General features: G+C 66.9%; 59 protein-coding genes (2 of these 59 cut by a window edge). 46 read left to right on the top strand and 13 right to left on the bottom strand.

The window, feature by feature from the left end; translation table 11 throughout:
- The 5 genes in view from KBW95_RS09250 to terL are tightly spaced (at most 24 nt apart) and all read left to right on the top strand, a layout consistent with a single transcriptional unit that may run on beyond the window.
- Window positions 1-84: the end of a hypothetical protein gene (locus KBW95_RS09250; RefSeq protein WP_211528070.1), read on the top strand. Its footprint begins 129 nt before the window's first position; the window shows 84 of its 213 coding nt (coding positions 130-213); its start codon lies beyond the left edge, outside the window; it ends in the stop codon at window positions 82-84.
- Window positions 84-239: a hypothetical protein gene (locus KBW95_RS09245; protein ID WP_211528069.1), complete on the top strand. Its 156-nt coding sequence runs from the start codon at window positions 84-86 to the stop codon at window positions 237-239. The genes KBW95_RS09250 and KBW95_RS09245 overlap by 1 nt, the downstream gene beginning before the upstream one ends.
- Window positions 236-433 carry a hypothetical protein gene (locus KBW95_RS09240; RefSeq protein ID WP_211528068.1) on the top strand — a complete coding sequence of 66 codons (198 nt, stop codon included), beginning with the start codon at window positions 236-238 and terminating at the stop codon, window positions 431-433. The genes KBW95_RS09245 and KBW95_RS09240 overlap by 4 nt, the downstream gene beginning before the upstream one ends.
- Before the next feature lie 24 nt (window positions 434-457).
- The gene (locus KBW95_RS09235) at window positions 458-979 is read left to right on the top strand and encodes a terminase (protein ID WP_211528067.1); all 522 of its coding nucleotides are present in this window, start codon (window positions 458-460) and stop codon (window positions 977-979) included.
- Complete coding sequence (gene terL, locus KBW95_RS09230; protein ID WP_211528066.1) at window positions 960-2,420, top strand: phage terminase large subunit; 1,461 nt, start codon at window positions 960-962, stop codon at window positions 2,418-2,420. Before KBW95_RS09235 ends, terL begins: the two co-directional genes overlap by 20 nt.
- A gap of 392 nt (window positions 2,421-2,812) precedes the next feature.
- Here the strand turns inward: terL and KBW95_RS09225 are convergent, their stop codons facing one another.
- A complete protein-coding gene (locus KBW95_RS09225) occupies window positions 2,813-3,049 on the bottom strand; it encodes a hypothetical protein (protein WP_211528065.1) in 237 nt (78 codons plus the stop codon).
- Between the two features lie 141 nt (window positions 3,050-3,190).
- Here KBW95_RS09225 and KBW95_RS09220 point away from each other — a divergent pair, with 141 nt between their 5' ends.
- The 21 genes from KBW95_RS09220 (at window position 3,191) to KBW95_RS09120 (ending at window position 21,466) form a co-directional block, all read left to right on the top strand.
- A complete protein-coding gene (locus tag KBW95_RS09220) occupies window positions 3,191-5,275 on the top strand; it encodes a portal protein (RefSeq protein WP_211528064.1) in 2,085 nt (694 codons plus the stop codon).
- A complete protein-coding gene (locus KBW95_RS09215) occupies window positions 5,272-5,700 on the top strand; it encodes a hypothetical protein (protein ID WP_211528063.1) in 429 nt (142 codons plus the stop codon). Before KBW95_RS09220 ends, KBW95_RS09215 begins: the two co-directional genes overlap by 4 nt.
- Before the next feature lie 152 nt (window positions 5,701-5,852).
- Window positions 5,853-6,782 carry a hypothetical protein gene (locus KBW95_RS09210; protein ID WP_211528062.1) on the top strand — a complete coding sequence of 310 codons (930 nt, stop codon included), beginning with the start codon at window positions 5,853-5,855 and terminating at the stop codon, window positions 6,780-6,782.
- A gap of 157 nt (window positions 6,783-6,939) precedes the next feature.
- Entirely contained in the window at window positions 6,940-8,208 is a 1,269-nt protein-coding gene (locus tag KBW95_RS09205) for a P22 phage major capsid protein family protein (protein ID WP_211528061.1), read from the top strand.
- Between the two features lie 77 nt (window positions 8,209-8,285).
- Window positions 8,286-8,582: a hypothetical protein gene (locus KBW95_RS09200; RefSeq protein ID WP_211528060.1), complete on the top strand. Its 297-nt coding sequence runs from the start codon at window positions 8,286-8,288 to the stop codon at window positions 8,580-8,582.
- Window positions 8,582-8,983: a hypothetical protein gene (locus tag KBW95_RS09195; protein ID WP_211528059.1), complete on the top strand. Its 402-nt coding sequence runs from the start codon at window positions 8,582-8,584 to the stop codon at window positions 8,981-8,983. The genes KBW95_RS09200 and KBW95_RS09195 overlap by 1 nt, the downstream gene beginning before the upstream one ends.
- Before the next feature lie 9 nt (window positions 8,984-8,992).
- The gene (locus tag KBW95_RS09190; RefSeq protein ID WP_211528058.1) at window positions 8,993-10,156 is read left to right on the top strand and encodes a hypothetical protein; all 1,164 of its coding nucleotides are present in this window, start codon (window positions 8,993-8,995) and stop codon (window positions 10,154-10,156) included.
- A gap of 19 nt (window positions 10,157-10,175) precedes the next feature.
- Window positions 10,176-10,502 (top strand): hypothetical protein, encoded by a 327-nt coding sequence (locus tag KBW95_RS09185; RefSeq protein ID WP_211528057.1) that lies wholly within the window; start codon window positions 10,176-10,178, stop codon window positions 10,500-10,502.
- 4 nt (window positions 10,503-10,506) lie between these two features.
- Complete coding sequence (locus KBW95_RS09180; protein WP_211528056.1) at window positions 10,507-10,917, top strand: packaged DNA stabilization gp4 family protein; 411 nt, start codon at window positions 10,507-10,509, stop codon at window positions 10,915-10,917.
- Between the two features lie 17 nt (window positions 10,918-10,934).
- Window positions 10,935-11,237: a hypothetical protein gene (locus tag KBW95_RS09175; RefSeq protein WP_211528055.1), complete on the top strand. Its 303-nt coding sequence runs from the start codon at window positions 10,935-10,937 to the stop codon at window positions 11,235-11,237.
- 3 nt (window positions 11,238-11,240) lie between these two features.
- A complete protein-coding gene (locus KBW95_RS09170) occupies window positions 11,241-12,644 on the top strand; it encodes a packaged DNA stabilization protein (RefSeq protein ID WP_211528054.1) in 1,404 nt (467 codons plus the stop codon).
- On the top strand, window positions 12,637-13,143 hold the full coding sequence (locus KBW95_RS09165; RefSeq protein WP_211528053.1) for a hypothetical protein: 507 nt from the start codon (window positions 12,637-12,639) through the stop codon (window positions 13,141-13,143). The genes KBW95_RS09170 and KBW95_RS09165 overlap by 8 nt, the downstream gene beginning before the upstream one ends.
- An 11-nt stretch (window positions 13,144-13,154) precedes the next feature.
- Window positions 13,155-13,475 (top strand): hypothetical protein, encoded by a 321-nt coding sequence (locus tag KBW95_RS09160; protein WP_211528052.1) that lies wholly within the window; start codon window positions 13,155-13,157, stop codon window positions 13,473-13,475.
- A 126-nt stretch (window positions 13,476-13,601) separates the two neighbouring features.
- Entirely contained in the window at window positions 13,602-14,057 is a 456-nt protein-coding gene (locus KBW95_RS09155; RefSeq protein ID WP_211528051.1) for a hypothetical protein, read from the top strand.
- Window positions 14,045-14,677 carry a hypothetical protein gene (locus KBW95_RS09150; RefSeq protein ID WP_211528050.1) on the top strand — a complete coding sequence of 211 codons (633 nt, stop codon included), beginning with the start codon at window positions 14,045-14,047 and terminating at the stop codon, window positions 14,675-14,677. The genes KBW95_RS09155 and KBW95_RS09150 overlap by 13 nt, the downstream gene beginning before the upstream one ends.
- Window positions 14,677-15,975, top strand: coding sequence for a hypothetical protein (locus tag KBW95_RS09145; RefSeq protein WP_211528049.1), 1,299 nt, complete (start codon window positions 14,677-14,679; stop codon window positions 15,973-15,975). Before KBW95_RS09150 ends, KBW95_RS09145 begins: the two co-directional genes overlap by 1 nt.
- The gene (locus tag KBW95_RS09140; RefSeq protein ID WP_211528048.1) at window positions 15,975-17,951 is read left to right on the top strand and encodes a hypothetical protein; all 1,977 of its coding nucleotides are present in this window, start codon (window positions 15,975-15,977) and stop codon (window positions 17,949-17,951) included. The genes KBW95_RS09145 and KBW95_RS09140 overlap by 1 nt, the downstream gene beginning before the upstream one ends.
- 11 nt (window positions 17,952-17,962) lie before the next feature.
- On the top strand, window positions 17,963-20,071 hold the full coding sequence (locus KBW95_RS09135; RefSeq protein ID WP_211528047.1) for an SGNH/GDSL hydrolase family protein: 2,109 nt from the start codon (window positions 17,963-17,965) through the stop codon (window positions 20,069-20,071).
- A gap of 33 nt (window positions 20,072-20,104) precedes the next feature.
- A complete protein-coding gene (locus KBW95_RS09130; protein WP_211528046.1) occupies window positions 20,105-20,488 on the top strand; it encodes a hypothetical protein in 384 nt (127 codons plus the stop codon).
- 1 nt (window position 20,489) lies between these two features.
- Complete coding sequence (locus KBW95_RS09125; protein ID WP_211528045.1) at window positions 20,490-20,966, top strand: glycoside hydrolase family 104 protein; 477 nt, start codon at window positions 20,490-20,492, stop codon at window positions 20,964-20,966.
- Window positions 20,963-21,466 (top strand): DUF2514 family protein, encoded by a 504-nt coding sequence (locus tag KBW95_RS09120; RefSeq protein WP_211528044.1) that lies wholly within the window; start codon window positions 20,963-20,965, stop codon window positions 21,464-21,466. Before KBW95_RS09125 ends, KBW95_RS09120 begins: the two co-directional genes overlap by 4 nt.
- Window positions 21,467-21,504: 38 nt before the next feature.
- Here the strand turns inward: KBW95_RS09120 and KBW95_RS09115 are convergent, their stop codons facing one another.
- Window positions 21,505-21,714, bottom strand: coding sequence for a hypothetical protein (locus KBW95_RS09115; protein WP_211528043.1), 210 nt, complete (start codon window positions 21,712-21,714; stop codon window positions 21,505-21,507).
- 43 nt (window positions 21,715-21,757) lie between these two features.
- Window positions 21,758-22,117, bottom strand: a complete 360-nt coding sequence (locus KBW95_RS09110) for a hypothetical protein (RefSeq protein WP_211528042.1) — start codon at window positions 22,115-22,117, stop codon at window positions 21,758-21,760.
- A gap of 274 nt (window positions 22,118-22,391) precedes the next feature.
- On the opposite strand from KBW95_RS09110, the gene KBW95_RS09105 reads away from it, so the two are divergent.
- On the top strand, window positions 22,392-23,006 hold the full coding sequence (locus KBW95_RS09105) for a YXWGXW repeat-containing protein (protein WP_211524046.1): 615 nt from the start codon (window positions 22,392-22,394) through the stop codon (window positions 23,004-23,006).
- 70 nt (window positions 23,007-23,076) lie between these two features.
- Here KBW95_RS09105 and KBW95_RS09100 read toward each other — a convergent pair whose 3' ends face one another.
- On the bottom strand, window positions 23,077-25,002 hold the full coding sequence (locus KBW95_RS09100; protein ID WP_211524045.1) for a S9 family peptidase: 1,926 nt from the start codon (window positions 25,000-25,002) through the stop codon (window positions 23,077-23,079).
- A gap of 103 nt (window positions 25,003-25,105) precedes the next feature.
- Between KBW95_RS09100 and KBW95_RS09095 the strand changes: the two genes are divergently transcribed.
- The 4 genes from KBW95_RS09095 to KBW95_RS09080 are packed head-to-tail and all read left to right on the top strand — an operon-like array spanning window position 25,106 to window position 28,560.
- Window positions 25,106-25,771: a ribonuclease HI family protein gene (locus KBW95_RS09095; RefSeq protein ID WP_211524044.1), complete on the top strand. Its 666-nt coding sequence runs from the start codon at window positions 25,106-25,108 to the stop codon at window positions 25,769-25,771.
- Entirely contained in the window at window positions 25,768-26,433 is a 666-nt protein-coding gene (locus KBW95_RS09090; protein WP_211524043.1) for an HD domain-containing protein, read from the top strand. Before KBW95_RS09095 ends, KBW95_RS09090 begins: the two co-directional genes overlap by 4 nt.
- 52 nt (window positions 26,434-26,485) lie before the next feature.
- Complete coding sequence (locus KBW95_RS09085) at window positions 26,486-27,718, top strand: MFS transporter (protein WP_211524042.1); 1,233 nt, start codon at window positions 26,486-26,488, stop codon at window positions 27,716-27,718.
- The gene (locus KBW95_RS09080) at window positions 27,718-28,560 is read left to right on the top strand and encodes an EamA family transporter (protein WP_211524041.1); all 843 of its coding nucleotides are present in this window, start codon (window positions 27,718-27,720) and stop codon (window positions 28,558-28,560) included. The genes KBW95_RS09085 and KBW95_RS09080 overlap by 1 nt, the downstream gene beginning before the upstream one ends.
- Window positions 28,561-28,564: 4 nt before the next feature.
- On the opposite strand, the gene KBW95_RS09075 is transcribed toward KBW95_RS09080, so the two are convergent.
- On the bottom strand, window positions 28,565-30,739 hold the full coding sequence (locus KBW95_RS09075) for a TonB-dependent siderophore receptor (RefSeq protein WP_211528041.1): 2,175 nt from the start codon (window positions 30,737-30,739) through the stop codon (window positions 28,565-28,567).
- Window positions 30,740-31,078: 339 nt separating this feature from the next.
- On the opposite strand from KBW95_RS09075, the gene asd reads away from it, so the two are divergent.
- A complete protein-coding gene (gene asd, locus KBW95_RS09070) occupies window positions 31,079-31,897 on the top strand; it encodes an archaetidylserine decarboxylase (protein WP_211524039.1) in 819 nt (272 codons plus the stop codon).
- A gap of 4 nt (window positions 31,898-31,901) precedes the next feature.
- Here asd and KBW95_RS09065 read toward each other — a convergent pair whose 3' ends face one another.
- Window positions 31,902-32,843, bottom strand: a complete 942-nt coding sequence (locus KBW95_RS09065) for a LysR family transcriptional regulator (protein ID WP_211524038.1) — start codon at window positions 32,841-32,843, stop codon at window positions 31,902-31,904.
- Window positions 32,844-32,955: 112 nt separating this feature from the next.
- Here KBW95_RS09065 and KBW95_RS09060 point away from each other — a divergent pair, with 112 nt between their 5' ends.
- From KBW95_RS09060 to KBW95_RS09045, 4 genes are all read left to right on the top strand, one after another.
- Entirely contained in the window at window positions 32,956-33,552 is a 597-nt protein-coding gene (locus KBW95_RS09060; RefSeq protein WP_211524037.1) for an FMN-dependent NADH-azoreductase, read from the top strand.
- Between the two features lie 59 nt (window positions 33,553-33,611).
- Entirely contained in the window at window positions 33,612-34,493 is an 882-nt protein-coding gene (locus KBW95_RS09055; protein ID WP_211524036.1) for a pirin family protein, read from the top strand.
- A gap of 108 nt (window positions 34,494-34,601) precedes the next feature.
- Window positions 34,602-35,072, top strand: coding sequence for a hypothetical protein (locus tag KBW95_RS09050; protein ID WP_211524035.1), 471 nt, complete (start codon window positions 34,602-34,604; stop codon window positions 35,070-35,072).
- Between the two features lie 6 nt (window positions 35,073-35,078).
- Window positions 35,079-35,366 carry a hypothetical protein gene (locus KBW95_RS09045; RefSeq protein WP_211524034.1) on the top strand — a complete coding sequence of 96 codons (288 nt, stop codon included), beginning with the start codon at window positions 35,079-35,081 and terminating at the stop codon, window positions 35,364-35,366.
- 3 nt (window positions 35,367-35,369) lie between these two features.
- On the opposite strand, the gene KBW95_RS09040 is transcribed toward KBW95_RS09045, so the two are convergent.
- Window positions 35,370-36,506, bottom strand: coding sequence for an acyltransferase (locus KBW95_RS09040; RefSeq protein WP_211524033.1), 1,137 nt, complete (start codon window positions 36,504-36,506; stop codon window positions 35,370-35,372).
- A gap of 120 nt (window positions 36,507-36,626) precedes the next feature.
- Here KBW95_RS09040 and KBW95_RS09035 point away from each other — a divergent pair, with 120 nt between their 5' ends.
- From KBW95_RS09035 to KBW95_RS09025, 3 genes are all read left to right on the top strand, one after another.
- Window positions 36,627-37,592 carry a succinylglutamate desuccinylase/aspartoacylase family protein gene (locus KBW95_RS09035; RefSeq protein ID WP_211524032.1) on the top strand — a complete coding sequence of 322 codons (966 nt, stop codon included), beginning with the start codon at window positions 36,627-36,629 and terminating at the stop codon, window positions 37,590-37,592.
- A 129-nt stretch (window positions 37,593-37,721) separates the two neighbouring features.
- Complete coding sequence (locus KBW95_RS09030) at window positions 37,722-38,018, top strand: helix-turn-helix transcriptional regulator (protein WP_211524031.1); 297 nt, start codon at window positions 37,722-37,724, stop codon at window positions 38,016-38,018.
- A gap of 9 nt (window positions 38,019-38,027) precedes the next feature.
- Window positions 38,028-39,080 (top strand): alkene reductase, encoded by a 1,053-nt coding sequence (locus tag KBW95_RS09025; RefSeq protein WP_211524030.1) that lies wholly within the window; start codon window positions 38,028-38,030, stop codon window positions 39,078-39,080.
- A 64-nt stretch (window positions 39,081-39,144) separates the two neighbouring features.
- Here KBW95_RS09025 and KBW95_RS09020 read toward each other — a convergent pair whose 3' ends face one another.
- Window positions 39,145-40,110, bottom strand: a complete 966-nt coding sequence (locus tag KBW95_RS09020; RefSeq protein ID WP_211528040.1) for a hypothetical protein — start codon at window positions 40,108-40,110, stop codon at window positions 39,145-39,147.
- 221 nt (window positions 40,111-40,331) lie between these two features.
- Here KBW95_RS09020 and pepN point away from each other — a divergent pair, with 221 nt between their 5' ends.
- From pepN to KBW95_RS08995, 5 genes are all read left to right on the top strand, one after another.
- Window positions 40,332-42,989, top strand: a complete 2,658-nt coding sequence (gene pepN / locus KBW95_RS09015) for an aminopeptidase N (protein WP_373888778.1) — start codon at window positions 40,332-40,334, stop codon at window positions 42,987-42,989.
- Between the two features lie 6 nt (window positions 42,990-42,995).
- Complete coding sequence (locus KBW95_RS09010; protein WP_211524028.1) at window positions 42,996-43,727, top strand: hypothetical protein; 732 nt, start codon at window positions 42,996-42,998, stop codon at window positions 43,725-43,727.
- 102 nt (window positions 43,728-43,829) lie between these two features.
- Window positions 43,830-44,684: an endonuclease/exonuclease/phosphatase family protein gene (locus KBW95_RS09005; RefSeq protein ID WP_211528039.1), complete on the top strand. Its 855-nt coding sequence runs from the start codon at window positions 43,830-43,832 to the stop codon at window positions 44,682-44,684.
- A 96-nt stretch (window positions 44,685-44,780) separates the two neighbouring features.
- Window positions 44,781-45,224: a thioesterase family protein gene (locus tag KBW95_RS09000; protein WP_211524026.1), complete on the top strand. Its 444-nt coding sequence runs from the start codon at window positions 44,781-44,783 to the stop codon at window positions 45,222-45,224.
- Window positions 45,225-45,434: 210 nt separating this feature from the next.
- Window positions 45,435-46,574: a right-handed parallel beta-helix repeat-containing protein gene (locus KBW95_RS08995; RefSeq protein ID WP_229429642.1), complete on the top strand. Its 1,140-nt coding sequence runs from the start codon at window positions 45,435-45,437 to the stop codon at window positions 46,572-46,574.
- Window positions 46,575-46,708: 134 nt separating this feature from the next.
- On the opposite strand, the gene arsC is transcribed toward KBW95_RS08995, so the two are convergent.
- Window positions 46,709-47,056 carry an arsenate reductase (glutaredoxin) gene (arsC, locus tag KBW95_RS08990; RefSeq protein WP_211528037.1) on the bottom strand — a complete coding sequence of 116 codons (348 nt, stop codon included), beginning with the start codon at window positions 47,054-47,056 and terminating at the stop codon, window positions 46,709-46,711.
- A gap of 182 nt (window positions 47,057-47,238) precedes the next feature.
- Here arsC and KBW95_RS08985 point away from each other — a divergent pair, with 182 nt between their 5' ends.
- Window positions 47,239-47,871, top strand: coding sequence for a 1-acyl-sn-glycerol-3-phosphate acyltransferase (locus KBW95_RS08985; RefSeq protein WP_211524023.1), 633 nt, complete (start codon window positions 47,239-47,241; stop codon window positions 47,869-47,871).
- 91 nt (window positions 47,872-47,962) lie between these two features.
- Here KBW95_RS08985 and KBW95_RS08980 read toward each other — a convergent pair whose 3' ends face one another.
- The 4 genes from KBW95_RS08980 to KBW95_RS08970 all read right to left on the bottom strand — a co-directional run bounded on the left by KBW95_RS08980 (window position 47,963) and on the right by KBW95_RS08970 (window position 53,152).
- Window positions 47,963-49,759, bottom strand: coding sequence for a DUF1302 domain-containing protein (locus KBW95_RS08980; RefSeq protein ID WP_211528036.1), 1,797 nt, complete (start codon window positions 49,757-49,759; stop codon window positions 47,963-47,965).
- 72 nt (window positions 49,760-49,831) lie between these two features.
- Complete coding sequence (locus KBW95_RS24725; RefSeq protein WP_267875455.1) at window positions 49,832-49,963, bottom strand: hypothetical protein; 132 nt, start codon at window positions 49,961-49,963, stop codon at window positions 49,832-49,834.
- 38 nt (window positions 49,964-50,001) lie between these two features.
- Window positions 50,002-51,633 (bottom strand): SulP family inorganic anion transporter, encoded by a 1,632-nt coding sequence (locus KBW95_RS08975; RefSeq protein ID WP_211528035.1) that lies wholly within the window; start codon window positions 51,631-51,633, stop codon window positions 50,002-50,004.
- Window positions 51,634-51,685: 52 nt separating this feature from the next.
- Window positions 51,686-53,152: a diguanylate cyclase gene (locus tag KBW95_RS08970; protein WP_211528034.1), complete on the bottom strand. Its 1,467-nt coding sequence runs from the start codon at window positions 53,150-53,152 to the stop codon at window positions 51,686-51,688.
- A gap of 165 nt (window positions 53,153-53,317) precedes the next feature.
- Here KBW95_RS08970 and KBW95_RS08965 point away from each other — a divergent pair, with 165 nt between their 5' ends.
- Window positions 53,318-54,209, top strand: the 5' portion of a protein-coding gene (locus KBW95_RS08965) for an SDR family oxidoreductase (RefSeq protein ID WP_211524019.1). 74 nt of this gene lie beyond the right edge of the window; the window shows 892 of its 966 coding nt (coding positions 1-892); the start codon lies at window positions 53,318-53,320; its stop codon lies off the right edge, out of view.

Here is a 54,209-nt window from a genome sequence, read left to right as displayed (position 1 = left end):
ATCGACGTTCAGGCGCGCGTGATCGAGGACGTGCACGCCCTACCGGCCCCGCAGCTGGTCCGCGAGCCCCAAGAGGCAACGTAATGGGTTCGACGATCTGCTTTGCCGCCGTCTTCCTCGCCCTGGAGTTGTTCCGCCGTGCGGGCCAGCGCTGGAAGCTCACCAACGGGCGCGCCGCCGCGCTGGGATGGTTGGTCGGCATGATCCTGCTGGCCCTGACCCTGGAGACCCCACCATGACCGACGACGCCAAGGAGCGCCGCGCCCTCGCTACCTGCTGGGGCATCTTCGACATCGACGGGAACTGGCGCCCGAATCCGCACCTGCAGATGAGCGTAGAGGAACAGCGGCGCCAGAACATCGAGGCCGGGTTCATGACGCCCGAGGGGAAGCGGATACCGCTACCGCAGAATCTTGACTGGTGGCAAAATTAGGCATCGACGTAAGAGAGAATCCACATGCCGCGTAAGACCAAATCGGACACGCCGCCGAAGCCGCGCGGCCGCCCCAGCACATACACCCAGGAGATCGCCGACGAGATCTGCGAGCGCCTCGCGAAGGGCGAGCCTCTGGCCGAGATTTGCCGATTCGACAATATGCCTGCCGTGAGGACCGTGAGCGACTGGAAGGCCAGCAACGCCGCCTTTTCCGCCGACTTCGCGCGCGCACGCGAAGAAGGCTACGACCAGATCGCCGCCGACTGCCTGAAGATCGCCGACGAGACGAGCAACGACACCGTCTACGGGGAGAACGGCGAACGCCCGAACACCGAGTGGATCAGCCGGTCCAAGCTGCGCATCGAGACGCGCCTGAAGCTGCTGGCCAAGTGGGACCCGAAGCGCTACGGCGAGAAGCTGGCGATTGGCGGCGCCGCCGACCTGCCACCGGTAGACACGAAGGCCACGCTCGACGTCGCCGGCCTGCCCACCGAAGTGCTCGCGCAGATCATGAAAGCCAAGGATGCAACTGAGCGAAGCTGACCTGCTGGCCGTCGAGCGCGAGCTCTGCCGCCGCTCCCTCGCCGAGTTCGCCAAGCGCGCCTGGCACGTGCTGGAGCCGGCCGCCGAGCTGAAATGGGGCTGGGCCCTGGATGCGATCTGCCAGCACCTGGAGGCCGTGACGAACGGCGAGATCACGCGCCTGCTCATGAACGTGCCGCCGGGCTCGATGAAGTCGCTGCTAACCGGCGTGATCTGGCCAGCCTGGGAGTGGGGACCGCGCGGCATGCCCGAGATGCGCTTCGTCGGTACCGCGCACGAGGAGACGCTCGCGATCCGCGACAACCGGAAGTGCCGCGACCTGATCAAGTCCGAGTGGTTCCAGAAGCTCTGGCCGCTCGAGCTCGCGCGCGACCTCGACGGCAAGAAGGAATTCGGCAACGTGCACAAGGGATTCCGCCAGGCCCGGGCCTTCACGTCCATGACGGGCGTGCGCGGCGACCGCGTGATCCTCGACGACCCGATCAGCGCGGACAATGCGAACTCGGCCGCCAAGCTGGAAGAGGCGCGCCTGGCCTTCACCGAGACCCTGCCGACGCGCGTGAACTCGGAGAGGTCCGCCATCGTGGTGGTCATGCAGCGCCTGAACGAGAAGGACGTCTCGGGCGTGATCATGGACATGGGCCTGCCCTACGTCCACCTGTGTATCCCCATGCGGTTCGAGCCGGCGCGCCGGTGCACGACCTCGATCGGCTGGTCCGACCCGCGCCAGGTCGAGGGCGAGCTGATGTTCCCCGAACGATTCGGCGAAGGCCAGGTTTCCGAGCTGGAGAAGACCCTGGGCTCCTACGGCGCGGCCGGCCAGCTGCAGCAGCGCCCGGCGCCGCGCGGCGGCGGCATTATCAAGGAGGCATGGTTCCGCTACTACACCGCCCTGCCCCGCCTGGAGTTCCGCACCATCCACGCCGACACCGCCCAGAAGACCGGCGAGGAGAACGACTACTCCGTATTCCAGTGCTGGGGTCGCTCGGTCACCGGCGAGGCCGTGCTGGTCGACCAGCTGCGCGGCAAGTGGGAGGCACCTGAGCTTGTAGTTCAGGCCCGGGCCTTCTGGCACAAGCACAAGGCCGCCGAGGGCGCGCCGTTGCGCTCCATGATGGTCGAGGACAAGGTGTCCGGCACCGGCTTGATTCAGACGCTGCGCCGCGAAGGCATTCCCATCGTCCCGGTCCAGCGCAGCAAGGACAAGCTCTCCCGCGGCTACGACGCGGCGCCGTTCATCGAGAGCGGAAACGTGCTGCTGCCGCAGGACGCGCCCTGGCTGTCCGACCTGCTGGCCGAGGCCTCGACCTTTCCCGGCGGCGCGCATGACGACCAGCTGGACCCGATGTTCGACGCGATCCAGAACGTCCAGGCCGCGCCTGCGCCGAAACCGCAGGCGGCCGCGCCCATTCCGATGGCGTCACCATTCCGTCGAAAGTAAGAGCGCTTCGGCGTTTCTCAAAGTACTTTAAAAGTGCTGCTTTTTGTCAGACGAATCAAGTACTTGAATAAGCCACACCGGCACGCATGACACTGCTTTGCGTTCCCGCCCGTTTTCAGCGAATAATATGGCTCACCAGAACGAAAAAAAGGCCGGGTTGCCGCCCGGCCTCTGGTGCACATCCCTGTGTATTTTTTGCAAAGGAACCTGTATGCAGTTCAACTACAAGCACATCAGCTTCAGTCTCCACCCGATGGTGGCAATCCTGATCATGAGCCCGGCGCTGCCCTGGTTCTGATCTCCTAGCAAAGTCCGCCGCGCTGGTGCTCGAACACCGGTACGGCGGCAGTTGCAAGGGTAGAGTGTTTCCCCTCGATCGTCAAATGGCCCGCTTATTTCGATTCCGACACCCGGCGCTCATCAATAACGCGTTTTGCCATCATGATGTCGCTGTATGCGCCGTTCATGAAGACTTCCATCGGAGAGACGACGTTGAAATTATTGAGAATCGCCTCCGTATTCAAGCCGCGAAATCGTCCGTCGCTCAGCTGGCGATCAAGTTCCCCGTTTCTTTTAACTTCGGCCGCGAGCGCAACGGCCGCTGCAAACATCAGATCTTCGTGGTTCATATGTTGCTCCTCATGTATTTTTGGAAATAGTAGCCTACCGTAAACTCTTCCGTTCATGGGCAAGGTGCTTCACAATCTATTTCCCCTCCTCAAATCATAGTTGTAGACTATCGGAAATTTCTTTTCCGAAAGGCCGCATCTATGAGCCGCCCGACCAGCGAGCAGCGCCTCGCCAACAAGCACGCGTTCTTCCGTAGCGATTTCGACAAGATTCAGGCCGCCGTGCGTGACGTGCGCATCCAGTGCCTGAGCGACCGCCGCTTCTATTCCATCCCCGGCGCGCAGTGGGAAGGCCCCGTCGGCGAGCAATTCGAGAACAAGCCGCGCTTCGAGTTCAACAAGACCCACCTCGCCGTGCTCCGCGTGGTCAACGAGTACCGCAACAACCGGATCACGGTGGACTTCGTGCCGAAGGACGGCAGCCAGGCCGACGAGCTGGCCGACACCTGCGACGGCCTGTTCCGCGCCGACGAGCAGGACAGCGGCGCCCAGGAGGCCTACGACAACTGCTTCGAGGAAGGCACCTCCGGCGGCATGGGCGCCATCCGCCTGCGCGCCAGGTACGAGAACGAGGACGACGACGAGGACGACCGCCAGCGCATCGCCATCGAGCCGATCTACGAGGCCGACACCTGCGTGTTCTTCAGCCTGGACGGCAAGCGGTACGACAAGGCCGACGCCAAGCGCTGCTACGTGCTGTCGTCCATGGCCCCGACCGAGTACGAAGAGGAATGGGACGACGACCTGGCCAGTTGGCCCAAGGACATCAGCCACGCCGAGTTCGACTGGAACACGCCGGATGTGGTCTGGATTGCCGAAGTCTACGAGATCGAGGAGAAGACCGAGCTCGTGCACTTCTTCCGTGGAATCGCCCTCGGCGACGACGAAGCCAACGAACTGGAGCTGACGGCCGCCGAGCTGGACCAGCCGGGCAAACTGGAGGAGCTGACCGCGACCGGCTTCAAGAAGGTGCGCGAGAAGCGCCGCACCGTGAAGCGTGTCCACAAGTACATCATGAACGGCGCCCGGATCCTGTCCGACGAGGGCTACATCGCCGGCACGTGCATTCCGGTCATCCCCTACTACGGCAAGCGCTGGTACGTCGACGGCATCGAGCGCTGCCAGGGCCACGTGCGCCTGGCGCGCGACGCCCAGGTCCTGGACAACATGATCAAGTCCTGGCTGGCCGAGATGGCGAGCCGCTTCGACATCGAGAAGCCCATCTTCACCCCCGAGCAGATCGCCGGGCATGCGCAGATGTGGGCCGACGACGCGGTCAAGAAGTATCCCTTCCTTCTCGTGAACCCGATCCTCGATGCGGCCGGCCAGCAGGTTGTGTCTGGCCCGGTTGCCTACACCAAGGCGCCCAACATGCCGCCGGCGATGGCCGCGCTCGCGCAGCTGGCCGGCCAGGCGCTGGAGGATATGCTGGGCAACCAGCAGGCGGGCGAACAGCTGCAGCCGAACCAGTCGGGCAAGGCCGTCGAGCTCATCCAGCAGCGCCTCGACATGCAGGTTTTCATCTACATCGACAACTTCAAGAAGACGGTCAAGCGCATGGGAGAGGTCTGGCAGTCGATGGCGAAGGATCTGCTCGTCGAGCCTGGCCGCCGCATGAAGACCGTGGATAACGCCGACCAGACCGGCACCGTGGAGCTGCAGAAGCCGATGGTGGACGCCGACAGCGGCGAGGCCTACTTGGCGAACGACCTGAGCCGCGCCAAGTTCGACGTGGTGCCGGACGTGGGGCCGAGCTCGAGCAGCCGCCGCGCCGCGACCGTGCGAGCGCTCACCGGCATGCTGGGTATGACCGCCGACCCTGAGACGCAGACCGTCCTGACCTCGATGGTCATGATGAACATGGAAGGCGAAGGCATGAACGACGTGCGCGCCTTCTACCGAAACAAGCTGGTGCGCATGGGCGTGATCGAGCCGACCGAGGAGGAAAAGAAGCAGCTCGCCGCCGAGGCGCAGAACCAGAAGCCGGACCCGAACGCCGAATACCTGGCGGCAGCGGCCGCCAAGGCCAAGGCTGACGAGGCGCTGGCAGTGGCGCGCGTGGGCGAGACGCACGCCAAGACCGTGGCGACGCTGGTCAAGGTTCAGGGCGAGGTGCAGGCGGGCGCGATCGCGCTGGCCGACGCGCTGACGCCGGGGCCGATTCAGGAGGCGCCCGCGAAGCCCGCGACACCCACCGAGTTCACTCAGCCGGGAGGTGACCTGTGACCGTCATCGCATGGGATGGCCGCACCCTGGCGGCCGACAAGCGCGGCACAGTCGCGGGCATGGCTTACCCGGTCACGAAGTTGCACCGCGTTCGGGATGGCTTGGTCGCCTTTTCGGGCGGTGGCGCGCATGCGGCCGAGCTTCTGCACTGGTTCAACGGTGAGCGTGATCCAGCGTCTTATCCCCGCCGTGGTGACGACGACGGGGCCGGCACGCTCTATATCGACCTCGACAGACGCATCTTCATGTACGCGGCTGCCAGCCCCTTCCCTGAGCTGATCGAGGCGCCCTTCTTCGCCCGCGGTGCCGGTCGGGACTATGCGATGGCCGCGATGCATCTTGGGTGCGATGCTCGCCGCGCGGTGGAGGTTGCGTGCGCATTCGACATCGGCTGCGGTAACGGAATCGACGTCATGGAACTCTAGTCAGCAAGAATTACTGCTTGCTGCGCGCAACACAGCAATAAATCCTGTTAATCGTTGTTGCCGCAAGAATAGTTTCCGTCTATCATTTTGCTCATCGGCATCCACCGGGCCTATCGGTGAGCAAATGGGGAAACCGAATGTACAAAAGCTGGATGTGGAAACAACGCTCGTACCGCGAGCAGTTCCAGGGCGACGAGAGCAACGCGGGTGCCGGTGGCGCCGCTGCGGATCCCGGCGCTCAGGCCGAGGCCGAGCAGCAGCACCCCGAGGGCGAGACGCCCGACGGTGAACAGCAGCCGGCCGCAGCCGCCCAGGAAGCCGAAGACGAAGAAGTCGTGATCACCATCGGCGACGAGATGCCGCCGGCGGCGAACGACGACGAGGTCGACGGCAAACCCGCGCCGCAGTGGGTCAAGGACCTGCGTAAGCAGGCCCGCGACTTGGCGCGCGAGAACCGTGAGCTGAAACAGGCCCACCAGGCCGCCCAACAGCAGGCCGCCCCGGCCGTTCCAGCAGTTGGCGAGAAGCCAACCCTGGAAAGCTGCGACTTCGACGGCGAAGTCTACGCCGAGAAGCTGCTGGCCTGGAACGATGCGCGGCGCAAGGCAGACGAGGCCACCGCCGCCGCGCGCGCCGAGCAGGAAGCTGCACAGGCAGCCTGGGACCAGAAGCTGACCGCCTACAAGGCGGCCGGCGCCGCGCTCCGGGTGTCCGACTTCGCCGATGCGGAAGCGGCGGCACAGGAAGTCTTCAACCCTACCCAGCTCGGCATCATCGTGAACGGTGCCGACAACGCTGCGCACCTGGTCTACGCGCTGGGCAAGAACCCGGCGAAGGCCAAGGAGCTCGCCGCCATCAAGGACCCGGTGAAGTACGCCTTCGCCGTCGCCAAACTGGAGACACAATTGAAGGTCACCCCTCGCAAGGTTCCGCCGGCGCCCGAGCGCAAGGTCACCGGCACGGCAGCCGGCGCAACCAGCGTCGACAACACCCTGGAGCGCCTGGAAGCCGAGGCAGACCGCACCGGCGACCGCTCCAAGGTGATCGCCTACAAGCGGCAACAGCGCAAGGCCGCGGCGTAAGCCGTCGTGAGGTGTCCACGTCAGCGACACCACCAAGGATTCGCCCACCCAAGGGCAGCGTAGTACCGCAGTGAGTGGCCCCCGTCCGGCCGGAAACGGATGAGTGAAGCAGCAAGCGGCAACGCCGCAATTCCTCAATCATTTCATGGAGCTACTCATGCCGAGCTTTAGCAAAGAAGAAAAGGTCGCGTTTGACCTCGCCCTGGAAGGCTTCCAGGACGCGGGTGTGATCTCGAAGCTGTTCAAGAAGCAAACCTTCGACGGTACCGAGGCCGAGCGCACCGGTAACGTGTTCTGGCGCCCGATGCCCTACGTCGCACAGTCGTTCGACGGCATCGACCAGTCGGCCAACTTCAACCGCAACTACGTCCAGCTGTCCGTGCCGGCCACCCTCGGCTACAGCAAGTCGGTCCCGCTGACCATGTCGGCAACCGAGCTGCGCGACGCACTGCAAGAGCAGCGCCTGGGCAAGGCCGCGATGCAGCGCCTGGCATCCGACGTGAACGTCTCGTGCTCGAACCTAGCCGCACTGACCGGAACCGTGGTCATCAAGCGCAGTGCCGCTGCCTCCGGCTACGATGACGTCGCCGCGATCGACGACGCGTTCAACCGCCTGGGCGTGCAAATGGACGGCCGCAAGCTGTGCTTGCCGAGCAACCACTACAACGGCATGGCATCGAACCTGGCTGGCCGCCAGACCCTGACCGACAAAGCGCTGACTGCCTATGAGCGCGCAGCCGTCGGGACCATCGCCAACTTCGACACCTTCAAGCTGGACTACGGCTACCGCCTGACCGCTGCCGCTGGCACCACCGTGACCGTCAATGGCGCCAACCAGTACTACACCCCGAAGGCGACCAGCACCGCTGGTACCGGCGAGACCTCGAACGTCGACAACCGTTACCAGAACCTGACCATCGGCGTGACCTCGGGCACGGTGAAGGTGGGCGACTGCTTCACCATCGCGGGCGTCAACGAGGTGCATCACATCACCAAGGCCGACACCGGCTCGCTGAAGACCTTCCGCATCACCGGCATCGTGTCGGGTGGCGGTGGCGCGGGCGTCGTCCAGATCAGCCCGCCGATCATCTCGGCCGGTGGCGGCACCGACGCCGAGAAGCAGTACCAGAACGTGACCGCTGCTCCGGCCAACGGCGCCGCCATCACCTTCCTGAACACTGCGGCATCGGTCGTCGCTCCGTTCTGGCAGGACGAAGCCTTCGAGATCATCCCGGGCAAGTACCAGCCGAAGGAAGAATCGGGCCTGTCGATCATGTCGGCCACCACCGACAACGGCCTGACGGTCACCATGGCGCGCCAGGGCTCGATCGGCGACCTGTCCTGCAAGTACCGCTGGGACGTGTTCTACGGCCTGGTGAACCTGCAGCCGCAGATGTCGGGCATCGAGCTGTTCGGCCAGCCGTAATCCAGGTGTCTCCTCTGTCCCGTTAAACCGGGCTTCATGGCCCGCCGCGTGCGGGCCATTTTTCTAGGACATGAATCATGGGAATTCGAAGCACTATCCGGGCGATGTTCCCCGGCCAGCAGGCGCAGCCCGTAGCTGCGGCCCCGGTCGAGGTGGCGCCGGACCAGCGCGGCGCGCCGGGCACCCGCGTGTACCACGAATACTTCCTGGTCGACGAGGCCAACGGGGACGGCAAGTGGCCGTGGAAGGCGCGCGTGTACGCCGCCAACGGCGCCCCGAACGAACAAACTGGCCTGGCCGACACCCAGGAGCTGGCGCGCAATGCGGCGCTGGCCTGGTGCGCCAAGACCAAAGCCATCCTGCGAGGTGAATAATGGCGCTCGGACTGAATACCACCCTGCGCAACTCGCGCCTCGGCACCATCAAGACCGACATCGACAAGGGCGGCGCGGCGGGCCTCCTGCGCGTATATGACGGCGCGCGCCCGGCGACCGGCGGCGCAGCTACCACGCTGCTGGCGGAACTGACCTTCTCCTACCCGTGCGCGCCCGCGCCTTCCGGCGGCCAGCTGACCTTCAGCGCGGTCACGGCGGACGCTTCTGCCAACGCCACCGGTACTGCGACCTGGGGCCGCATCGTCGACTCCACCGGCGCATTCGTGGCCGACTGCAGCGTCGGAACCTCGGGTGCCGACTACATCCTGAACACGGCTAGCATCACGGCCGGCGTGCAGGTGTCGTGCAGCTCGGGCGTTCTCACCGAAGGCAACTCGTAACACGCGGCTATGACCTCCCCCTTAGACACTGGACTTGTCTTCAAACTGGTCGCCTCCGGTGGAGTCGTAGACCAGGTCAGCGGCTACCCAATGACCGGGCGGGGGTCGGCCCAGGCCATCAATCAAGTCAACGGTGAGTCTGTCTATGACTGCAGGGGCATCAATACTGGCGCGTTCATCAATGTCGGCGGCGGTGTCGGAAGTCTGGTCAGTGACCAGACTGTGGTTTTCGACATGGTGCTGGCCGGCGCGCATGCTGGCACCATCCCTGCGATTGGCGGCCTGTGGCGCTCGACCACGCAGAACGACGGGATGCTGGTGGTTGACCGCACTGGCGCTGATACGGTCCAGGTAACGTTCCGCATCGGCGGCGCAACATCCACAAAAGTCTTCACAATTGGCGCATCAACCCTGTATGGGCAGCGCATCATCCTGGCAGCATCCATTTCGCGCGGCACGACCGGCCGAAGTGTGTTTCTTCGAATAGCGGCTGCAGGGACCTTGCTGCAAAATCAGGAACAGGCATACTCGGCCAGTGGTAGCGCAGATGTCACGCCCAGCGGAAATGAATACATTTCGATTGGTTCTGAGCCTGTAGAGAACCCAAGCCGCAACCCGAACTACTACTCATACGCTCAATACCACTTTAGCCGCGTCTTAAGCCCGGATGAGGTTGTTACTCTGTCGAATCCCGCATCTGGCGGTGCTGGCGACATTTCTGGTGCTTTCGCTTCGACGCTGGCCGGGACAACAATAGCGGCCGCCGGCCAGGTGATCGCGGCGGGCGCGCTCAGTTCTACGCTCGACGGCGCCACGCTGGCCGCCGCCGGTACCGCGGGCAACCAGCCATCCGGCTCGCTGGCCTCAACCTTGACGGGCGTCACGATGAGCGCGAGCGGAGCTGCTACGAACGCCGGCGCGCTGGCGTCCACCCTGAATGGCGCGTCCATGACAGCGAGCGGCACGGTTACCAACCGCGGCGCCCTTGCCTCCTCTCTCGATGGCGCAAGCCTAGCCGCGAGCGGCGGGGTGGCCACGAACGCCACCGGCACCATGAGCTCAACCTTGGCCGGCGCCGCGCTGGCAGCTGGCGGTTATGTCGGCATCCCCCCTGAAGGCCCCGACTTCTTCATCCGACTGCCGAAGAACCCACGGCATTCGCTTCGACACTGAATTTTCAACGGAGGAATACATGCAAAGCCAAACTATGCTCTACGTCGCCCCGGGCCCGCACGAGATTCACGGCGGCCGCTTCGACTACATCATCGTGAACGACGATGAGATCGAGCAGCACCTTGCCGACGGCTGGCACCTGACCACGACCGAGGCAAAGGCTGCGCACGACGAAGAGCAGGCGCGCGCGGCTGCAGCGGCTGCCGGTGACGGCCCGAGCGACGGCGCCCCGGCAACCCGCGCTGAGCTGGAAGCCAAGGCTACGGAGCTGGGCATCGAGTTCTCGCCGAACATCGGCGACAAGAAGCTGGGCGAGCGCATCGCCGCCGCGCTGGCCAAAGGCTGATTCCATGTGGACGAAAAAGCAGCTGATCGAGGCTGCCTTCGAAGAGCTGGCCCTCGCCGGTTTCGTGTTCGACCTGGACGCGGACCAACTCGAGGCTGCACTGCGCAAGCTCGACACGATGATGGCCACTTGGAGCGGCGTCGGGATCTCGATCGGCTACCTGCTGCCGGCCAGCCCGGAGCTGTCAAACATCGACGACGATGCAGGCATTCCCGATACAGCCGTCGAGCCGGTCTACATGAACCTGGCCGTGAAGCTGGCGGCCGGGCGCGGCAAGACGCTGACGACCGAGACCCGCACCGCGGCGCAGCGCGGCTACAACATGCTGCTGGGCGCCGCCGTCGCGCCGACCTCCGGCCAGGCTTCCGGACTTCCCATCAACGGCGCCGGGAACAAGCCCTGGCGCACCTACTGACCACCACGAGGACCACCATGACGATCAAAGCACCAGTTCAGCCGGGCTACGGCACCGGCCAGACCCTGGCCCCGGCTGCCGGGGCGGCTACGGCCAACCTTACCGCCGGCAGCAAACAGCTGATCCTGACCAACCTCGGCGCCAACCCGGCCTACGTGCGCGTGGCCGCGGCGGACTCGATCTCGGCCGCCACCGTCGCCGACTATCCAATCCCGGCCGGCGCCCAGGTGGTCATCAGCAAGGCCGACCAGGACAACCGGCTGTCGCACATTTCGCCGCTCGGGACCACACTGCACGTGATGAACGGGGAAGGCTTCTAAGCGATGCAGATCCCGATCCTGAATGGGGTGCGCACCGACGAACGGCCCGACTTCCGAACGTCGTATCCGCGCAACATGATGCCCGTGCCGAAGCAGCAAGGCATCAGCGCTGGATACCTGCGGCCTGCCGAAGGTATCGTCCTGCACGGCACCGGGCCCGGTGCCAGCCGCGGGGGGATCAACTGGAACGGCGCCTGCTATCGGGTGATGGGCAACAATCTGGTGCGCGTCGACGCCTCGGGTTCTGTAACGGTGCTGGGCGCGATCGGCGGGACTGGGCCCGCCACTCTGACCTATTCCTTCGACCGTCTGGCCATCGCCGCCGGCGGCAAGCTCTACTACTGGAACGAGAGCGCGCTGCAGCTGGTCGAGGATCCAGACCTCGGCGCCGTTCGCACGGTCCTCTGGGTCGATGGCTACTTCATGACCACCGACGGCTCGTCCATCGTGGTCACCGATCTGGCCGATCCGGCATCCGTCAATCCGCTGCGGTACGGCAGCAGTGAGGCCGATCCGGACCCGATCAAGGCCCTGTTCAAAGCGCGCGCCGGCGAGGTCCACGCGGTGAACCGCTATACGATCGAGGTCTTCAACAACGTAGGGGGAACGCTTTTCCCGTTCGCGCGCTATGAAGGCGCACAGATCAACCGTGGCGCGCTGGGCACGCACTGCGCGGCCATGTACCTGGATCGCATAGCGTTCCTGGGCGGCGGGCGCGGCGAGCCTCCGGCAATCTGGCTCGGCGCGAACGGTGGCACTGAGAAGCTGTCCACCGGCGAGATCGACGCGCGCCTGCTTGGCTACAGCGAGGATCAGTTGGCCGGCTCGGTTATGGAGGTGCGCACGTCGCAGAATCACCAGCTGCTCTACCTGCACCTTCCGGATTGCACTATCGTCTACGACGGCGCTGCGTCTGCTGCTATGCAGGAGCCTGTCTGGTTCACTGTCGACTCTGGCCTTTCGGCGCCGACGCAGTACCGCGCACGAGACTTCGTGTGGTGCTACGACCGATGGCTGTGCGGTGATCCTACCGGGCCGATGCTGGGCGCTCTGGACGACAAGGTCTCGACGCACTACGACCAGGTGATCGGCTGGGAATTCGGCACGAGCATCATCTACAACGAGGGCCGCGGCGCGATCTTCCACGAGTTGGAGCTAGTGGCGTTGCCTGGCCGTGTGCCGCTGGGCGCCGATCCAGTCATCTGGACTTCATATTCCGTCGACGGGGAAACCTGGAGCCAGGAGCGCAGCTGTCGTGCCGGACGCCAGGGCGAGCGAACGAAGCGCCTGGTTTGGCTCGGCCAGGGCAGCATGCGCAACTGGCGGATTCAGCGTTTTCGCGGGACCAGTGACGCCCATCTGGCCGTCGCGCGCCTTGAGGCCAAAGTGGAGGGCCTGAATGTCTAGCCTCATGCTGAACCGCGACATCCTGGCGCGCCTGCTCCAGGGGAACCAGGTAGCCATCCGCGCATTCGAGCAGGTTTTCTCGGACGTGGGCAGTTTCCCCTCGACCATCGAGGAAGCCAATGCGCTCGCCGGGCAGGCCCTGGGCGTGGCGCAGGCCGCGATGGAATCGCTTGCCGTCCTGGCCGAAGCACTGTCGCAGCTTGAGGGTGCGCCCTCACCTGTACCGCAGGCGGAGCAGGACGACACGGCACCAATCGCTCACTTGGGCACGATGAGCAGCCAGAACGCCGAGCAGGTCGAGATCACCGGCGGCGCGCTTGACGGCGTGACGATCGGACAGACCACGCGCGCAAGTGGCGCTTTCACGACGTTCGGTTGCAACAGCAAGGCGCCGCAGGCATCAGCCGCACTGGGGGGCGCTGCAACCGACCTGGCAACCGTCATCACCCTCACCAACAACATCCGGGCCGCGCTCATCGCCAACGGCATCGGATCGTAGAAAGGATCACCATGACCACCACCGTTTCCGTCCTGCTCGAGGCGACCTTCGCCACGGCCGCCGGCGTCTCCTACACCTCCGACCAGTGCGTCTCCGCGCTGGACAAGGTCACGTGCACGAATGAATCCGCCGGGACCGCAACCGCCACGGTCCAACTGCTCTCGCCGGACGGCGCTCTGACCCAGTCCTTCGCCAAGGCGATCCCCGCCGGCGGCTCCTGGCCTTTCCCGGATGTCGTCGGCCAGGTCCTCGCGAGCGGGGGCAAAGTGAAGGTGCTTTGCCCTACTGCCAACGCGATCAAGGCCCGGATCAGTGGTCGTAAGTTCACGTGACGATAGGAAATCTCTATCCTGATTGCAATTTCCCATAGGAACTATCTATAATCCCAGCAGTGCCGGAATTTAGGCATAGCTGAGATCAGGCGCCCAGCGGCCATGAACCCCCGACAGGGAGAAATCATGCTGCTGGCCGCCGACAGTCCTCACGACCTGACCACTCAGGCGAATCTTCCCACCCGCGAACAGATCGAGCGCCTGGAAGCCCAGATGCGCATGATGGAGCAGTTGCCCATCGAGCCTGTGCACCACTTCGCCGACGGACTTTACGCGCGCGAAATCACGATCTTGGCCGGCACCATCCTGACCGGGAAAGTTCACAGCACCGAACACCTGAACATCGTCTCGAAGGGCCGAATCGCGGTCTGGACCGAGGATGGCATGAAGATCGTCGCGGCGCCATGCACGCTCGTCTCTCGGCCAGGCACGAAGCGCGTGGGCTTTGCCTTGGAAGACACGGTGTGGACCACGATCCACGCCAATCCGCAAAACCTCACGGATCTGGGCGCGCTCGAGCTTGCCCTCATCGAAAACACCCTACTCACCCACACCACGGAGAATGCCCCATGTCTTGGGTAGCCGCAGCCGTCGTCGGCGGAACCGTCGCGGGCGGCTACATGTCGTCCAAAGCGCAATCGAAAGCTGCCGGGCAGGCAGCGGACGCACAAGAGCGCACTAGTGAACTCGGCATTGAGGAGCAGCGCCGCCAGTTCGATCAAATCCAGAAGCTCCTGTCGCCGTTCGTCAACGCCGGCGCCGGCGCTCTCGGCGCCCAACAAAATCTCCTTGGCCTCAACGGCGCCGGAGCCCAGCAAACGGCAGTAGATGCCGTTGAGATGTCGCCTCAGTTCTCCGCTCTCGCGAAGCAAGGCGAAGAGGCGATCCTTGCCAACGCCTCGGCCACCGGAGGGCTGCGAGGCGGGAACGCACTCGGGGCGCTCGCACAGTTTCGTCCGCAACTGCTCGCCCAGCTGATCGACCAGCAATATTCCCGGCTCGGCGGCTTGGCACAGATGGGCCAGGCTTCGGCGGCCGGCGTGGGGAGCGCGGGCATGCAGACCGGGAACAACGTGGCACAGCTGCTCGGCCAGCAAGGTGCCGCGCAGGCTGGCGCCGCGCTGGCCGCCGGCAACGCGAAGAGCCAGCTGATTAGCAGCGGTTTCAACGCATTGGGCGCCCTCGTGGGGAGCAAGTTCTGATGGACCCGATCAACTACACCAGCTCATTCGCCAACCTCCCACCGCCAGGTTCCGCCTTTCTTCAAGGCGTCCAAGGCGGCGCCGCGGTGTCTGCACTCCAACAGAAGCGCGCGCAAGAGCAAGCTTCGCTCGCACAAAAGCAGCAGATGCAAGCTGACCTCGCCACGCTCAGCAAAAATCCGACGGCAGAAGCCATCGGAGCGCTGATGGTCAAGTATCCCAGCCTGAGCGAAGAATTGAAACGTGGCGCCGACGTGCTCGCGCCGGCCCAGCAGCAGGCGCAGCTAGATCACGGAACGCAGGTCTATGCAGCCGTGCTGAACAACCAGCCCGAACTTGCGCAGCGGCTGCTTACCGACCGCGCGACTGCGCTACGCAACTCCGGCAACGAGCGTGAGGCCAGCGCCGCTGAGGCGTTCGCCACCATGATCAAAGATCACCCGGATCTGGCGAAAACGACCATGGGCGTTCGCCTAGCTGCCGCGATGGGCCCGGACAAGTTCACCGAGGCATTCAAGGGCATCGGCGCCGAACAGCGCGCGGGTGAGCTGCAGGGCGACCTGGTCCGCAAGGGAAAAGCCGAGGCCGACGCTGCAGGGTCGGACGCCGAGACCAGGGCAATCACAGCGAAGTATGCAGATTCGCAGGCGCTGGCCGACCTGGAAAAGAAGCGCTGGGACGTCCGTAAGATCGTCGCCGACATCGATTTCCAGAGGGAATCCAACCGCATCGCAGCAATGAACGCCGCGGCGAATCGCGAAAGCAATGCTCTGAAAAAGCAGGAGCTGCAGCTGAAGGTCGAGGAGGCGCGCACCGCCCGCGACGACAAGATCCGAGAAAAGGTCACAAAGGCCGAGTCAGCGGCCTCCTCGATCGACAACATGATCAACACCGTCGACCGCCTGTTGAAGAACCCGGCGCTTAATGACGTGGTTGGCTCGATCGAAGGCCGCCTGCCTGCGGTGCTGAGCGATGAGGGCGCCGACGCGATCGCGCTGGCGGACCAGCTCGGGTCGCAGGCATTTCTCTCGCAGGTTCCAACCATCCAGGGTATGGGCGCGCTGTCGAATGCCGAGGGCGAGAAGCTGCAGGCGGCCCTGCAGAACTTCAGCCGCAAGCAGTCGGAGAGCCAGTTCCGCGCCAATCTCAAGGAAGTTCAGCGCCTGGTGCTGAAAAGCCGCAAGAACATCGAGACGCGCTATGGCGTGCCGCTCGGCGCCCCCGACACCCCGGCCGCGCCGCAGTCGTCTACACCTGGCGTGCCGGAAGGCTGGACCGTCACCGTCAAGGGGAACTGATGCCGACCTTCGAATTTACGGCCCCAGACGGCCGCACGTTCACGGTGGACGGCCCGCCGGGCTCTACCAAGGAACAGGCCTTCCAAGTGCTGCAGTCTCGCCTGCAGGATGTGCCCACGCAGCCGACCGCCGCGGACATTCCTGTTGGTGAGGAGGAGCGAGCATATGGCGCGCAGCAGGCCGCCCCGGCGCCGGCCCCGGCGCCCCAGACCCTAGGCGACAAGATCATCGGCGCAGGCGAGACCGCGCTCACGCTCGCTACCGGCGCGACCGGCGGTGCCGTCGGCATGCTCGGCGGGACCGTGAAGGGTTTGGCCGGCGCGGTCATGGACGGCACCTTCGGCACCCCGGAAGGCGTGCGCCAGGTGGAGCGCGCCGCCGGCGAAGGTGCTGCCGCCCTCACCTACCAGCCGCGCACCGCTGCCGGCCAGGAGCAGGCCGCCGCCGTGGGCGAGCTGGCCGCTGCCGCTGTACCCGCGACGGGCCTCACCGCCGAGCTACAGGCCGCCGGCCGAGCTGCAGGTGCTGCAGGTTCCGCTGCGCGCGACGTGGCTGCGCCGGCCGCCCAGGTGGGGCTGGAGCGCATCCGTGCCGCGGCGCCGGCCATCGCCGAGCGCGTGCAGCGCACCCTGAGCCGCACGCCGGATACTCCGACGCCCGGCACTCGGGCCAGCGGCGGCTCGGCCGGTACCGACATGGCGACCCAGCGCCGCCAAGTAGCGGATCAGGTGGGCGTGAAGCTCACCAGTGGACAGGCCACCCGCGACCAGCAGCAACTACGCTTCGAGCAGGAGACCGCAAAAGGTGAACACGGCGCGCCGCTGCGCGACCGCTACTCCGCACAGAACGAGCAGATCGGCAAGCACTTCGACCACCTGGTGGACATGACCGGCGCCGAGGCCGCCGACATGATCGGCACCGGCCGCACGGTCGACCAGGCCCTGCGCGCGAAGATGGCACGTGACAAAGCGGAAGTCCGCGTTGCGTACAAGCGCGCCGAGACCGCCGGCGAGATGGAAGACCCGGTGCAGCTCGACGCCCTGGTCGCGCACCTAAACGAGTCTGCGCCCGACGCAGCAACCGCACCACTGCTGACCACGGCCCGCGGCCGCGCGTTGCAGCTCGGGATCGCTGCGGAAGGCCCGGACGGCAAACTGGTGCCGACGGCAACCACGCTCAAGAACGCCGAGCGGTACCGCCAGGCGATCGGCCGCGCTACCGACTTGGAAGCGACGAACATCCGCCAGGCCACCATCATCAAGGGCGCGATCGACGCGGCCACCGACGGCCTCGGCGGCGGCCTGTATCGCGCAGCGCGCCGCACGCGCGAGAACTTCGCCAAGCAGTACGAGGACCGCGCCGTCGTGGCATCGCTGCTGAACAACAAGCGCGGAATGGCGGACCGCAAGGTTGCCCTCGAAGATGTCTTCGAACACGTCGTGCTGAAGGGTGACCGCGAGGACGTGGGCCACGTGCGCCGCGTGCTCCAGACGGGCGGCGACGAGGGCAAGCAGGCGTGGCGCGAGCTCCAGGGTGCGACCATGACCTGGCTCAAGAACGAAGCCTTCGGCAACACGGCGACCGACCAGCGCGGCAACGTGATCCTGTCGGTGCCGAAACTGGACCGCGCGCTCAAGCGTCTAGAAGAAGGCGGAAAGCTCGAGTTCATGTTCGGTAAGCAGGGTGCACAGCACCTGCGAGACCTGAACGACCTGGCTAAGGTCGTCTACACTGCGCCGCCCGGCGCCGTGAACACGTCGAACACCGCGAGCGTGCTACTGGCCGCATTGAGCGAAGCCGGCGCGACCGGCGCCATTACCGGCTTGCCCGTTCCCGTCCTGTCGGGGCTGCGCGTGCTGGCCAAGCAGGTCAAGAACCGCCAGCTCCAAAAGCGAATCGAGCAAGCGCTCCAGTCCCGCCCCACTCCATCCACCCCGCAACCGGTTGCGCGCCCGCACGGCGCCACCCTGCACTGATCGAGGCCCGCATGCTTCCTGTCGAATCCCCCTTCAAGACCTATACCGGCCTGGACGGCAAGCCGCTCGACAACGGTTACGTCTACTTCGGCGAACCAGGCCAGGACCCGATTGCGCATCCGGTAACCGTGTACTGGGACCCAGACGGCACGCTGCCGGCTGCCCAGCCGCTGCGCACCGTCAATGGCTACATCGTCAACGCTGGAACGCCCGCAAATGTCTTCTCGGCCGGGACCTATTCACAGCTGGTCAAGGACTCCAAGGGGCGCCAGGTCTTCTATTCCGCAACCTCCGACGACTTCAGTTTCGCCCCCGCCTTCACCGCTTTCATGAACGAGGTCGCCGGCCCGGAAGGCGCCGCGTCAATCGGCCGTGGAAGCGGAACCGTGGAATCGGCGCTGGACAGCCTGGAAGACGCTGTCGCCTTGGTTCCGTCCAAATTGCCATCCGACCGTCTGGCTCGTCCGGCATTCATCGAGCAGCACATCAGCGGATTTTTCGGGCGCGGGATGCTGACGGCTGAATCCCTCAACATTACGACCGAGCAGGGACTATCCGGTGCGTTTGCGACGGGGGCCGACACGCTCGCCGTGACCGACGCTGCAAACTTTTTGGTAGGTGGCTGCGTGACCGTTAAGCACGATAACGGCCTCTACAGTACCTATTTCGTTGATTCGAAATCCGGGAATAATATCGGGATCCGCCCTGCGCTACGCAACGACTGCCTGACGGCCAGCGCACGCATCGAGCGCACTTGGTACAACCGCGCGCACCCGGGGAAGTTCTACATCCGCAGCCTGGCCCAGCGCATCGCGCGCGGTACCGAGCTGGAGGCGGCCATGCCGAATGGCGGGCGCGTGCTCTATACCAACCTCTCGAGCAATCCGAACTCGTTCGAGGACACGCTGACGCCCATCGGCGGTGCGGCCGTGTACTACTACGATGCTGACAACCTCGGCGAGACCGGGAACACGAGTACGCCAGTGCGTTTCACGTTTGGGCGCTCGGCCTATGTAGAAAACATCCTCGCGAACACCGCTGGCATCGAAACGCCGTACTTCGACGTAAACGGCGTGGCCAGTGCCATCGCCAAGGTGGCGTTCTCGGCCAAGTCAAACACGATCTTCTCGATCCAGGTATTCGACGAGGCCGACATCGAGCGCGGCAAGCTGATCATCCAGCCGAACGACGGGGTGCTGCAGATCTACACCCTCCCGGTCAACCTGCGCGGCGCAAACCGGATCAAGGTTCGGGTGGCGGCTGAGTACTATTCGGCGCCTGGCGGCTATTTCACCCTCGCCCAGATCGATGTCTTCGAGGCCCCGGCCCTGGCGTCGAAGATAATTTCGAACCCCACTGCCAAGATCGTCTGCCTGGGTGATTCGTGGGTGCAGGGTGATCTCGCCAGTACGCCGCAACGCGAGCCCCTGACGACCCAGCTTGCCCTGGAGCTTCCCTACGCCACGATCATCAACGCCGGCGTGGGCGGGAACAAGATCTGGCAAGAGCTGGAGCGCTTCGACGCCGACGTAGCCGCACACAAGCCGGATTACGTCGTCATCAACACCGGCACCAACGAGTGCTACAGCCCCTCGTCGGGCGTGTTCTATCCGAACGCGGTCACGGAATTCCTGCAGTATTACAACCGTTTGCTCAACAAGATCGCAGAGATCGGCGCCCGTCCCATCATCATCGGGGTCCCGGCGCTCGCGCAGTATGACGAGGAAGTCCCCGGATTCGCGCAATGGCTGTTGAACGATCGTGCGCGGACGTATGCGCGTTACGTCTTCGAATGGCAGTCGGCGAAGCCCTATGTGTCCTCCGGCAGCGGCGCCAGCGGCAGCTGGACAAAGTTCGCGGACGGCACGCTGATCGCTCGGCACACCATCTCCATCACCACCTCGGCAGCAAACACCCTGGCTTCCGCAAGCTGGACCTTCCCAGTCCCGTTCGTCGCAGCGCCGCACGTGGTCGCATCCCCGGCGAACTACAACAGCAACCAGGTGCTCTCGGCCGGCGTCGACCTGCCGACCACAACCAATGTCGGGGTGCGCGGCGTCTCCAGCGTTGCCGCGGCGACTTTCAACGTCAACTGCACGGCCACTGGCCGCTGGCGGTAACTCCAACCGTTTCAATTTATGAAAGCCCATAACATGAGCGAACCAATTTCCGGCGCGGCCGCCGGTGCAGCAGGCTGGAAGATCATCGGCGGTCTGGCCGGTATGGGCGCAATCGGCGCCGGGCTGGCCGCGTTCGTCGTCATGAGCATGACGCGGCCCAAGGACGAGAACGAATGGCGCGTGGCCCTTGCGTGCACGCTCGTCGGCTCGATCGGCGGCGGCGCCGCACTGGTTCGCTACCTGGGCATTCAGGAATGGGCGCACGACCCTATCGGCATGGTGGGCATGCTCGCCCTGGTTTTCTCCTGCGGCCTGCCAGCCTGGGGGCTGGTGCGGGCCTTCTTCAAGTACATGGAGAAGCGCAAGGATGCCGACCTGGCCGAGATCGTCGCCGAAGTGCGCAACGCGGGGAAATGACATGGCCGCCATCGATACCGTCCACCAGAACGTCCGAGCCTTCCTTGACATGATCGCGCACAGCGAGGGGACCGACAACGGCCGGCAGCCGACCCGGAATCACGGCTACGACGTGATCGTCGGCGGCAACCTGTTCCACTGCTACAAGGACCACCCGCGCGAGCTGGTGACGTTGGGGAAGCTGAAGATCAAGTCGACGGCTGCCGGGCGCTATCAGCTCCTCTCCCGCTACTTCGACGCTTACCGCAATCAGCTGGGGCTGAAGGACTTCTCTCCTCTTTCCCAAGACCTGATCGCCATCCAGCAGATCCGCGAATGCCGCGCACTCGGGCTGGTCGAGCAGGGGCGCTTTGCTGAAGCGGTCAAGAAGGTGAAGAACATCTGGGCCAGCCTGCCGGGCGCCGGCTACGGGCAGCACGAGAACAAGCTGACTGACCTAGCGGCGGTGTATCTGCGGAAAGGCGGGGTGCTCGCATGATGCGCGCCGAATCCATCCTTGCCGGCCTGGTGGTTTCGGCAGGGCTCCTGGTGCTGGGCGCGCTGGGGGTGATCCACTACGGCGGACAGAAGTACGAAGCTGGCTATAACGCGGCCGTCGCCGATGGCGAACAGTCGCGCAAGGATGCCGAGCGCATCGCACGCGAGACAGAAAACGACCTGCGCAACCGTTTGCGCGCGCAGGATATTGCCGCACATCGAAAGGAACAGGAACATGCAACTCGCCTCGAAGCTGCTCAGCGCCGCGTGCGCGCTGGCGTTGACCGCCTGCGCTGCCCCGCAGGGCCAGTATCAGTCGCCGCCGCGTCCGGTGATCGACCCGTTGCCGGCGGACCTGCGTCTGACGGACAAGGAGCGGAACTTGTGCCGGAGGTTGCTGCAGACCTTCTCGGCCTCGCCGCAGACGTTGGCGGACTCGTGCGGCGCTACGACCGTCTCGTCGAGCGATTCGAAGAATGCCGGGCCGTGAGCGCGAAGTAGTCCTGGAGGTCCACGTGCTGACCGCGCGCGGCAGCGAGCTACTGGTGCGGCTGGCCGGCGCTGAGGTCCAGGTCGAGCCGCCGGCGCCCGCGGCGCGCGCTGGGTCTGAGCAGCACCCGTCGGGCCAGCTCGAGTGCGACACCCCGTTCGCATAGCTCACGCGCGCCGACCGCAATGCCGTGCACGGCGGCGAGGCTCACGGCCAGGTCGACGTGCGCGGCGGTCAGGCGGTCGGTTCGCGGTTTCATCTCTCAAGCATGCCGCGCGCCAGCCGGCCAGGCTTGATCCAGCTCAACCGCGCTCGTCGTCGTCATCCAGGCGGGCAAACTGGATCCGGTCAATCTTTGCAATCGCCTGGCTGAGCGACGCCTTCACCGCTTCGAAGAACGCCCGGTGCCTCTCATCCACCACGGCCCGGTCCCGGAAATCCGGATGGCGGTTCAGGTCGATCGTCCAGTCGACTATCTCGCTGAGCGGCGACTCAACCATGAACACGCGCTCGTCGTCCTGGCCGGCGCCTGCGGTCAGCAGCGGCAACACCGACTTGAACGGGTCGCCCCGGTCGCTGAAGTAGTGAACCAGGGCCGGCTCGGACTGCCCCTCCTCGGGGATGAATTCGATGGACGGATGCTGCTGGCGTTTGATGAACATGGGACTGCTTCCGGTGGCACTTTCAAGGCTCGCCATTATGCCAGTGGACCTCGATTTTTTACTAAAACGCTGTTGTAAGTGTTTGATTATTGCGTGGAATTTGTTGGAAATTGTGGGTATTCGTGCGTTGTTAAATCATCCATAAGCCGTTGATTTGTCTATGAAAACATCCCTCGCCGGATGTGTTTCAGTTGTAAGCATCTGTTTTAAAGGCCCATTTCCTCATTCCGGAGCGCTATATTTAGTCATCCGCTTTTGGATCTGGAGACCGAACATGAAATCCACCCTCGCCCTTGCCGCCCTGATCGCCCTCGGCGCCGCCACTGCCCCGCTGCCCGCGATGGCGCAGACCCACTTCGAAGTGGTGATCGGCTCGGCGCCACCGGCGCCGATCTACGAACGCATCCCCGGCCCGCGTCACGGCTATGTCTGGGCGCCGGGTTACTGGGAATGGCGCGGCCATCGCCACGACTGGGTGCCAGGCCGCTACATCGCCGCCCGTCCGGGCTACGCCTACGCCCCGCCGAGCTGGCACCAGCGCCGCGGCGGCTGGTACCTGGAACCGGCGCGCTGGACCCCGTACGGCCCGGACCGCGACCGCGACGGCGTGCCTGACCGCTTCGAGCGCCGCGGCTACGCACCGGCCTACGCCGGCCAGGGCTACTACGGCTACGACCGTCCGCGCTACGACCGCGACCGCGACGGCATCCCCGACCGCTACGAGCGCGAACGCTACCGCGGCCGCGACACCGACCGCGACGGCGTGCCGAACCGCTACGACCGCGACCTCGACAACGACGGCGTGCGCAACGAGTACGACCGCGACCGCGATGGCGACGGCGTCCGCAACCGCCACGACCAGCGGCCGGACAACCCTTACCGTAACTGATTACGACCGCTGAATACGACAATGCCGCCCGGGCGACCGGGCGGCATTGTCGTTTTTGCAGCGAACAGGCTTACTGCTTCAGGTATTTGTCGAGGAAGGCCAGGATCTTGGCGCTGGCCTCGGCCTGGTTCTTCTTCTTCGAGAAGCCATGGCCTTCGTCCGGGAACACGATGTACTCCACCGGCACCTGGTTCTTGCGCACCGCCTCGACGATCTCGTCGCTCTCGGGCTTGATCACGCGCGGGTCGTTGGCGCCCTGGATCACCAGCAGCGGCTTGCGGATCTTATCGGCGTGGAACAGCGGCGAGGTGGCGGTCAGGAAGTCCTTGTCCTTCACCGGGTCGCCGATCTCGTCGTACAGCGCCTTGCGCTGGGCTTCCCAGTACGGCGGAATGCTCTCGAGGGTGCGGATCCAGTTCGAGACGCCGAAGATGTCGATGCCGACCTTGAACGCTTCCGGCCGGAAGGCCAGCGCCGACAGGGTCATGTAGCCGCCGTAGCTGCCGCCCATGATGGCGATGCGCTCCGGATCGATATAGCCCTGGCTGGCGAGCCAGGTCTTGGCTTCGACGCAGTCCCACAGCGGCTCCAGGCCGTGCTTGCGGTCGTCGGCGCGGAAGAAGGTCTTGCCGTAGCCGGAGCTGCCGCGGTTGTTGATGCCCAGGACCGCGTAGCCGTGGTTGACCAGGTACTGGACCTGGGCGCTGTAGCCGCGCATGGTCTGGCCGCCCGGTCCGCCGTGCACCAGCACCACGGCCGGCACCTTGGCGTTCGGCGAGGCGCCTTTCGGCTTGTAGTAGATCGACGGGATCACGGTGCCGTCGAAGGAGCGGAAGCGCACCACTTCGGCTTCCACCAGGTCGTTCGGGTCGATCTCCTTGCTCAGGCTGCGCGTGAGCTGGGTGGTCTTGCCGGTCCCGAAGTCATGCACGTACAAGTTGCTGGGCGAGCGGTCGCCGTTCAGGTAGAAAGCCATGCGCTTGCCGCTCTCGGAGAAAGTCACCTGGCGGATCTCGCCGCCCGGCAGCTTGGGCAGGGAGACCGGCCTGGTGTCGCCGTCATAGACACGCACGTCGATGCTGCCGTCGCGGTTGACTACGCTCACGCGGTGGCGGCCGTTACGCGAATAACGCGTATCGAGCAGGTCCCAGTCCGCCTTCTCCACTTCCGACACCGCGCCGCTTTGCAGGTCGTAGGCCATGATGCGCGAGAATTCGCCCTCGGCGTTACTGGTGAACAGCAGGCGCTTCGAGTCCGGATCGAAGCTGGCCGCCGAATGGCCGGCCGGCTCCTTGTGCGGCGTAATATGCTTGGTGGCGCCGGTCCGCAGGTCGACCACGTAGACATCGCTGTCCGAGGTGGTATTGGACTTGTCGAGCGCCACCCAGTTGCCGTCGCGGCTCACCGCCGAGATGCTCATGCCGCTCTCGTTGCGGTACACCATCTTGCGCGCATAGCTCTTCGCGTCGTACAGGTAGAGGTCGAAGAACTTCGGGTCGCGCTCGTTGGTGACGACATAGAAGCCGCTGCCGTCCGGCACCCAGCCGGCGAAGGAGGCGCGGTGCTTCTCGCCCGGCGTCAGGTCGCGCTCGGCGCCGTCGAGTTCGCGCACGAACAGGTGGTTGCGTTCGTTGCCGCCCTGGTCGCGGGTGAACAGGATGCGGTCGTCGTTGTAGAAGTAGCCGACCGCGTAGGTGCTGTCGGTGGTCGACTTGGTCAGGGCGCGCGGCGCGCCGCCGCCCACCGGCATCGTGTACACGTTGAAGATGCCCGACTCGTTGCTGCTGAACAGGATCTGCTTCTCGTCCTTGCTGAAGGAGGCGCCGGTCACCGAGGTCGTCGCCATGAACTGCTCGATCGTGTAGCGCTTCGGTGCCTTGGCTGCGGCTTTCGCGGCAGGGACCTTGGCTGGGGCGGCGCCGTAAGCGGGCGCGAGTGCGGCGGATGCAAACAAGGCGAACAGGGCACAGCGGACGGCATGACGGGATGGGGACATGAAGGCTCCTGTGGAAGGTGGTCACAATGGTCGAGATGACGCTTGCAGTCTTGCAAAACCCTTAACATGTGTCAACCCCGGAGAAACCGGTTATGCTTCGCCCATGATCGACCTCGCCACGCTGCAGGCAGCCGCCTACAAGACCGAACTCGCCGCCAGCCGCCAGCTCGCCGAACGCAGCGGCATGCCGCTCGAAGCGGCCCTGCGCGCCACCTTGAGCCTGCGCGCCGGCGCCGCCGGTCTCGAGCACCTGCTGGCCCAGCGCCAGTCCTTGCGCGTCCATGCCGAGCAGCGCGCCGCCGTGCGCCAGGCCGGCGCCCAGGCCGCCCGCTCGCGCCGCGGGGTCCCCGGCCAGGCCCTCTGGCAAGCCTGGTTCGACGGCTCGGCGCGTCCCAACCCGGGGCGCTGCGGCATCGGCGCCATCCTCGAAGGCCCCGGCGGCCAGCGCATCGAACTGTCGCAGGATGCCGGCTACGGCAACAGCAGCGAAGCCGAATACCGCGCCCTGATCGCCGTGCTGCAAGCGGCCGTCCTGCAAGGCGCGGCCGGCCTGGCCATCCATGGCGACAGCCAGGTGGTGGTCGACGACGTCAACGGCCCGGACCTGGCGGCGGCGCCGTCCCTGGCGCACTACCGCGGCCAGGCGCGCGCCCTGCTGGCGCGCCTGCCCGGCGCCACCCTGCGCTGGATCCCGCGCCACAAGAACACCCGCGCGGACGCGCTCTCGCAGGCCGCTTTTCCCCTCACCGCACTGGAACACCCCGCATGACCGAACTCCCCGCAGACCTGCCCGGCTGGCGCACCAAGCTGGCCGCCCTGGCCGCCGCCCACGCCGGCAAGGACGGCGCCCACGACGCCAACCACCTCGACCGCGTCTGGCGCAACGCCCAGGCCTTGCTGCCGCAGCATCCGGAAGCCGATCCGCTGGTGGTGCTGGCCGCCTGCTACCTGCACGACCTGGTGAACCTGCCCAAGAACGACCCGGACCGGGCGCAGGCCTCGCGCCGCTCGGCCCAGCTGGCGCGCCACCAGCTGGCCTGGATGGGCTTCCCGCCGGAACGCCTGGACGCGGTGGCCCATGCGATCGAAGCCCACAGCTTTTCCGCAGCCATCCCCGCCGACAGCATCGAGGCCAGGATCGTGCAGGATGCCGACCGCCTGGACGCCCTGGGCGCGGTCGGCCTGGCGCGCATGTTCTACATCGCCGGCATGATGGGCAGCGCCCTGGCCCATCCAGGCGATCCTCTTGCGCGGGACCGTCCGCTCGACGACGGTTCGTATTCGCTCGACCACATCGCGGTCAAGCTGGCCACCCTGCCCGGCAAGATGCAGACCGAGGGCGGGCGCAAGCTGGGCCAGGAGCGCCTGGCCTACCTGGAATCCTTCCGCGCGGCCTTCGCAGCCGAGTGGCTGGGCCAGCCCCCTGCCTGACACCCTTGCCTCGATGCTAAGATAGGCGGTCCGCCAACCGCCCGAGGTGTGCATGCCCCGCTCGACCGCTCCAACCAAGACCGCTCCCGGCAACCTGAATTTCATCCTGGTCTGCATTTTCATCGACATGCTCGGGATCGGCCTGATCGTTCCGGTCATGCCCCTGCTGGTCGGGCAGTTCGTCGAGGGCAAGGAGCAGCAGGCGCTGTGGTTCGGGGCGCTCACCACCGTGTTCGGCCTGATGCAGTTCCTGTTCATGCCGGCGCTGGGGGCGCTGAGCGACCGCGTCGGGCGGCGCCCGGTGCTGCTGTATTCGATGGCGGGCATGTGCCTGAACTTCCTGATCACCGCGTGGGCGCCCAGCCTGGCCTGGCTGTTCGTGGGCCGTATCGTCGGCGGCATGTCCTCGGCCAGCATGTCGGTGGCCTCGGCCTATGCGTCCGACATCTCGACCCACGAGAACCGTTCGCGCAGCTTCGGGAAAATCGGCGCCGCCTTCGGCCTGGGCTTCATCTGCGGTCCCATGCTGGGCGGCCTGCTGGGCGACGCGGGCCTGCACCTGCCCTTCTACGTGGCCGCCGCGCTGTCGGCCGCCAACCTGCTCTACGGGTACTTCGTGGTGCCGGAATCGCTGGCGCCCGGCCTGCGCGCGCCCCTGCAGCTGGCGCGCCTCAATCCGTTCTCGGCCCTGCTGCGCCTGGTCAGGCGGCGCGAGATCCGTGGCCTCGTGATCGTCATCACCCTGGTGAGCTTCGCCCAGATGATGCTGCATTCCACCTGGGTGCTGTACACCACCTTCCGCTTCGACTGGACCCCGCGCGACAACGGCATCGCCATGTTCTGCGTGGGCCTCGCCTCGGCAGTGGTCCAGGCCGGCCTGCTGGCGGTGCTGATCCGCCGCTTCGGCGAAATGCGGCTGGCCCTGCTGGGCATCAGTTCCGGCGCGGTCACCTATATGCTCTACGGCCTGGCGACCCAAGGGTGGATGATGTACGTCTTCATCCTCTGCAACCTGCTCGCCTTCGCCGCGGGTCCCGCCCTGCAGGGCATCGTCTCGAAGGCGACGGCGCCGGAGCGCCAGGGCGAACTGATGGGATCCCTGCAATCGATCAGCAGCCTGGGCGTCATCGTCACGCCCCTGATCGGCACTGCGATCCTCGGCGCCGCCAGCCACTTGCCGGCCTCGGACTGGCGCATCGGCGGCAGCTTCTTCCTGTGCGCGGCGATGCAGATCGTCGCCATCGTCGTGGCCCGCCATTACTTCCGCACCCACCGCCACGCCTGATGGACAGCACGATCCTGGCGGCCGTCCTGTTCGCCGCCTTCCTGCACGCGGCCTGGAACGCCATGCTCAAGCTGCGCGGCGCGGGCGTGCATGCAGCCGCGGCCGTCACCATCGGCGCCGGCGTGATCGGCGCGGCGCTGCTGCCCTTCCTGCCCGCACCCGCCCCGGCCAGCTGGCCCTTCATCGCGGCGTCCGCGGTCCTGCACGCGCTCTATTACGCGATGCTCGCCGCCACTTACCGCAGCGCCGACATCAGCCACGCCTATCCGCTCATGCGGGGCAGCGCGCCGGTGATGGTGGCCTTGTGCGGCAGCCTGCTCGGCGCCGAGACCCTGCATGCGGCCCAATGGCTGGCCATCGGCCTGATCTGCGCCGGCGGCGCGGCGGTGTACGCCGGCTCGCGCACCGGCTCCGCCGGCAGCGGCAGGCTCACCCTGCTGGCCCTCTCGACGGCCGCCATGATCGCGGCCTGCACCCTGGTCGACGGCTTCGGGGTACGGCGCTCCGGCGCGCCGGCCGCGTATACCGCGTGGATCTTCATGCTCACCGGCGCCGCCAGCTCGGCGCTGGCCTGGGGCCGCATGGGCGCCGAGCTGCCGCGCTACCTGCTGCGCCACCCCGGCCTGGCGCTGGCGGGCGGCGCGGCGACCACCGCCTCCTACGGCATCGCGCTGTGGGCCATGACCTTCGCGCCGGTGGCGGTGGTCGCGGCGGTACGCGAAACCTCCATCGTGTTCGCCGTGGCGATCGCCATGCTGGTCCTGCGCGAGCGCCCCTTGCCATCGCGGCTGGCGGGCGCCGGTCTGATCGCACTGGGCGCGGTCGCCGTGCGCCTGGCCTGAGTCCTCAGAACTTCAGCTCAAGCGTGGTGCGCATCTTGACGGCGTCCGGGTAGTTCCAGAGCCGCTTTTCCAGCCCCGTGACCGGGTCGGCATACGTCGGCCCGAAGGTGTTCTCCTCGGCCAGCAGGTTCGACAGCGCCACCCGCAGCTGGGCCTTGGGCGTGAAGGTCCACGCGGCGTAGCTTTCCAGGTCGGTCCGCGCGGTCCGGTAGAAGCCGCGGTTTGCCGCGACCCGCACGAAGCCGCCGCGCCGGTGCGCCAGGCTGGCCCCCAGCGCCAGCGCGCCCGACTTGTAGTCGACGCCGAGGTTGGCGGTCAGCGGCGTCTGCTGCTCCATGCGGTTGTCCGGACCCGGCACCGAGGCGACGCGCGACCAGTTGCGGCTGACGCTGGCGCGCAGGTCGATCGCCGGCGCATCCGCGAACAGCGACGTGAGCGGGAACTTGGTCTCGATCTCGAGGCTGCGCATGCTCGCACGGTCGTCGTTCACGGGCGTGAAGATCCAGTGGACGCCGTTGAAGTAGATACGGTTGCTGACATAGTCCTCGATCCGCCGCAGCGCGCCGCTCACCGACACCATCGCCCCCTCGGCCCAGTAATGCTCCCAGGCCGCATCGAGTCCCCAGGCAAGTTCCGGCTTGAGGTCCGGATTGCCGACGAAATCGGCCTCGGTGGCGCTGTTGTTCTCCCAGGCCGAGCGGCGCGGCACGATGCTGTCCAATTCGGGCGCCTTGTAGGTGCGGCTCACGGCCAGGCGCAGCTGGTCGCCCTCCTTGCCGTCATGGCCGGGAAGCTTGTACAGGGTCTGCAGGACCGGGCTCAGGACGCTGGATGTCACCCGCACCGGTTCGACCGCATTGCCGGACGCGCGCGTGCGCACCCCTTCCCAGCGGGCGCCGAGATAGGCCGACCAGCGCGGGTTGATGGTCCATTCGTCCTGCGCGTAGAACGCGGCGCGGCCGACGTTCGCGCCGAAGTCCTCGTCGAGCAGCTGGCCCGGCGCGAACACCCGCACCCGGTCGCGCTCGGCGCGAATGTCCGAGCTCTCGTTGAAGCGCAGGTCCCAGCCCAGCGCGAACAGGTGGCCGCCGTCCACCGGCCTGGCCAGCTTGCCGGTCGAGTTGGCGCCCCGGGTGTGGGTGTCGGACAGCGTGCTGCCCTCGGTCTCGGGCATGCCGCCGGCGTCCAGGCCGGAACGCCGCACATGCATCTTGCGCGAGGACCATTCGGCACCGAATTTGACGTCGAGCTTCAGGCCGGACTCCAGGCTGCGGGTCCACTGCAGGTCCGACTTCAGCAGCCGGTCGTCGAATTCGCCGAAGACGCGCAGGTCGGGCGTCTGCGGCGGCCGGCCGGCCAGGGTGCTCACCACCACATGGGCGTTGTTGCGGAAGCTGCTGCTGTTGAACAGGGTTTCCCAGCCGATGGTGTCGCCGTTGTCGAGAGTCCAGTTGAAGCGCGGGCCCAGGTTCAGCCGGTTCATGCGGCCGCGCTCGATGGCGTGGGTGACACGGCGCATGTCGGTCAGGCCGTCGGGGCGGATGTTTTCCTCGCTGCCGCCCCACTCGCGCGACAGGCTGTCGTGGTTGCCGCCGGCCGAGAACGACCAGGACGACTTGTCGCCACGGTCCCCCAGCTGGGTGCTGAAGGTCGGACCACGGAAGTCGCTGCTCAGCAGGTAGCCCAGCTTGGCCTCGCGCTGGCGCTTGCTCGCCCGCTTGCGCAGCACGATGTTGATCGTGCCCGCCACCGACTCGGCGGAAAACTCGGCGGTGGCGACGCGCAGCACCTCGATGCGCTCGATCATCTCGGGCGAGAGCGAGTCGAGCGCGAAGCCGGCCGGGGTGCGTTCGCCATTCACCAGGATCTGGGTGTAGCCGTCGCCCAGGCCGCGCATCCTGACTTGCGTGCTGCGCCCTGCGCCGGTGGTCACGGTGACGCCGGGGATCCGCTTGAAGATATCGGCCACGTTGGTGTCGCCGTAGCGCGCGATCTCCTCGCGCCCGACCACGATGCGGGCGGCGGTGTCGTCGCGGCGGGCGTCGTAGCCGGCGCCTTTGACCTCGACGCGTGCCACGTCCTGGCCAGGTGCGGCCGAGTCCTGGGCATAGCCCGAACTGGCTAGCGAGGCGGCCAGCGCGAAGCTTGAGATCCGGTGTGCAGGGTGAATGTGCGGCATGAGTTTCTCGTCTCCCTATTAATGTGGAAACAATATATGCCACACATGAGTACAATGTAAACATGTAAACGGAACTTTCCAATGCTATCGGATGGAAGTCCCCACTGCCATACACTGGAAGCCCAAGGTTCAGCGACCTCATCCTGTAACTCATCCGTCGCTTGCGCTCCCCGTCTGCAACCGTGGCGCGCGTTTCCCTCTGCCGGTAGCTGCGGTACACTCCGCCCATGGCGGTGCAGGAATTGGACTTTCCGCTGAGCATCCCCGCTATAATGCGCGATCGTTTATTCAGAGAGGCCCGTCACCGTGTCCCGTATAAAAGTCTTGCCCCAGTACGTTATGCCGAAGCAGGCGCTGACCAATTTCGCGGGCCGTGTCGCCGGCGCCAAGGGCGGCGCCATGACCACCAGCCTGATCCGTTGGTTCGTGGGCAAGTACGGCGTGAACATGGACGAGGCGGCCAATCCGGACATCGGCAGCTACACCAGCTTCAATGACTTCTTCACCCGTCCGCTGCGCGAGGGCGCGCGTCCGCTGGCGGTGGCCGACTTCGTCTGCCCGGTGGACGGCGCGATCAGCCAGTTCGGCGACGTCGACGACCACCACATCTTCCAGGCCAAGGGCCACAAGTTCACGACGGCGGAACTGGTCGGCGGCGACGAGCAGCTGGCCGCGCACTTCCAGCACGGCCACTTCGCCAACCTCTACCTGAGCCCCAAGGATTACCACCGCATCCACATGCCTTGCGACGGCCGCCTGACGCGCATGATCTATGTGCCGGGCAAGCTGTTCTCGGTGAACCCGACCACGGCGCGCGGCGTGCCGGGCCTGTTCGCGCGCAACGAGCGCGTGGTGTGCGTGTTCGAGTCCGAGGAACACGGCCCCTTCGTGATGACCCTGGTCGGCGCCACCATCGTGGGCAGCATGGCCACGGTCTGGCACGGCATCGTGAATCCGCCGCGCATGCCGCGCATCTTCGAATGGAAGTACGAGGACCAGCAGGTCGTGCTCAGGAAAGGCGAGGAAATGGGCCGCTTCCTGCTCGGCTCCACGGTGGTGATGCTGTTCCGCCGCGGGTCGATCGCCTTCAACGCCGACTGGTCGCCAGAACGGCCGGTGCGCCTGGGCGAGTCGATGGGCGACCGTCCGCGCGCTTAGGTCGTCACGCCTGGGCGCCCGGCCCGGACGGCTGCATGAAGGGGTCGTGGCCCGCTTCGCGGCACATCACGCCGATCATTTCCAGGAAAGCCCGCGTCTTGGCGGGCATCAGCTTCCGGCTCGGGAACACCGCCCAGCCGTTCGCGGTCGGCATCTCCCATTCCGGCAGCACCCGCACCAGTTCCCCCGCATGCAGGTAGGGCTCGGCGAACAGCTCCGAGCTGATCGCGATGCCCGCGCCGCGCGCCGCGATCCGTGCCAGCAGGTCGGGTGAATTGGCCGTGGCCCGCGCCGGCAGCGCGCGCTCCCAGCGCACCTTGCCGCGCGTGAGGACCCAGGGCACCGAACCGCCGTAGCGGCTCAGGATGCACAGCACGTCGTGAGTCAGGAGGTCGTCCGGATGCTCGGGTATGCCGTGCCGGGCCAGGTAGCCCGGCGACGCGTACAGGGCCAGGCGCTCCAGGGTGATCGGGCGCGCGCTCAGGGTGGCGTCGTCCGGCAGGTCGCCCATGCGGATCGCGATGTCGAAGTTCTCGGCCACCAGGTCGACCCGGCGCGGCGACAAGTCCATCTCCAGGGTCACCATCGGATAGCGCGCCAGGAAGCGCGCCACCACCTCGTTCAGGCCGGCGTTGGCGAAGTCCGGCGGGGCCGAGATGCGCAGCTTGCCGCTCGGCTCGAGCTGGCGGTGCTGGGCCAGGGCGCCGGCCGCCTCCACCTCGTCCGCGACGCGGCGCGCGTGTTCGAGCAGGATGGCGCCGAATTCCGTCACCACCAGCCTGCGCGTGGTCCGCTGCAGCAGGCGCTCGCCGAGGCGGTCTTCCAGCAGCGCCAGACGGCGCGAGACGGTGGACTTGGGCAAGTCCACGCGCTCTGCCGCGCGGCTGAAGCTGCCTGCCTCGACAATGCGGGCAAAGAGCAGCAAGTCGTTCGGTTCCACGTCCATGATTGTTCCACCAGTAGGATAATGTTATCCATTCTACCGTCTTCCGCATCGGTTTTGGGATTGATACGATGTGTCCATCGAAAACATTTCTTGGAAACGAAGGGACAACACCATGAACATCCTGCACATCACCTCCAGCGTCCGTGGCAACGATTCGGAATCGACCCGCGTCACCAACCAGATCGTCGAGAAGCTGCTGGCGGCCAATCCGGGCGCGACCGTCACCCGCCGCGACTTCGGCGCCAACCCGCACCCGCTGCTGGACGGCGCAGCCGTCGGCGCCCTGTTCACCCCGGTCGACAAGCGCACCGTCGAGCAGGCCGCCCGCGTGGCCCTGGATGACGCCCTGATCGCCGAAGCCCAGGCCGCCGACGTGATCGTGCTCGGCGCCCCGATGTACAACTTCAGCATGCCGGTGCAGCTGAAGGGCTGGTTCGACGCCATCGCCCGTGCCGGCGTGACCTTCCGCTACACCGAGACCGGTCCCGAAGGCCTGCTGAAGAACAAGAAGGTCTACGTGGCCACCTCGCGCGGCGGCGTCTACCCGGCGGAAGCCGACCCGCAAGTGCCGCAAATGCGCGCACTGCTGAACTTCCTGGGCCTGACCGACCACACCTTCATCTACTCGTCGGGCATGGCGATGGGCCCGGAAGCAGTGAGCAAGGGGCAGGCGGCGGCCAACGAAGCCATCGTAGCGGCCCTGGCATAATCTTCGCCGCCATCGGGGCGGCGAAGCGAACAGCGACATCAACTGGACAGGAGAACAGCATGACCCAGCAAACTCAGGAAATCGTACGGGCAACCCCGGTCGGCAAGACGCGCGGCGTCGAGCGGATCATCAACGGCCAGTTCGTGATGGACGGCGCGGGCGTGAAGATCAACCGCGTCCTGACCGGTCCGCTGCAGCGCCGCCTCGATCCCTTCCTGATGCTCGATGCCTTCGGCAGCGACAAGCCGGGCGACTACATCGCCGGCTTCCCCGAGCATCCGCACCGCGGCTTCGAAACCGTGACCTATATGCTGAAAGGCCGGATGCGCCACCGCGACAGCGGCGGCAACGAAGGCCTGATCACGGATGGCGGCGTGCAGTGGATGACCGCCGGCCGCGGCGTGGCCCACTCGGAGATGCCGGAGCAGAACGAAGGCCTGATGGAAGGCTTCCAGCTGTGGCTGAACCTGCCGGCCAAGGACAAGATGACCGATCCCTGGTACCGCGACATCCCGGCCGAGGAAGTCCCGCGCTTCACGCTGGAAGGCGGTGTGACGGTGCAGGTGATCGCCGGCAGCACCCATGGCGTGGATGGCGCGGTCCAGCGCGATGCCACCCAGCCGCTGTATCTCGACCTCGAGATCCCGGCCGGCGTCACGGTGGAGCAGCCGATCCCGGCCGGCCACAACGCCTTCGTCTACGTGTTCCGCGGCGAAGCCGTGGTCGATGGCAAGGGCGTGGCCTCGGGGCGCATGGCGATCCTCGACAACGCGGCGGGCGCCGACGGGGTGCGCATCAAGGCAGTCGAGCCCAGCCGCCTGCTGGTGCTGGCCGGCCGCCCGCTGAACGAGCCGATCGCCCAGTACGGACCGTTCGTGATGAACACGCAGGACGAGCTGTACCAGGCGGTCGAAGACTTCCGCAACGGCCGTTTCGCCTGACGCAAGCTTGACCTTCGAGGGCCGCCCGCAAGGGCGGCCCTTTTTGCATGCGCGTCCGCCGGGCTTGCGCTACACTGCCGGGATGAAGCATCCGTTCACCTTCCCGCCATGCCGCTGCTAGACACCCTCTCCTCGCTGCTCTCGCGTGCGAGCCGGGCCCTGGGCCTGGAAACGGCCGACGCCTTCCCGCCCGGCCATGCCTACGCGCGCACGCGCTGGAACAAGGCCTATTTCGACATCGCCTCGGACCTGAGCGCCGACCAGATGGAAACCGCGATCTGCGCGGCGATTGCGAATACGCCCTGGGTGTTCGCCCACATCCACAACCCGACCCCGCGCATGCAGCGCGCGCTGCTGGCGATCATCGAAGCGCGCCTGCGCCGCTCGGATGCGCCGACGGACCTGGCGCGCTTGCTGATGGACGCCTACCGCAGCCCGCATACTCCGGAGATCGTCCCCGGCCTGCGCGCGGCCATGGCGGCCAATGCCGAATTCGATCCGCTGGTCCAGGCGCATGCGGTGCTGGCCTACCTGGCCGATGCGCCGGCCGCCTTCGGCGTGATCGAAGCCCAGCACTGAGCCCGCATGAAGATGTCGACCGCGATCACCATCGTGCGCGGCATCCGCCTGGTGGTCGCCTTCCCGCATCCCAGTTATGTGCGCCCCGGCGTGGGCGACGTGCTGCTGGCGCGCCTGGTGCCCCATTACCCCGCCCTGCCGATCATGCTGGTCTCGGCCAAGGTGAGCAATGCGCGCGCCTATGCCACCTTCGAGACCGATGCGCTGCTGGCCGAGCTGGATCTGGCGGATCTGGTCCTCGAACGAATCGACCTCGACACGCCTCCAATCCTGGAGACGGAACCGCCGTTCTAAGCACTATGCGTGCGTCATGGCGTCTCCGGCGCCACGGCGCGCCGCGTTGTCCGGCACGTAGCGCTCGCGCAGCGCCATGAACGGCGACTCGACGAGGCGGTACAGCAGCCAGCCGGTCAGCACCGACAAGGCGAGCAGCGCGGCGATGGCCGTTGGCGACTCCGCATGCACGCCATGCCGCGCGAGCCAGGCCGCGCCCATCACGCACACCTGCTTGTGCAGCAGGTAGATGGCGTAGGACCACAGCGCCACGGCGCCGGCGCCCGGCACCCGCAAGGCGCACAGCAGCGAACCGGGCGACACGGCCGCCACGATCAGCAGCGAGAAACCCAGCGCCAGCAGCGGGAAGCCGAACACCGTCGGCCCCTGGCCATAATGATCGGCCAGGAACCACCAGAACGCGATCCCGGTCACCGCTAGTCCCGCCAGGCCGAGCAGGTTGCCATGCCGGGTCAGGCGTCCCCACGCCTGCGGATGATAATTCCTCAACAGCGCGACCGAGACGCCCGCCAGCAGCTCGTCGAAGCGGCAGAAGCTCGAGTAATAGATGTACTTGTAATAATGGTGCATCCAGTAGCGCTCGCCTTCCACGACGTCCTGCCACAGCCAGGCGCGGGTGAGCACGCCTGCCCCGAAGGCCAGCGCGATGGCGAACCAGGCCAGGCGCAGGGAGCGCCCGAAGGCCGCGCCGAGCAGCGCCAGCGCCGGCAGCAGCATGTAGAACTGCTCCTCGATCGCCAGCGACCAGGAATGCGAGAACGCGCTGCCCGGCTCCAGGTGGTGGTTCTGGATGAAGCTCAGGTACTTCCACAGCGGCAGCAGCGGCGCCTCGCCGCGGAAGGCCGGCCACAGGAAGTACAGCGCCAGCACGAACCAGTAATTCGGCAGGGTGCGCAGCAGGCGGCGCGCATAGAAGCGCGGCAGCGACAGGCCTTCGCTGCTGCGCACCGCCTTGAAGATCTGGTTGCCGATCAGGTAGCCCGACAGCGCGAAGAACAGGTCCACGCCCGCCCAGCCGATCTGGCCCACCCAGCCGAAGGTCGGCCGGTCGGTCACGAACAGCACGTAATGGTGCAGCACGACGAGGGTGACCGCGATCGCGCGCAGGGTATCGAGTCCGTGGATGCGGGCGCTGCTCATGCCGGCCAATTCAAGAAAGGAAAGTTGGGGATCATGCCACGCCGTCCTTGCCGGCGCCAGCATTCCTCCCGCATTGTCCTATAGAATACTGGCACCCTTTTTCCTCCGGAACTTCCAGCAATGACTTCCTCACGCCAGTTTCAGTTCAAATCCGTCAACTATACGGCCATCGCCCCCGGCCCGCGCCTGATCATCATGGGCGCCACCCATGGCAATGAAGTATGCGGCACCAAGGCGATCCAGCGCGTGATGGAGGAAATCGACAGCGGCAAACTGCACATCAGCGCCGGCAGCGTGACCTTCGTCCCGATCGTCAACCCGCTGGCCTACGCCAAGGGCGAGCGCAACGGCGACCGCAACCTGAACCGCGACCTGTTCCCGAAGGACGACCCGCAAGACTTCGAAGACCACGTCGGCAACTGGCTGTGCCCCCTGCTCGCCCAGCACGACGTGCTGCTCGACCTGCACTCCTTCAACGCGCCGGGCCAGCCCTTCGTGATGGTGGGGCCCGAGAACAACGACGGCGCGCTGCAGCCCTTCCGGCATGCGGAGATGGAGCGTGCCTGGGCGCTGCGGCTGGGCGTGCGCCGCTTCGTCGACGGCTGGCTGGCGACCTACGGCGCCGGCGTGCAGCGCCGCTCGCGCGACGCCGACGAGCTCAAGACCGTGCTGCGCTACGGCGTCGGCACCACGGAATACATGCGCAGCACCGGCGGCTACGCGCTGACCCTGGAGTGCGGCCAGCACGCCGATCCGCAGGCGCCGGAAGTGGCCTACCAGGCCATCATGAACACCCTGGCCTTCCACAAGCTGATCGACGCGCCGGAACCGCAGCCGGCGCCGTATGAAGAAATCGAAGCGCTGTCGATGGTGGTGGTGCACGACAAATTGAACGACGGCGACCATTTCACCCGCCAGTGGGCCAGCTTCGACCCGCTGACCGAGGGCGACCAGATCGGCGTACGCGCGGACGGCACGCCGGTGGTGGCGGAATTCAGCGGCCGCATCCTGTTCCCGGATGCGAAGGCGCTGGCCAACAAGGAGTGGTACTACCTGACCCGCCCGAACCCGCAGTTTGGAAAATGAGCGGCAACTAATAAGGCCGCTCAGGCCGGCATCTTGCCGCGCCGAAATCGAGGCGGTCCCTGCACGCATTTCGCGAATATCGTAATATGACGATATTCGGATCGTAAAAATCCGATATAGGTAGAGCTCATGGACATCGACGCGATCCACAAGGCGCTGGCCAATCCGGTGCGGCGCCAGATCCTGCAGATGCTGAAGGACCCGCAGCAGCACTTCGCCGAGCAGGAACATCCCCTCGACTTCGGCGTGTGCTGCAAGCTGATCGACCAGCGCACCGGCCTGTCGCAATCGACGGTCTCGGCGCACCTGGCGACCCTGCAGCGCGCGGGACTGGTCAGCACGCGGCGCGTCGCCCAATGGGTCTTCTACCAACGCAACGAGGAGGTCATCCAGGCCTTCCTCGCCCAACTGAATGACGGACTGTAGGAGTACCGAATGACGAATATGTTTGACCCGATCAAAGTGGGCGCCCTGGAGCTGCCGAACCGCATCGTGATGGCGCCGCTGACCCGCTCGCGCGCCGTGGGCGGCGGCCGCGTGCCGAACGCGCTGATGGCGGAGTACTACGTGCAGCGCGCGTCGGCCGGCCTGATCCTGTCCGAAGCCACCGCCGTCACGCCGATGGGCGTGGGCTATGCCGATACCCCGGGCATCTGGTCCGACGAGCAGGTGCAAGGCTGGAAGCTGGTCACCGACGCCGTGCACAAGGCGGGCGGCCGCATCTTCCTGCAGCTGTGGCACGTGGGCCGCATCTCGGACCCGGTGTTCCTGGACGGCGCCCTGCCCGTCGCCCCGTCGGCGATCCAGCCCAAGGGCCACGTGAGCCTGGTGCGTCCGAAGCGCGACTACGCCACCCCGCGCGCGCTGGACACCGCCGAGATCCCGGCCATCGTCGCCGCCTACCGCAAGGGCGCGGAAAACGCGAAGAAGGCCGGCTTCGACGGCGTCGAGATCCACGGCGCCAACGGCTACCTGCTCGACCAGTTCCTGCAGGACTCGACCAACCAGCGCAGCGACCAGTACGGCGGCTCGGTGGAAAACCGCGCACGCCTGATGCTGGAAGTGACCGACGCCTGCATCGAAGTCTGGGGCGCGGACCGCGTCGGCATGCACCTGGCGCCGCGCCGCGATTCGCACGACATGGGCGATTCCGATCCCGCCGCCACTTTCGGCTATGTGGCGCGCGAACTGGGCAAGCGCAAGATCGCCTTCATCTGCGCACGCGAAGCGATCGGCGAGGACAGCCTGCGTCCGCTGCTCAAGAAGGAATTCGGCGGCGTCTACATCGCCAACGAAAAGCTGACCAAGGAAAGTGCAGAGCAGCTGATTTCCTCGGGCGAGGCGGACGCCGTCGCCTTCGGTGTGTGGTTCATCGCCAATCCGGACCTGCCGAAGCGCCTGAAGTCCGGCGCGCCGCTGAACGCTCCCAAGCCTGAACTGTTCTACCACCCGACGGCGGAAGGCTATACCGACTACCCGGCGCTCTAAGCTGCAAGCTCGCAGCGGGCCGGCGTCCTCAAGGGCGCCGGCCCGTTTTCTTTGTGGCGCCCCTTCAGTGCGAGGCCACTACCGGCCTGGCGCGCAGCCGTTCGACCGCCTCGTAGACCACCGTGCGCACGTCCGCGCACTGCAGCTTGGCGAGCGCCTGCAGGTCGCGCGTCTTGCCGGCCTCGCGCGCCACCAGGTAGCCCAGGTAGTAGCCGCGGCGCGCCGGCAGGCCGGTGTCGTCGCCCTTCCCCATGAACAGGCCGGCGTAGACCGCCTCGTCCTTCGACTCGAGGTTGGCCGCCAGGTGCTCGAAGGCGCGGTCGAGCTGGCGCTCGGTATCGCTCACCAGGTTGCGCGGGAAGTCGAGCAGCAGCTCGGCGTTGCTGGCCGAGGGGTTCATGGTCCTGGACACATAGGTGGCCAGCCCTTCCTGCCACAGCGAGGTCCACACCCGCTCCTCCGCGCAGCCGGTCGAGTGATAGTCATGGAACAGCTCGTGATGGAAGAAGCCCGCTTCGTCGCCGTCGCCGTGGATCCTGGTCATCATGTCGGCCCCGAAGATGAAATAAGTGCGGCCCTTGATGGTGCGCGTGCCGCCGTCCATCTCGCCCAGCGAATGCACGAAGTACAGGTCGCCCTTTGGCCGGTAGTCCGGGAAGGCCTTCTGGAAACTGGCCGTGTACAGCGGCAAGTCCCTCGTGAAGCGCTCCACCTTCTTGCGGTAGGCTTCGCGCAGCGCCGGGAAGGCCTCGTAGGCCGCGGCGATCTGCTTGTCGCGCTCGGCCTGGGTGCGCTTGCCCTGGTAGCGCTCGATGCCGTAGAACTCCGGGAAGCGCGCCGCCACGCTGGCCTTGAAATCTTCCACGAAGGCCGGCGCCGAAGTGGCGGCATTGCGCTCGTAAGCCTCGAGGAAGCCGCTGGCGAGGTCGATCACGCGCACGCCGGGCGCCGGCGGGGCCTCGGCCGCGCGGGCGGCGCCGGCAAACATGAGGGAAGCGAGGATGCTGGAAGCCAGGCGGAATGCGCGCATGATGGTGGTCTGGAGTGAAGAAAACGGCATTCTAGGACGGCGGCGCGCCGGGATTGTCGTGAATTTGTCGACGCCGGGGAGCGCCGGGCTCCGTACGTACGTCCTACAAAGCGATATGTATGTGGTGTAAATGACCCCGAGTGCGTGCTATTCTTGCGCGATTATTATTTTGCGCACCGATGCCGCCCGCATCGGTGCGCTTCCAAGAGAGAGGAGTCACCGTGAACTTTCCAGCACGTCGGGTGATGGCCCTGGCCATCGCATCCGCCTTCGTCTTCGGCGCCGCCGCTTCCGCGTCCGCCGCCCCCGCCGCCACCCGCGCCGAAAACGCCTACCTGTCGCAGGAAGACGCCGCCGCCCGCTCGGCGCGCGTGTCGAATGTCGACTACGTGCTGGACTTCACGCTGACCGGCAAGGAAAGCTTCGCCGGCACCACCACCGCCACCTTCGACCTGAAGGATACCGGTTCGGCCCTGACCCTCGACCTGGACAAGGCCACCGTCAAGTCGGTCACCGTGAACGGCAAGCCGGTCCAGGCGCGCTACAACAACTGGTTCATCACCATCGAGCCGCAGGACCTGGTCCAGGGCCGCAACACCGTCACCGTCGCCTACGAGCGCCTGCACAGCACCAACGGCGAAGGCCTGCACCGCATGGTCGACCCGGTCGATGGCCGTGTCTACACCTACTCGCACTTCGAGCCGGCCGCCGCGCACCAGATGTTCGCGGTGTTCGACCAGCCAGACCTGAAGGCCACCTACAGCGTCACCGTGACCGCCCCGAGCGACTGGACCGTGGTCACCACCACGCGCGAGACCGCCGTCGCCGATGCGGGCGCCGGCAAGCGCTGGACCTTCAAGACCACCAAGAAGCTCAGCCCGTATAACTTCTCGCTGCACGCCGGCCCCTACAAGGTCTGGGAAGACAACAGCGCCCGCTACCCGATGCGCCTGTTCGCGCGCCAGTCGGTGGCCTCGCAGGTGACCCCGCAAGACTGGTTCCGCTACACCAAGGCCGGCCTGGACTTCTTCGACGAGTACTTCGGCATCCCCTACCAGTTCGAAAAATACGACCAGCTGCTGGTGCCGGACTTCCTGTACGGCGCCATGGAAAACGCCGGCGCGATCACCTTCGCCGAAGCGGGCTTCATGTACAAGGCCGCCATGACGGCCGAGCAGAAGCAGCGCCTGGCCGCGGTGATCATGCACGAGATGGCCCACCAGTGGTTCGGCGACCTGGTCACCATGAAGTGGTGGAACGGCCTGTGGCTGAACGAGAGCTTCGCCTCCTTCATGGGCACCCTGGCCACCGCCGAAGCCACCGAGTTCAAGGACGCCTGGCAGGCCTTCTACCAGGGCGGCAAGCAGGCCGCCTACGTGCAGGACCAGAAGGTCACCACCCACCCGATCGAAGTGCCGGTGCCGTCCTCGGCCAACGCCTTCGACAACATCGACGCGATCACCTATTCGAAGGGCGCCTCGACCCTGAAGCAGCTGCGCCACCTGCTGGGCGAAGAGACCTTCCGCAAGGGCGTGCACAACTACCTGGTCAAGTACCAGTGGCGCAACGCGACCCTGCAGGACTTCATCGGCAGCCTGGGCGAGGCCGCCGGCCGCGACCTGAGCGGCTGGACCAGGGAATGGTTGTACCAGCCGGGCGTGAACACCATCGAAGCCTCGTACGCCTGCACCGGCGGCAAGATCGCCAGCTTCGCCCTGGGCCAGAGCGCGCCGAGCAAGGAGCTGCCGACCCTGCGCGAGCAGCGCGTGCAGGTCGCCACCTTCAAGCTGGACGGCGGCAAGCTCTCGCTGGTCAAGAACGAACCGGTCACCTACAAGGGCGCCCGCACCGCCGTGCCGGCCCTGAACGGCGCCGCCTGCCCGGACCTGGTTTACCCGAACTACCAGGACTGGGGCTTCGCCAAGGTCCAGCTGGACAAGCGCTCCTTCGAGACCGCGCGATCCAGCCTGGCCAAGGTCGACGATCCGCTGCTGCGCGCCATGCTGTGGCAAAGCCTGTGGGACGGCGTGCGCGACGCCAGGCTGCCGCTGAACGAATTCATCAAGGTGGCCCTGAACAACGCGCCGCAAGAGCAGGACTACACCCTGCTCGGCGACATGGTGGGCAAGATCGTCCAGTCGAAGCACTACCTCGACGCCATGAACCTGAATAACGCCTACGCGAAGCAGACCACCAAGGCGCTGGAAGACATGGCCTGGAACGGCGTCGTCGCCCACAAGGGCAACGACAACTTCCAGCGCCGCTGGTTCAGCACCTACCTGGGCGTGGCCAGCAGCGACGGGGCGCTGGCGCGCCTGGCCGGTCTCCTGGACGGCAAGACCGCCGCCGAGGGCCTGCAGATCAACCAGGACCAGCGCTGGGCCATCATCGGCCGCCTGAACCGCTACAACTACCAGGGCGCCGGCGCGCTGGTGGAAGCCGAGCAGGCGCGCGACAAGTCCGACACCGGCCAGGGCGCCGCCGTGGCGGCGGCCGCCAGCCGTCCGGACGCCAGGTCCAAGGCCGAGTGGCTGGCCACGATCGAGGACCTGAAGACCAAGCTGCCGTTCTCGCGCGTGCGCACCGCCATGCACACCATCTACCCGGCGGAACAGGGCAAGCTGAGCGAGCAGACCGCCGCCAAGCGCCTGGCGAGCCTGCCGGCGCTGGACAAGGCGGCCGGCCCGGTCTTCATGCGTTCCTACGCGACCAGCATGATCCCGGCCAGCTGCACTCCGGAGAGCGTGCAGCGCCTGCAGCGCGCGGCGAACCAGATGAAGGACCTGTCGGCCTTCACCCGCCGCTCGCTGCTCGACACGCTGCAGGAAGACCAGCGCTGCGTCGCCATCAAGAAGGCGATGACCGCGCCCAAGTCCTAAGGCGGCATGCGCGCGCACGAAGGCTTGATGCCACGGCGCGCGCCCGGCTGGCCGCTTGCGGTCACGCTCGGCGCGCACCTGCTGCTGGCCTGGCTCTGGCTCACGGGCGCCAAGCCCCGGCTGGAGGCCGACAATTCCTTCGAGCGCGTGCTGACCCTGGTGCAGGTGCTGCGTCCGCCGCAGCCGGCGACTCCCCGCCCAGTGCCGGCGCGCGCCCCTGACACGCGAGCGGCTGCGCCGCGATCGGCGCCGGCGCGGGACGATGCGCCCGCCCAATCCATTCCCATCCAGCAGCCGCCCGCAAGCAGTTTTCCCGAACCCTACGACGACCCGCTCGCCGAACGCAGGGATGCCCAGCCGCCCGCCGACGGCGCGGCTGCGCAGGCGCACCGCCAGGCCGGTCCGGCCGACCACGAACTGCGCGGCGGCAAGCCGGCGCCGCTGGCGCCCACGGACTCGCGCTGGCAGCGCTTCGCTGAACGTCTCGAATCGGCGCACAAGGACAGCTCGCGAACTCTGGCCAGTGAGTCCTACACCACGCCGGATGGCGTCACCATCTACCGTTTCCGTCGCGGCAGCAAGGTCTATTGCCGTACCGGCGGCAGCGTGCGTCCGACACCCAGCGCTCTCGACTACGTGCGTGACCGCGGCGGGGCCGTGCAGTTCGACACCGGCGGCGGCGAAGGATCGGCGGGACTGATCCCCTGCCCCAAGTACGCCCAGTTCAAGCGCGACTAGCCGCGCTTGCGGCCAGCTCCGGGCCGGGCTGCGGGCCTGAGCTGCATCAGGCCCCGCGCCTGCGCGGCGCGCTAGCCTGATGGGCCATCTGAAAGGACGCCCATGTTCAAGCTCATCACCTGGAATATCCAGTCGGGCCGCAACCCGGAAGGGAACATTGATCTCGACCGCATCGTCGCATGCCTCGAGCGATTCGCCCGGCACGACGTAATTTGTTTGCAAGAAGTATTCTCCGGCTACGGCGACGGAGAAGACCAGTTCGCTGCGCTGCGCGCCCGCCTGCCCGGCCACGCGGCGGCCGCGGCCTACGCCTGCGACACGGCCGGGCCCGGCGCCCCGGACGCGCCGCGCCTCCGCACCGGCTGCATGATCCTGTCGCGCCACCCGATACTGGAAAGCTTCCGCCACACCCTGCCCTGGCCGCCCGATCCCGGCGTGCCGAGCATGCCGCGCACCGCGCTCGAAGTCACGGTGGCCGCTCCCGGCGGCCTGCTGCGCGTCGTGAGCGCGCATCTCGAATATTTTTCCTGCACCCAGCGCCTGGCCCAGGTCGAACGCCTGCGCGAACTGCAGCGCGAAGCCTGGCTGCATGCGCGCGTGGGGCGGGCGTCGGGCGACGGGCCCTTCGCCGCCGTGCCGCGCGCCGGTCCCGCGCTGCTGGCGGGCGACTTCAACATGCTGCCCGGCTCCCTCGAGCACCAGCGCCTGCTGGCGCCCTTCGACGACGACACCCCGCCCTGGCGCGACTGCTGGCACCTGGCCCAGCCCGGCCGCCGCCATGCACCGACGGTCGGCCTGCACGACCTGCGCCCGGACGCCGCGCCGCCCTTCACCTTCGACTACGTGTTCGCCAGCGCCGACCTGGCGGGCAAGGTGCGGCGCATGCGCATCGACGCCAGCGAGCAGGGTTCCGACCACCAGGCGGTGCTGGTCGAGCTCGATTGGAACGCTGCCTGACGCGTTCGCCGCGCGGCCCTTACAATAGCGGACCGGTCCCGGCCTGGACCGGCAACGCGCGGACCCGCGCCGCGCCCAGCTTGACGAGGAAACGCTTTGGACTGGGACTACCCGCACCCCTTCATCCTGCCGGTCGTGCCGCGCGCCGCCGACATCGACGGCCTGAACCACACCAACAACGCCGTGTACGTGCGCTGGTGCGAGCAGGCCGGCTGGGCCCATTCGGAACAGCTCGGCCTGTCGCTCGACGACTACCGGCGCCTGGACCGCGCCATGGCGATCCGGCGCGGCGAATATGATTACCTGCTGCCTACCCTGCTGGACGATGCGCTGCTGCTGGCCACCTGGCTGGTGGGCGGCGACGGCAAGCTGAGCATGGAACGCCGCTTCCAGCTGGTGCGCGAGCGCGACGGCGCCACCGTGCTGCGCGGGCGCTGGGACCTGGTCTGCATCGAGATCGCCAGCGGCCGTCCGCGCCGCATGCCGGCCGAATTCCTGGACGTCTACATGCCGGCCGTGCTTGCCGCCGGGACGGCATGAGCTGAAGCAGCGGCGGCAAGAGCGCATTGCACGCCCTCAAAGAGCACGTTGAGCAAACCGTAGTCCCGCACGCGTGTGCAGGTTCAGACTGTCCCTTGTCACTGCTACCCGTGCGAGGAGAGGATGCTGCATTGCCCGCGACCCGATCTGCGTCCCCGGCCGCTTGCGCCGTGGCGCCTGCCTTGCTGGCTCCTGTTCGCCATCCTTTGCATGGGCTTGCTCGGCGGCTGCCGCCTGCGCGACGGCGCCGGCGAGGAAATCGTGGTGCCCGAGCTGGTGCGCACCCACCTCTACGTCGCGCCCGGCGGCTCCGACAGCAATCCCGGCACCAGCACCGAACCCTTCCGCACCCTGGCCCGCGCTTCCCAGGCCGCCTCGCCGGGCACCACGGTGCACGTGGCGCCGGGTATCTACTTCGGCGGACTGCGCACGGTGGCCAGCGGCACCGCCGAAGCGCGCATCGTCTACCAGTCCACCGAGCGCTGGGGCGCGCGCATCGTGCCCCAGCTCGACGCGCGCCAGAGCGCGGCCTGGGATAACCGCGGCAACCATGTCGACATCGTCGGCTTCGAGATCGACGGGTCCCAGTACCAGAGCGGCATGAAATGGCTCACCGGCATCTACAATGGCGGCTCGCACGACAGCATCCGCGACAACCGCATCCACCACATCGCCAATGACGTTCCCTGCGAGCCCAGGGGCGGCGCCGGCATCACCCTGGACAGCTATTACAAGGGCAAGGACAGCGAGGCCGCCGGCAACCAGGTGCACGACATCGGCCCGCCGGGCTGCGCCAGCTTCCACGGGGTCGCCGTCAACACCAGCGCCGGCGTACGCAACAACATCGTCTATCGCATCGCCGGCAGCGGCATCCACCTGTGGCACGACGCCAGCCGCGTGACAGTGCACGCCAACACGGTGGCAGGTTCAGGCAGTGGAATCGTCGTGGGCGCCGGCGATTTTTTCCAGGGCAAGGGGCCGAACGACCACACCGAGGTGAGCAACAACATCGTCGTGGACAATGGCCATGGCATCCTGGAACGGGGCGCGGTGGGACCCAACAACAGCTTCCGCAACAACCTCGTGCATGGTAACCACAAGGAGGACTGGGAGCTGGCTCCGGGCCGCCACCATGCGGCGACGGTCAGCGCGCCGCCGCATTTCGTCGACTATCCGCAGGGCGGCACGCCGGATTTCCGGCTGCGTCCCAACTCGCCGGCGATTGGCCAGGGACTTGCGCCGGATTCCGCCGAATCCGAGAATGGCGCGGCGCGCGCGACGGGCCCCGCGTCCGGCTTGGGCACGCTGCGCAAGGCGGACATCGGCGCCCTGCCCTTCAGCGATCCCTGACGAGACGAAGCTGAAGCGACACAACTGAAGGGGCAAGGCGCGACGCATGCGTCAGCGCGGTGGATACTCGACTGCATGGCGCCGCCGGCCTGGACGACCCGCGCGGGGCCCCTGTGTGGACGAACCGATACCGTTTACAGGACCTCGTGCACGCGCTCGAAGGGGCGGCACAGGCGCACGCCCTTGGGCGTCACCACGAAGGGACGGTTGATCAGGATCGGGTGGGCGACCATCGCGTCGAGCAGCGCAGCGTCATCGACGCCAGGCGCATCCAGGCCGAGTTCCGTAAACAGCGCTTCCTTGCTGCGCACCGCCTCGCGCACGCTCAATCCGGCATCGGCGATCATGCGGCTCAGCGCCTCGCGCGTGGGTGGAGTGGCCAGATAGTCGACGACCTGGGGTTCGTGGCCGGCCTCGCGGATGGCCGCCAGGGTATTACGCGAGGTCCCGCAACGGGAATTGTGGTAAATCGTGATATCCATTTTGATAAGCTTGCCGCTCTTGTTGTCAATCAAACAGCGGCATGATAACCACACCTCATACCCGGCACCAGCTTTTTTGCTTGTTCCCCTTGCTCGAGCCCGCTAGAATTCCTCGCTTATTTTCTATGGCGTAATGACTGCTGCTCTACATTAACAGTCTGTCATGCCTCGACGGAGCGTTCATGAGCGATTACCTGCTGCATCCCGCAGCCCTGCCCACCTGGGGTCAGCGCACTGCGCTGCGCCTGCTGACCATGCTGGGCTGGCGCGTGTACTTCAAACCCCTGCCAGGCCCGCACGGCATCGCGGTGGTGTACCCGCACACTTCGAACTGGGACTTCATCATCGGCCTGCTCGGCAAGTGGGCGGTCGGCCTGCAGTTCCGCTGGCTCGCGAAGGATTCGCTGTTCCGCGGCGCGATGGGCACCATCATGCGCTACTGGGGCGGCATCGCGGTCGACCGCAGCGCGCCGATGGGCGCCACCCGCCACCTGGCGCAGCAGATGCTCGCTTCCAAGTGGTGCTGGGTCGCGATCACGCCCGAAGGCACGCGCGGCTACCGTCCGCACTGGAAGAGCGGCTTCTACCACCTGGCCCAGGCCGCCAGGGTGCCGACGCTGCTGGTCGCGCTCGACTACAAGAAGAAGGAACTGCGCGTGGTGGACACGCTGGAACTGAGCGGCGACACCGAACGCGACATGGCGGCGATCCGCAACATCTACGCCGAGTGCCAGGCCCTGTACCCGCAGGATGCGGCGCCGATCAAGCTGGCGCAGCGCGACAACGGCCAGCAAGCGGAGCGCAAGCGCGCCTGATCCTTCCGCACCCTCCATCCGGGCGCCGGCACGACCGGCGCTTTTTTTCGCCCGGCCTTCGAAGGCCTGAGGCTGGCGCGCGGCAAGCGCCTCAGAACTTGACGCCCACCGCAAACGACGCGGTATCCCGGTCCGCCGCCGGATTGTAATCGCCTCCCCACACCGGCGAATACGCCAGCTCCGCCAGGTAGCGCTTGCGATACTCGAAGCGCAGCCCCAGCGACAACGACCTGCGCCCTTCATTCAACAGGAAGTCGCCCGACCAGCCCTTCACGTCGTGCACGAACAGCGCATTCGCGCTGCCCGCCAGCTCCGGCGTCAAAGCGATCGAACGCAGGTCCAGGCGCGCCCGGTAGCCCCAGGCATTGCGGGTCGCGTAGCCGCGCAGGCTGCATTGGCGCGCTGCGTTGGCGGTAGTGACGGTGCAGCCGCCGTTGATCGGCCCGACACCGAAGATATCGGCGCGCCCGTAGCGCAGCAGCGCCTGGTCCGGCAGTCCGGCGGCGTGCTTGCCCACTGCTTCGAAGGCGGCGGCCAGCGGCAGGCCCGCCGCGGTCCACTCATGCCGAACGCCGCCCTGGAGCTGCCACATCCCGTACAAGTCGTAGCCATGGAAGATGCCGCCCGGCGCCACCGCATTGGCGCGGGCGCGCAGCAGCGACGGCGCGGTGGCGCTCAGGAATGGCGGCACCACGTCGCCCGGCGCCAGCATGAAAGGGGTCTCGGGCCGGTAGGACAGTTCGCCCTGCAGGCTGGTGGCGCCGCGCTTGTGAAGCAGCGTCAGGGCGGTGATGCGCAGGTCTTCCGGATACTCGGTGAAATACGCCATGTTGCGGCCGTCCGGGTCGCCCGGGATCAGGGCCGGTCCGCCGGCACGGGTGCTGCGCCGCAGTCCCGGGAGCGCGCTGCGCGAGGTGTAGCGCGCATGATAGAGCCCCAGGTCGAGTCCGAGGGAAGCGGCGCGCCAGGTCAGCCCGGCGCCGAATTCGCCGCCGTCCGGCTTGGACGTCGGCAGGCGTTTCTGGTAGGCGCCGAGCGGCATCCGCGCGCGGTCGCTGACCAGCGGCTGGCCGCTCATGACCCGGTCGCAGCCGTCCACCAGGTAGTCGCTCATCGACCACAGGCTGCCGCACATGTCGAGCGCGGCCGGCCGGAAGCGGGTCTGGTAGTAGGCCTCGACGCCCAGTCCCGGCGTGGGCTCGATGCGGCCGAACAGCATCGGACGCGGCACCATGACCTCGGCAAGCACCGCCCCGGCGCGCCGCAGGCCCGGCAAGTCGCGTGGATTCAGCGCCTCCAGGCCGCCCGGCGTGATCGAGCGTCCGCCCCAGTCGAGCGACTGCTGGCCGATCCGCAGCATCACGGGCACCCCGCCCCAGCGGGTGTTCCCCTGCACGAAGGCGTCCAGCAGCGCCACGCCGGAAAAGCGCGACAGCCGCGGCGCGCCTGCATCGCTCAGGGGGGCGCCGGCAGCGTAGCGGTTGGCGACGTTGCCCCAGGGGCGCCCATCCTCGCGCAAGCCGAAGTCGTGCCAGGCTTTGACCCTGAGCGTGGCCGACAAGGCCCCTTCCCTGGCCGAGAGTTCGAAGAAACCCTTGAGCGCGCGCGAGGCCGCATCCCAGCGCGCATAGTTGGTGTTGGCGTCGTCGGCATTGCCCCCGCTGCCATAGCCCACCAGGCCGACGGCGGCGGCATTCACGCCGGTGAGCAGGTTCGGGTCGCGCGCTTGCGTGCGCAGCACTTCGCCGTAGGTGATCCGGCCGCTGAAGGAGACCTCGGCGCCGAGCGCCGGGGTGGCGCCGGCGACCGCGCCGAAGGTGCCGAACAAGGCGGCCAGCCTGGCCAGCCGAAAAGGAAACGGACGGGGAGACGCAGCGTGTCGGGTCATAGCTTACCTTCGTCTTGTTCGGCCCCGTGCGGCAGGGCGGCATGGGTAATTTGATGCCTCGCCGAAACAATCCTAGTAGACCCAGTATTTACGGTCAACAAAAAATTGCGGCAAATCAAATACAGTTATGCCGGTCGCGTAGACCGGCAAATCGGGCGTCTCGACACCAATCTTCCACGGCGCGGCCGCTGCGACACGGCGCATGCCGGCTCCTCTTGAAACCGGTTTCGGCTGCCGCGCCCTCAAGCGGCAAGCTTTTGCCAGGCCGTCGCCGCACTGAGGAAGACTTCCCCGTTCAGCGCGCCCAGCAGCTCGCTTTGCTTCAGCCTGTCCATCACCGGCCCCTTCACTTCGGCCAGGTGCAGCAGCACGCCGCGCTGGAGCAGCGAGGTGTTCAGTTCGGCCAGCCCGAACAAGGCCGTGGTGTCGATCGCATTCACCGCCGACAGCACCAGCACTAGGTGACGCGTGCCGGGACGCGCCGCCAATTCTTCTTCGACGCGTTCGTTGACCGCCTCGACATTCCCGAAGAACAGGCCGGCGTCGATGCGCAGCATCAGCAGGCCAGGCGCGGTGTCGGTCGAAAAACGGTCCACGTTGCGGAAATGCTCGCTGCCGGGAATCCGGCCCAGCACCGCGATGTGCGGGCGGCTGGCGCGCCAGATCAGGGCGCCCATCGACAGCGCCACGCCGATCACCACGCCCGCCTCGACGCCGAACACCAGCACGCCGCCTGCGGTCGCCAGCAGGGCCGCGGCGTCGGCCCGGTCGTAGCGCCAGGCGGTGCGCAGGGTCGACAGGTCGAGCATGCCCAGCACCGCCACGATGATGGTCGCGGCCAGGGTCGGCAGCGGCAGCAGCGCCAGCCATCCGGTGGGCGCGACCAGGGCCAGGGCCAGCAGGCCCGCGGTGATCAGGCTCGCCAGCTGGGTGTTGGCGCCGGCCGCGAAATTCACCGCCGAACGCGAGATGCTGCCCGTGACCGGGAAGCCGCCCGACAGCGCGCTGCCGAGATTGGCCGCGCCCAGGCCGATCAGTTCGCGGTTGCTGCCGAGCTTTTCGGGACGCTTGAGCGCCAGGGCCTGGGCGCCCGACATGCTGATCAGGAAAACCATGAAGCCGATCAGGAGGGCCGGCTTGAGCAGCTGTTCCCAGTGCGCGCCGGAGGTGGCGAGGTTCAGTCCCGGCAGCCCGGCCGGCACCGCGCCCGTGGTCGCCACCCCCATCCGGTCCAGGCCGAGGGCGGCCACCGCGATGGTCGCGCCCACCACGGCCGCCATGGGCGCGAGCTTGGCGCCGATGTCGGCGGCGGTGGCCGGCAGCCCCAGCCTGCGCAGCAGCGGCGCCAGCCAGGCGCGCGCGGCGAACAGGAGCAGCAGCGAGCCCAGGCCCAGCGCCGCGCTCGGCGCGTGCACCTCCAGCGGCGCACCGCCCAGCAGCGGGCGCACCTGGCCCCAGGCGATCACGATTGCGGAGCCGATGGTGAAGCCGCTCATGACGGGACGGGAAAAGAAGTTGGCCAGGAAGCCGATGCGCAGCAGGCCGCAGGCCAGCAGCACCACGCCGGCCAGCAAGGCCAGCTGCGCCGCCAGCACGCCGTACAGGGCGCTGCCCGGCGCGGCCAGCGGCGCCAGGCTCGACGCCGTCATCAGGGAGATGATGGCCATCGGCCCGACCGATTGCGTGCTGCTGGTGCCGAACAGGGCGTACAGCACCGGCGGGACGATGCTCGCATAGATGCCGGCAACCGGCGGCAAGCCGGCCACCAGCGCATAGGCCATGCCCTGCGGGATCATCATCATCGCCACGACGATGCCCGCGCTGATGTCGCCCGGCAGCATCGCGCGCCGGTAGTGCTGCAACCACTGGAGCATGGGTAGAAGCTAAAACTTGCTTGGGTGAAAAACCGCTAGCCTAGCACGGCGGTCACTGCATGGCCAGTTCCACGCAGTTGCGTCCAGCCCGCTTGGCGCGCGCCAGGGCCGCGTTCACGCGCACGGCAAGCGAGTCGCCGCTCTCCGTCTCTCCCAGCTGGGCCACGCCCAGGCTGACCGTCACGTGGTCGCAGCCCGGCACCTCGGCCTGTTCGATGGCGGCGCGCAGCTTTTCGGCCATCTTGAGGCCGTCGATGGCGCTGGTGTGCGGCGCGATCACCAGGAATTCCTCGCCGCCCGAGCGCACCAGTACGTCGCTCGAACGCAGCAGGGCCTTGGCCGTATCGGCCACGGTGCGCAGGACCAGGTCGCCGACCGGATGGCCGTAGGTGTCGTTGATATTGCTGAAGCGGTCGATGTCGAAGCCGATCAGCGCCAGCGGCAGCCGGTAGCGGCGCGCACGCCTGATTTCCTGTTCCAGCAGGGTCTCGCCGTGGCGGCGGTTGGCGACATGGGTCAGCGCGTCGGTGGTCGCCAGGTGGGTCACGCGTCCCAGCAGTTCTTCGTTCTCGCGCGTCATCTCGGCCATGCGCAGGCCGAAGGCCGCCAGCTGCGCCAGGTCGCCGAGGGCGCCGAGTTCGGCCTGCGAAAAGGCGCGTGCGCGCTCGAACAGCAGGCACAGCGAGCCGCGCGGGGCGCCCGGTCCCTGGGCCGGAATCGGCAGCCCCAGCGCCATCTCCACGCCGTGGCCGCGCAGGCTGTCGGCCAGCTCCGGCTCGCCCGCCTTGCCGAGGGCGTCGAGCAGGGCGAATTCGCCGCTGGCCGCCGCCAGCAGGCCGGGGAAGGCATGGCGCAACGGCGAATGCAGCAGCTTGTCGCCGCGCAGCAGCAAGGGCGCCAGCTGCAGACGGGTCGCGCCCTGCTCCGCTTCCAGGTGCAGGTCGCCGTCGCGCAGGTGGAACAGGGCCGCGTGCACCACGCCCGGCCAGACCGAGAGCGCCTCGCACATCCGCTCGGCGAAGCGCACGCTGTCGTCCGCTTCCTCGAGGGCGCGCTGGGCGGCGCTGCGGACGGCCAGCAGGCCGCGCAACTCCGCCTCGAGCGGCGTCGCTTGCGCGGGCCGCGTGAATCCTTCGGCCAGGCGCGCGGCCAGCACGGCGCGCGTCTGCGCCGCATCCAGCGGGCCGATCGCATAGTCGAGCGGCCCGAAGCCCATCAGGGCCGGCAGCCAGCGCGCATTGGCGAAAGGGCACAGGACGAACACGGGCGCGCCCGCGCGGGCCGCCACCAGCCGGCCCAGGGACTCGAGGTCCAGTCCCAGCTCGAAGCGTTCCAGGTCCAGCACCAGCACATCGGCCGGCTCGCGTTCCAGCAGCAGCGAGGCCTGCGACGCGCTGTCGGCCACGCGCAGCCGCGCGAACAGGCCGGCGCAGGCTTCCTGGAAGACGCCGCGGCGCTGGCCCACCGGGCTGACGTAAAGACCGGTGGGCCGGGTGGGCGTGCCGTCCTGCTGAGACATCCTGTTCTCCCTCTCGTGCATCCTGTTATCAAACCAGCCAAGTTTGCCAGAAAGCTTACCCATGGGATAGCGGAAATGTGTCACTGTGTGTGGAAGCGCACCGTCGCCCTGCCCCGTGCATTGAATACTTCTTCGGGTCGATTCAATGCAGACAGGGAGAGCGTAATGCCGAACCAGGACGATGTAGCGAACAAGCAGAAGGCGATCCAGAGCCGCCAGGACCAGATCGACGGCAGCATGCAGAAGGCCGAGAGCCAGGATCCGGTGCAGACCGGGATCCAGCAGCCGGCGCCGCCGATGCCGCAGCAGCACCTGGCCAAGCCGGGCCTGGAAGCGCAGATGGACCTGAAGCCGAAATTCCTGGCCGAGCAATACAAGGGCAGCGGCAAGCTGCAGGGCATGAGCGCCATCGTGACCGGCGGCGACTCGGGCATCGGCCGCGCCGTCGCCGTGCTGTTCGCGCGCGAAGGCGCCGATGTCGCCATCCTCTACCTGAACGAACACGAGGACGCCGCCGAGACCCAGCGCTACGTCGAGCAGGAAGGCCGCCGCTGCGTGACCATCGCCGGCGACGTCAAGGACGAAGCCTTCTGCAAGGAGGCGGTCGAGAAGGTGGTGGGCGAATTCGGCCGCCTGGACATCCTGGTCAACAACGCGGCCTTCCAGGAGCACGCCAATTCGCTGCTCGACATCACCGAGGAGCGTCTGGACGAGACCTTCCGCACCAATATCTACGGCTACTTCCACATGGCGAAGTCGGCCCTGCCCTACCTGAAGCGCGGCGCCTCGATCATCAATACCGGCTCCGTCACGGGCCTCAAGGGATCGAAGAAGCTGCTCGACTACTCGGCCACCAAGGGCGCGATCCACGCTTTCACGATGTCGCTGGCGGCGAGCCTGATCGAGCAAGGCATCCGCGTCAACGCCGTGGCCCCGGGCCCGGTCTGGACCCCGCTCAACCCGGCCGACCAGTCGCCCGAGCAGATCAAGGAATTCGGCGCCAGCACCACCTTCAAGCGCCCGGCCCAGCCGGAAGAGCTGTCGCCGGCCTATGTGT

The organism is Massilia sp. ZL223 (assembly GCF_018119395.1).
GTDB lineage: Bacteria > Pseudomonadota > Gammaproteobacteria > Burkholderiales > Burkholderiaceae_D > Telluria.
This window is presented reverse-complemented; position numbering and strand designations above follow the sequence as displayed.

Bases quoted from the DNA above. Each gene is read 5' to 3' on its own strand.
- KBW95_RS09245 (WP_211528069.1), top strand. From the start codon at position 84: ATGGGTTCGACGATCTGCTTTGCCGCCGTCTTCCTCGCCCTGGAGTTG.
- KBW95_RS09240 (WP_211528068.1), top strand. From the start codon at position 236: ATGACCGACGACGCCAAGGAGCGCCGCGCCCTCGCTACCTGCTGGGGC.
- KBW95_RS09235 (WP_211528067.1), top strand. From the start codon at position 458: ATGCCGCGTAAGACCAAATCGGACACGCCGCCGAAGCCGCGCGGCCGC.
- terL (WP_211528066.1), top strand. From the start codon at position 960: ATGCAACTGAGCGAAGCTGACCTGCTGGCCGTCGAGCGCGAGCTCTGC.
- KBW95_RS09225 (WP_211528065.1), bottom strand. From the start codon at position 3,049: ATGAACCACGAAGATCTGATGTTTGCAGCGGCCGTTGCGCTCGCGGCC.
- KBW95_RS09220 (WP_211528064.1), top strand. From the start codon at position 3,191: ATGAGCCGCCCGACCAGCGAGCAGCGCCTCGCCAACAAGCACGCGTTC.
- KBW95_RS09210 (WP_211528062.1), top strand. From the start codon at position 5,853: ATGTGGAAACAACGCTCGTACCGCGAGCAGTTCCAGGGCGACGAGAGC.
- KBW95_RS09205 (WP_211528061.1), top strand. From the start codon at position 6,940: ATGCCGAGCTTTAGCAAAGAAGAAAAGGTCGCGTTTGACCTCGCCCTG.
- KBW95_RS09200 (WP_211528060.1), top strand. From the start codon at position 8,286: ATGGGAATTCGAAGCACTATCCGGGCGATGTTCCCCGGCCAGCAGGCG.
- KBW95_RS09195 (WP_211528059.1), top strand. From the start codon at position 8,582: ATGGCGCTCGGACTGAATACCACCCTGCGCAACTCGCGCCTCGGCACC.
- KBW95_RS09190 (WP_211528058.1), top strand. From the start codon at position 8,993: ATGACCTCCCCCTTAGACACTGGACTTGTCTTCAAACTGGTCGCCTCC.
- KBW95_RS09185 (WP_211528057.1), top strand. From the start codon at position 10,176: ATGCAAAGCCAAACTATGCTCTACGTCGCCCCGGGCCCGCACGAGATT.
- KBW95_RS09180 (WP_211528056.1), top strand. From the start codon at position 10,507: ATGTGGACGAAAAAGCAGCTGATCGAGGCTGCCTTCGAAGAGCTGGCC.
- KBW95_RS09175 (WP_211528055.1), top strand. From the start codon at position 10,935: ATGACGATCAAAGCACCAGTTCAGCCGGGCTACGGCACCGGCCAGACC.
- KBW95_RS09170 (WP_211528054.1), top strand. From the start codon at position 11,241: ATGCAGATCCCGATCCTGAATGGGGTGCGCACCGACGAACGGCCCGAC.
- KBW95_RS09165 (WP_211528053.1), top strand. From the start codon at position 12,637: ATGTCTAGCCTCATGCTGAACCGCGACATCCTGGCGCGCCTGCTCCAG.
- KBW95_RS09160 (WP_211528052.1), top strand. From the start codon at position 13,155: ATGACCACCACCGTTTCCGTCCTGCTCGAGGCGACCTTCGCCACGGCC.
- KBW95_RS09155 (WP_211528051.1), top strand. From the start codon at position 13,602: ATGCTGCTGGCCGCCGACAGTCCTCACGACCTGACCACTCAGGCGAAT.
- KBW95_RS09150 (WP_211528050.1), top strand. From the start codon at position 14,045: ATGTCTTGGGTAGCCGCAGCCGTCGTCGGCGGAACCGTCGCGGGCGGC.
- KBW95_RS09145 (WP_211528049.1), top strand. From the start codon at position 14,677: ATGGACCCGATCAACTACACCAGCTCATTCGCCAACCTCCCACCGCCA.
- KBW95_RS09140 (WP_211528048.1), top strand. From the start codon at position 15,975: ATGCCGACCTTCGAATTTACGGCCCCAGACGGCCGCACGTTCACGGTG.
- KBW95_RS09135 (WP_211528047.1), top strand. From the start codon at position 17,963: ATGCTTCCTGTCGAATCCCCCTTCAAGACCTATACCGGCCTGGACGGC.
- KBW95_RS09130 (WP_211528046.1), top strand. From the start codon at position 20,105: ATGAGCGAACCAATTTCCGGCGCGGCCGCCGGTGCAGCAGGCTGGAAG.
- KBW95_RS09125 (WP_211528045.1), top strand. From the start codon at position 20,490: ATGGCCGCCATCGATACCGTCCACCAGAACGTCCGAGCCTTCCTTGAC.
- KBW95_RS09120 (WP_211528044.1), top strand. From the start codon at position 20,963: ATGATGCGCGCCGAATCCATCCTTGCCGGCCTGGTGGTTTCGGCAGGG.
- KBW95_RS09115 (WP_211528043.1), bottom strand. From the start codon at position 21,714: ATGAAACCGCGAACCGACCGCCTGACCGCCGCGCACGTCGACCTGGCC.
- KBW95_RS09110 (WP_211528042.1), bottom strand. From the start codon at position 22,117: ATGTTCATCAAACGCCAGCAGCATCCGTCCATCGAATTCATCCCCGAG.
- KBW95_RS09105 (WP_211524046.1), top strand. From the start codon at position 22,392: ATGAAATCCACCCTCGCCCTTGCCGCCCTGATCGCCCTCGGCGCCGCC.
- KBW95_RS09100 (WP_211524045.1), bottom strand. From the start codon at position 25,002: ATGTCCCCATCCCGTCATGCCGTCCGCTGTGCCCTGTTCGCCTTGTTT.
- KBW95_RS09095 (WP_211524044.1), top strand. From the start codon at position 25,106: ATGATCGACCTCGCCACGCTGCAGGCAGCCGCCTACAAGACCGAACTC.
- KBW95_RS09090 (WP_211524043.1), top strand. From the start codon at position 25,768: ATGACCGAACTCCCCGCAGACCTGCCCGGCTGGCGCACCAAGCTGGCC.
- KBW95_RS09085 (WP_211524042.1), top strand. From the start codon at position 26,486: ATGCCCCGCTCGACCGCTCCAACCAAGACCGCTCCCGGCAACCTGAAT.
- KBW95_RS09080 (WP_211524041.1), top strand. From the start codon at position 27,718: ATGGACAGCACGATCCTGGCGGCCGTCCTGTTCGCCGCCTTCCTGCAC.
- KBW95_RS09075 (WP_211528041.1), bottom strand. From the start codon at position 30,739: ATGCCGCACATTCACCCTGCACACCGGATCTCAAGCTTCGCGCTGGCC.
- asd (WP_211524039.1), top strand. From the start codon at position 31,079: ATGCCGAAGCAGGCGCTGACCAATTTCGCGGGCCGTGTCGCCGGCGCC.
- KBW95_RS09065 (WP_211524038.1), bottom strand. From the start codon at position 32,843: ATGGACGTGGAACCGAACGACTTGCTGCTCTTTGCCCGCATTGTCGAG.
- KBW95_RS09060 (WP_211524037.1), top strand. From the start codon at position 32,956: ATGAACATCCTGCACATCACCTCCAGCGTCCGTGGCAACGATTCGGAA.
- KBW95_RS09055 (WP_211524036.1), top strand. From the start codon at position 33,612: ATGACCCAGCAAACTCAGGAAATCGTACGGGCAACCCCGGTCGGCAAG.
- KBW95_RS09050 (WP_211524035.1), top strand. From the start codon at position 34,602: ATGCCGCTGCTAGACACCCTCTCCTCGCTGCTCTCGCGTGCGAGCCGG.
- KBW95_RS09045 (WP_211524034.1), top strand. From the start codon at position 35,079: ATGAAGATGTCGACCGCGATCACCATCGTGCGCGGCATCCGCCTGGTG.
- KBW95_RS09040 (WP_211524033.1), bottom strand. From the start codon at position 36,506: ATGAGCAGCGCCCGCATCCACGGACTCGATACCCTGCGCGCGATCGCG.
- KBW95_RS09035 (WP_211524032.1), top strand. From the start codon at position 36,627: ATGACTTCCTCACGCCAGTTTCAGTTCAAATCCGTCAACTATACGGCC.
- KBW95_RS09030 (WP_211524031.1), top strand. From the start codon at position 37,722: ATGGACATCGACGCGATCCACAAGGCGCTGGCCAATCCGGTGCGGCGC.
- KBW95_RS09025 (WP_211524030.1), top strand. From the start codon at position 38,028: ATGACGAATATGTTTGACCCGATCAAAGTGGGCGCCCTGGAGCTGCCG.
- KBW95_RS09020 (WP_211528040.1), bottom strand. From the start codon at position 40,110: ATGCGCGCATTCCGCCTGGCTTCCAGCATCCTCGCTTCCCTCATGTTT.
- KBW95_RS09010 (WP_211524028.1), top strand. From the start codon at position 42,996: ATGCGCGCGCACGAAGGCTTGATGCCACGGCGCGCGCCCGGCTGGCCG.
- KBW95_RS09005 (WP_211528039.1), top strand. From the start codon at position 43,830: ATGTTCAAGCTCATCACCTGGAATATCCAGTCGGGCCGCAACCCGGAA.
- KBW95_RS08995 (WP_229429642.1), top strand. From the start codon at position 45,435: ATGGGCTTGCTCGGCGGCTGCCGCCTGCGCGACGGCGCCGGCGAGGAA.
- arsC (WP_211528037.1), bottom strand. From the start codon at position 47,056: ATGGATATCACGATTTACCACAATTCCCGTTGCGGGACCTCGCGTAAT.
- KBW95_RS08985 (WP_211524023.1), top strand. From the start codon at position 47,239: ATGAGCGATTACCTGCTGCATCCCGCAGCCCTGCCCACCTGGGGTCAG.
- KBW95_RS08980 (WP_211528036.1), bottom strand. From the start codon at position 49,759: ATGACCCGACACGCTGCGTCTCCCCGTCCGTTTCCTTTTCGGCTGGCC.
- KBW95_RS24725 (WP_267875455.1), bottom strand. From the start codon at position 49,963: ATGCGCCGTGTCGCAGCGGCCGCGCCGTGGAAGATTGGTGTCGAGACG.
- KBW95_RS08975 (WP_211528035.1), bottom strand. From the start codon at position 51,633: ATGCTCCAGTGGTTGCAGCACTACCGGCGCGCGATGCTGCCGGGCGAC.
- KBW95_RS08970 (WP_211528034.1), bottom strand. From the start codon at position 53,152: ATGTCTCAGCAGGACGGCACGCCCACCCGGCCCACCGGTCTTTACGTC.